This window comes from Ketobacter sp., from assembly GCF_003671495.1.
Taxonomy (GTDB): Bacteria; Pseudomonadota; Gammaproteobacteria; order Pseudomonadales; family Ketobacteraceae; genus Ketobacter.
Genome location: NZ_RCHN01000037.1, coordinates 1 through 57,671 on the forward strand (window position 1 = coordinate 1; position 57,671 = coordinate 57,671).

Sequence of the window (57,671 nt, forward strand, 5' to 3'; positions counted from 1 at the left end):
TTTGAGGTACCATTTTGGATAGCGGCTTTTAGTGTGGGTTTTTGTGTAGGAACTTGAATTCTAACACTTTAAGCCGCTTCTTCCTTCCTCATGCTACCTTCTTCATGAGAAATCCGGGCTAGGAGTGCGAACTCAGCAAAACGAACATATTGAAGATCACATTTTTTAAAGATCACGAGGACACAACACCATGTCACAAAAACTCAGGGCCGCCATCATCGGCCCCGGCAACATCGGCACCGACCTGCTCATGAAAGCCATGCGCAGTGATTGGATCGAACCGGTCTGGATGGTGGGCATCGAAGAATCCGAAGGCATCAAACGGGCCCGGGACTTCGGCATGAAAGTCTCCACCAGTGGCGTGGACGGCATGCTTCCACACATGCAGGACGACAACATCCAGATCGCCTTCGACGCCACCTCCGCCTACGTACATGCAGAAAACTCCCGCAAGGTGAACGAACAGGGCGCCATCATGATCGACCTGACCCCGGCGGCCATCGGTCCCTACTGCATTCCCCCGGTTAACCTGCAAAACCTGCTCAGTGAAGGCCGCAAAAACAACGTCAACATGGTCACCTGCGGCGGCCAGGCCACCATCCCCATGGTGGCGGCGGTAAGCCGGGTGCAACCGGTCTCCTATGGCGAGATCGTGGCCACCGTGGCCTCTAAATCCGTGGGCCCCGGCACCCGCAAAAACATCGATGAATTCACCCGCACCACCGCCGGCGCCATTGAAAAAATCGGCGGCGCCAAACAGGGCAAAGCCATCATCATTGTGAATCCGGCAGAGCCCCCGCTGATCATGCGCGACACCGTGCACTGCCTTACCGAAAGCGAACCGGATCAGGACAAAATCCTCGCCTCCATCCACGCCATGGTGGCCGACGTGCAGCAATACGTGCCCGGCTATCAGCTTACCAATGATCCGGTATTCGACGGCAATCGCGTCACCATCTTCCTGCAGGTGGAAGGTCTGGGGGATTTTCTGCCGAAATATTCCGGCAACCTGGACATCATGACCGCCGCCGCCCTGCGCACCGCGGAAATGTACGCCGAAGCCCTGTCCAAAGGAGCACTGTAATGAATTTCAAAGGCAAGAAAATCACCCTCCACGACATGTGCCTGCGGGATGGCATGCACCCCAAACGTCACCAGATCAGCATTGACCAGATGATCGATATTGCCTGCGCCCTGGACGACGCCGGCGTACCCCTGATTGAAGTCACCCACGGCGACGGCCTGGGCGGTGCATCGGTAAACTATGGCTTCCCTGCCGCATCCGATGAGGCCTATCTGGACGCGGTGATTCCCAAACTGAAACAGGCCAAGGTGTCTGTCCTGCTGCTGCCCGGCATTGGCACGGTGGATCATTTGAAAATGGCGGCCGACATGGGCGTGGGCACCATCCGCGTGGCCACCCACTGCACCGAGGCGGATGTCTCCGAGCAACACATCGGCATGGCCCGCCAGATGGGCCTGGATACCGTAGGCTTTTTGATGATGGCGCACATGATCAGTGCCGAGGAACTGCTGCAGCAGGCCCTGCTGATGGAAAGCTACGGCGCCAACTGCATCTACTGCACCGACTCCGCCGGTTACATGCTGCCCCACGAAGTCAGCGAGCGCATCAGCCTGCTGCGCAGCACATTAAAAGCGGACACCGAGCTGGGTTTCCACGGCCATCACAACCTGGCATTGGGCGTGGCCAACTCCATGGCGGCGGTGGCAGCCGGTGCCAACCGCATCGACGGCTCCGCCGCAGGTCTCGGCGCCGGTGCCGGCAACACCCCCCTGGAAATCTTCGCCGCCGTGCTGGACCGCATGGAAGCCGACACCGGCGTGGATATTTTCAAATTGATGGCCGTGGCGGAGGAAAAGATCATCCCCATCATGGACCATCTGGTGCGGGTGGACCGGGATTCCCTGGTGCTGGGCTATGCCGGCGTGTATTCCTCGTTCCTGCTGTTTGCCAAGCGGGCCGGGGCCAAATACGGCGTGCCGTCACAGGATATTCTGCTGGAAATGGCCAAGCGCAAAGCCATCGGCGGGCAGGAGGACCTGATCGAAGATGTGGCCATGCAGCTGGCCAAAGCACAAGCGAAAGCCAGTTAAGCCTCTGAATTGCATCACGCTTTCCACCCACATCACGCGTTCAGGAAAAGCGTGGGAAAGTTTTGGGAGTTTAGAAGTAAGTAAGGTAGTATCGGCTGTATAACAAACGCTAGACTCCCAAAACCATAAGACTTGCCTGATTACCACGATTGTGAAGCAAGCCAATGAGAAGTGCCCATGTCCCTCAACATCGACAACGTTGCCCTGTCTGATCTGCTGTGCTCCCTGTATGGCTCGGCGGCTTCCTCCCAGGCCACCAACAAGGACTTTCTCACCCGCCTGAAAGGGATGCTGAATCTGCAGCACGCCACCCTGATTGTGCGCCCCCCCACCACCCATGATGCGGGGCTGATCTACACCAGCGGCGAAGACAGCGACGTTGCCCTGCTGGGCACCGAGGAAGGCAGCTACACCCAACTGTACGCCCAGGACCCGTTGATCAACCTGCCCCTGAAAGAGGTGGTGACCCTGGATGAGCACACGCCGCGGGCACAATTGTTAAAGAGCGAATATTACGAACTCTTCCTCGAACCCTTTGATATTTATTACATCGCCGGTATCGACTGGGCCTATGACAAAAATTCCCGCATCTCCATCCGTTTCACCCGGGAAAAAAAGCAGGGCAACTTCACTGAAGAGGAAAAGGAGTTCCTGCGTTTGCTGATCCCACACCTGGAACAGTCGGTGGCACTGGGCATTCAACTGCGGCAACTGGATTCCGAACGCCAGATCTATGCAGACTCCATTGCCCGCCGCTCCATCGGCATTTTCACCCTGGACAAGCAAGGGGCCATCCTGCAATCCAACACCAAGGCAGAGCAGTTCCTGAAAGCCGCCGACGGTTTTCATCAGGCCCAGAACAAGATCAAGCTCAACAACAGCTCCCTCAATGAAACCTTCAACAAGCAGGTGCACGATGCCATTGACCTGGTGCGGCGCAACGAACGGGCCCAGGTGTACGCGCTATCGGTACCGCGGGATAACGGCAAACAACCTTACCAGTTGCTGATCAAGCCCCTGCCGGTGGCCCCCCACGACGAATCCGATGTCACCCCCTATGTCACCGTGCTGATCCAGGATCCGGAGAAAAACCTGGAGATCTCGGTGCGCACCCTGATGGACCTGTACCAGCTCACCATGTCCGAGGCCACCATCGCCATTCTGCTGGCGGAGGGCCACACCACCGACGAAGTGGCGGCCGAACTGGACATCAAAAAGAACACGGTGCGCGCCCATTTGCGCTCCATGTTCGTGAAGATGGGCGTCACCCAGCAGTCCATGCTGGTGACCCTGGTGTTGACGAGTCTGGCCTCGGCACAATAACCTATCGGCCACGTATAACAATAAGGACAGCACCGTGGCACTGATTATTCTGGGCATTATTCTCTGGTCCGTGGTTCACCTGATTCCCGCTGTAACCCCCGGCATCAAAGCCCGCTGGCAAGGGGCCCTGGGCAAAAACGGCTATCGCGCCAGCTTCTCACTGCTGATTCTCGCGGCGCTGCTGATGATGGTCATGGGCTGGCGGCATTCCCTGCCAATCTACCTTTACACCCTGTCTGAGCAGATTCACCTGGCCACCATCGGCATCATGACCTTTGCGGTGGTGCTGTTTGTGGCGGCCAAGTTACCCTCCCGCCTGAAGCGGATCATCCGTCACCCGCAGCTCACCGGGGTGGCCCTGTGGGCATTGGCCCATTTGCTGGCCAACGGGGATTCCCGCTCAGTGGCCCTGTTCGGGGGTTTGCTGACCTGGTCGGTGATTGAAATCATTGTGATCAATCGGCGGGAGGGCCAATGGCAGAAACCGCCTGCCAAAGGCCTTTACATTGAAGTGCTGTTACTGGGCATCAGCGCGGCGGTATTTGTGGGCCTGATCATGGCCCACCCCTACCTGTCCGGCATCAAACTGGGCTAACTCACATGGGCGGGGTGATCGGCTCCCGGTTGAATGATGTCTTTCTCCTCGCCATCAAAATAGGCATCCAGCAGACGGATTTGCCGCTCCCGCAGACGTTCCGCAAACAAGGCCCGGGCGGTGCGGCCCCGCATGCGATGGTACAGGTGCTGAGCCAGGCGCAACGGCGCGCTGACCACCGGATACCAGGGCAGAGCCAGCAGGGGCATGCCCAACTGCTTGCGCTGCAATGGCCCCAGAATCAGCGCCGAATTGCTGATGTGCTTGTGATAATGGTATTTGCGCAACACCCTGGTCAGCCCCGGTTTGGATTCCAGGCCGGGCATACGCCGGGTCAGGGGTTCATCCCGCAGCGCCTCCCCCAGAAAGCGGATCTTCTCATCCGGTACATTGTGTGTCAGAAAGGTGTGGTACAGCTTACGCAGGCCATCGCGCTCGGTCAGTGCCAGCCACTGCTCGTCCACCCCCAGCAGCCAGCCGATGTAACGCCACATGTGCATCACCGCTTTTGACTGCCCCGGGGTGACCGGCACCCCGAACATGCGCACCCCCATCAGGGTCACCGGGCCGAATGCCAGATAGGTGGCCAGCATGTCCATCTGGTTGATGGGCAGTCCCCATTTTTCATGCTGCCACTGAGGCTTGGTGTTGAGGTTACGGCGCACCAGGGCATGCACCATGCGCACCCGGATGGTGGTGATAAAGCCCTCACCAAAGCGATCCAGTCCGCCGGGTTCGGTCACGTCGTTCAACCACTTGCCGGTCTCCCCCAGGCGCAGGGAGGTTTTCTTGCTCAACGCCCCGGTCATGGCCAGGGCCTGGTTGAGGGTATTGAAATAGGCATAGCCCCCCATCAACGCCATGTCCCGCAGCACATAAAAGGCCACATCGCCGGCGAAGTGACTGGCGCCAATCCCCTCCTCCATCAGATCCCGATCCAGCCAGTCCGGGTCCTGGTCGATGTGCTGGAAAAACGCCTTCAACTCAGCCGGGGCATCCGCAACGGACTCAATCCCCCTCATAAGAGCCTGGTCGAACTGCCGCTTGCGCTGGCCAGGATTACTCTCAAACATCCAGGCCACCACCTTATCCATGGCCTCATCCCCTTGCCAAAGCGCGTCGGTGACCTGCAGCCACTCCTGCTCACTGGGGGCCAGTGGGGCGCCAAACACCCACTGGGCAATGCGCTTGGGAATCCACTGCCGACTGGCTTTCTCCCAGGGCAACGCCCGGCTGGGAATGGTGGTGGTATCGGGGTGTTGGGGATTGGATTGCGGTGTGGGATCAGGGAAAGATACTGCTGTGTTTTCCATCATTCAGTTCGCCTGTTCGCTGTGGACTTGATCGGTGGACAAGATATAGACACTCACTTTAAAATGAGCAACTACTCATATTCAACTCGCATTTACCAGAACTCACCGAGCCATTTAAAATCAGCCACTTACAGTGAAACCCAGAGGTCGAACCGGCCATGAGAAAGGCCCCCAAGCAGAAACGCTCGCGGGAAATGGTGTCAAGACTGCTGGACGCCACCGCCGCCACCATCGCCCGCCGGGGTCTGGACGGCACCACCACCAACCACATCGCGGACCAGGCCGGGGTGAGCATCGGCTCGGTGTACCAGTACTTCCCCGACAAAGAGGCCCTGGTGGAATCCCTCCTTACCCGCATGGGCGAGCAGGCCGGCCGGCGCTTCCGCCAGCAGGCCAAAAAAGTGGACATCGACACCATGAATCTGCAGCAGGTGGCCTTAAGTGCCATCCAGTTCGGGATTTACTCCATCCGCCGGGACCCACTCACCTACGAAATGATCCGCAATTGGAGCCGGGTTCCCATCCACAAATTGTTGGACCCGTTGGAGCAGGCCTTCCTGGTGGCGGCGCAACCCTATTTCCTCAAGCATTACAGCAACTACCCTGTGCACAACCTGGAAACCAAATTGTATGTGGTGATCAACTCCACCATTTTCACCGCCATCCGCTACGTGATTCAGGACGATTCCATGATTGAGGAAAAAGAATTGGTGGCCACCCTCAGCGATATGATTGTGCGCACACTGGAACCCGTCGTGCACTGAGCCGATTCCCGACCCGCGCCCCCACCCGACCTGCTGTCATCAAGTTGACCCATAACTGCCCCATGCTGTTCACCGATTCTGCCAAGAAGGTAAGCAGCGTCCATGCTGGTAGCCACTCTCACACACATACCGCGCTTATTGCGTTACAGTTTTTTGCCGGTGGCCGATGGCGCCTACAGTCGGTTCTCCTGGCAGCGCTTGCTGGTGATGCTGCTGTTCTGGCCCCTGTTTGCCGGCTACCTGTTAATTACCGGGTTGTTCCTGTGGCTGGACCATTGCTTCTTTCCACAGTTCCGAAAAGTCGAGGTACGGGCGCCGGTGTTTGTGCTGGGCATTCCCCGCAGCGGCACCACTTTCCTGCATCGCCTGCTGGCGGGTGATCAGGAGCGCTTCACCACCATGACGCTATGGGAACTGATCTTCGCCCCTTCCATCACCCAACGCGCGTTGTGGCGCGGCCTGGGCACACTGGACCGGCTCATCGGCAAACCCGCGCAACGATTACTGGGTTGGATTGAAAACAAAATCTTTTCCGGACTGGACGGCGTGCACAGCACGCGGCTCCATGATCCCGAAGAAGACTATCTGGCGTTGATTCCGGTGCTGCAGTGTTTTCTGCTGGTGTTACCGTTCGGCGATCCACGCTTTCTGGACTTGAGCCGCTTTGATGATGCCGCCAGTGCGCAGCAGAAATCCCGCCTGTTACGCTTTTATCGGGGCTTGATTCAGCGCCACCTGTATGTGCACGGTGTCGACAAAATCTTCCTCTCCAAAAACCCCAGTTTCACCCCCATGCTCAACACCCTGGCAAGCGGTTTCAGCGATGCGCGTTTTATTGCCTGCGTACGCAACCCGAACCAGGCCGTGCCGTCGCAGGTCAGTTCCATTCTGGTGGGCGCGCGCTTGTTCAGCGGCCATGTAGACACCGGCTGGTGGCGCACCCATTTGATGGACATGCTGGCCTACTACTATCAGCACCTGATGCGGCATTTGCCGGCCCTGTTGCAAGCTCACTCGGTGGTGCGCATGGAACAGCTCGCCGCCGATCCCCAGCAACACATTGAACAACTCTACCGAGCCTTTGGCTTGACCCCATCGCATACCTATCAGCACTGGCTGCAGGCCGAAGCGGACAAGGCCCGTCACTATCGCAGCGGGCATCAGTATCAGGGGCACCGGCTCGGCATTTCCGCAGACGCGCTGTTCACCCAATTCAATTTTGTGTACCAGCAATTGGGCTATGAAGCAGCGGAATAATTTGAAACAAGTTGGTGATGGCGCCGTAACACAAATTCCATATTCAAGCGGGATACTGCCCAAGAATCGGACTAAGGCACGATGATGAACTCAGAACTTCGCATACTGTTTATTGTTGACGCCATTCAGGGCCGCAACGGCGTTGGCACCTACTTTCAGGATCTGGCCTGTCACCTGGAAAAACGGGTGGCGCAGGTGGAGCTGGTGGCACCCAGCCTGGAGACACCGCACCCCTGCCAGGGCATAGCCCTGCCCATGCCCGGAGATGCCACCCAAAAGGTGTTCCTGCCGCGCATGCGCAGACTCACCCAGCTGGCCATGGCCATGAAACCCCATGTGATTGTGGTGCCCGGCCCCGGCCTGTTTGCGGTGGCGGGTTTCTGGCTGGCGTCCAAACTCAGCATTCCGGTGTGCATGACCCATCAAACGGATTATTCCAAACTGGTGGACCTGTATTGGCAAGGCTTCACCGGGCGCTTCGCCCAAACCATGCTGGCCTGGACCAACCTGTTCATGTTCCGTGGCAGCACCAGCATTGCCACCATCAGCCAGCCCCAGGTGCAGCAATTGCGACGCCAGGGCATTCCCCATCCGCATCTGGTGGGCACCACCCTGGCGCCGGAATTCATCGAACCGGCCATCTCCGAGCCCAGGCAACACATTAAAAAGATTCTGTTCGTAGGGCGCCTGGCTGCGGAAAAAAACCTGCACCATTTTCTGGAGCTGGCCACACAAAGACCGGATCTGCAATTCAGCATCGTCGGTGACGGCCCCTTGCGCGCCATGGTGGAACAACAGGTCAAACGCAGCCACAACCTGGCGTTCCTGGGCTGGTGTCCCCGTCAGACGGTGCGCCAACAGGTGGATCAACACGATCTGTTGATCCTGCCTTCGTCGGTGGAAGCGTTCGGTACCGTGGCTCTGGAAGCCATGGCCCGCAAACGCCTGGTACTGACCACACCGGCCTGTGGCATCAACGACTGGAAAACCCTGGCCAAAGGCCTGGTGGTGATGGAAGCGGGGGAAACCCTGTTGCAGGCACTGCAGCGGATCGAAGCCCTGCCCACAGCCGAGCGGGCCTACATTTGCCAGCAAGGTTACCGCGGTGCCCGGCAGTTGAATGAAGACACCCTGGACCAATGGTTATCGGTGTTGCAGATTACCGCCAACAAAGCCCATCTGCTGCCACGACCGATTCCCTCCGCCACCTTTGCCGTGTTGCGGCGGCTGGCAGCGTATCAAACCTGACTTTCAATAGGGATACAGCGAGTGGAGATGAACAACGCCAGGTTGCAGGCCCTGATCAGTATCCACGATGTGATGCCGGAAACCCGGCCCCTGGTGAGCGACATGCTGTACCAGCTGTCCCGCCTGGAGCGTTTGCAACCCGACAAAATCACCCTATTGATCGTACCGGGCAAAGACTGGCAGCCGACGGACATCCACTGGCTGCAGGCTCTGGCGCAACAGGGCCATCCCCTGGCCGGACATGGCTGGAGCCACCGCGCGCCCACGCCCCGCTCCCTCTATCACTGGTGTCATCGTTTGTTGCTGTCGCGCACGGCGGCGGAGCATCTGTCCAGAAGCGAAACGGATCTGCGGCAACGGGTGCAGCACTGCTTTGCCTGGTTTCAACAACAGGATCTGCCCACCCCGGATCTTTATGTGCCGCCGGCCTGGGCCAACGGCAACCTGAACTGGCTGCAGTGGCCACAGCGTCCGTTCCGGTTGCTGGAAACACTGCCGGGGGTAATGGATCTTGAACAGGGACTGGAGCAGCGTCTGCCGCTCACCGGTTACGAAGCCGATACCACGTTGCGGGCCTGGTTTCTCAATGCTTACAATCAACACAACCTGTATCAAGCCCGCCATCAGCAGCGGCCCCTGCGCATAGGCCTGCACCCTTATGATCTGCGTTATCCCCTGGCACCCAAGGCCCTGCAGCACATTGCCCAAGTGACCGAATTCCTCTCCTACACCGACCTGTTCCCCCGCCCACTGCCCGCGCTTTGCCTCTGAATCATTGCAGGGGGTGCCGCCGCAGGGTATAACTCTTAGCCAGTTCATAGTGGTTACGCAGAGGTGTTCTATTGTGCAGGGTCAGGGTCTGATCGGCATTGTTGTGTTGTTATTGATCGCATTTATCTGCAGTGAAAACCGCAAAGCCATTCCCTGGAAAACCGTGGCCATGGCCTTGCTGCTGCAATGCTCCCTGGCCATTGTGTTCTTGTATCTGCCCTGGTTTCAGGCGTTACTGCGCGCCATCAATCGTGGCGCACTGGCCATTCAGCAGGCCGCCGAAGCCGGCTCCTCCATGGTGTTCGGCTACCTGGGTGGCGGCCCCCTGCCGTTTGCCGAATCCTATCCCGGTGCCAGTTTTGTGCTGGCCTTCAAAGCCCTGCCCATCGTCATTGTCATGAGTGCACTGAGTGCCCTGTTGTTCTATTGGAAAATTCTGCCCGCCGTCATCCGCGGCGCTGCCTGGTTGTTGCAGCGCAGTATGAATGTCAGTGGCGCGGTGGGGGTCAGTACCGCTGCCAACGTGTTTGTGGGCATGGTGGAAGCCCCCTTGTGTGTCCGCCCCTATATCCAGAACATGACCCGCTCAGAGCTGTTTATTCTGATGAGCGCCGGCATGGCCACCGTGGCGGGAACGGTCATGGTGCTGTACGCCACCCTGCTGGGCAACCTGATCGACAACGCCCTCGGCCATGTGCTGGTGGCGTCACTGGTGAGCGCGCCGGCGGCGATCCTGTTTGCGGTGATGATGATTCCACCTGCGTCCACCACCACAGCGAACCATTCCGCCCCGGTGACCATGCTTTCTCCGGCCCGCAGCAGCATGGACGCCATCACCTACGGCACCGAAGAAGGCCTCAAACTGTTCCTTAACATTCTGGCCCTGTTACTGGTGCTGGTTTCCCTGGTCACGCTGCTCAACAGCGCCCTGAGCCTGCTGCCGGAATTCGCCGGTGGCGCCATCACCTTGCAACGGCTGTTGGGCTGGCTGTTCGCCCCCCTGATGTGGACGCTGGGCCTGCCCTGGGAGGAAGCCATCCGCGGCGGACAACTGATGGGCATGAAAACCGTGTTGAATGAATTCCTGGCCTACCTGGAACTGTCGCAGATGGCCCCCGGCACCTTCTCTGAACGCAGTACCCTGATCCTGATTTACGCCCTGTGCGGCTTCGCCAACTTCGGCAGCCTGGGAATCATGGTGGGGGGATTGAGCGCCATGGCGCCGCAGCGCCGCGGGGACATTCTGCAACTGGGCGCCCGCTCCCTGGTCTCGGGCACCCTGGCCACCTGCCTGACGGGGGCGCTGGTGGGCTTGCTGGTGTAGACGCATTCTGGCCAGAGCTTGCTGCGTGAATTACACTGCAAACATAACAACAAATACAAAGCCAGGGAGCGCACATGAATATTCACTATCGATTGTACGACGTCTTTGCCGAAACCCCGTTTGCCGGCACTCAAATCGCGGTGGTCACCGCCGACGCCACCCTGGACGAACCCTTGAAGATGCAGATCGCCTCGGAGTTCGGCTATGCGGAAACGGTGTTTTACGATCCGACCCGGGGTGACAAGCCGTTTTCGGTCTACAACGAGCAGGGCAAAACCACCTTCGGTGCCCACACCACGCTGGCCGCCGCGCAGCGGGCCTTCGAGCTGGGGCTTGGCCAGCCGGCGCAGGGCTATGCTACCTATACCCTGCGGGATGGTGATCAGTCCGTCGACACCTACCAGGACAGTAACAGCGCAGATGACCGCCTGACACTGTACGCACGGCATTTCGACTTCACCACAGACCGCTTTGTGCCGGAGCTGTCCCGCATCGCCGAAGCCCTTAACATCGACGTCAAACACCTCGCTTATTCCCGCTACAAACCCAGACTGGTCAGCGTGGACAGCCCTGTATTGGTGGTGCCCGTCACCCGCCCGGAGCACATCCTGGGTGCCCGCCTGAACACCGGCCTGTGGTCGACCCTGCTGGCCGAAATCTACGCCCACGCCATGTTACTGGTGGCGCCCGGCTCCATGGACGGCGGCGCGGACTTTCATGGACGGCTGATCACCCCCAAACAGGAGGCAGCGGCCTGCCCGCCCATCGGCTCCGTGATTCCGGAATTTATCGCCTATCTGTGTTGCCAGGAGAACACTGCCAGCGGTACCCATATCGCCAGCATCGAACGCGGCGGCCACAACAGCCGCCGCAGCCTGATACAGGTGGAGTTTGACTTTCGGGGGGGCAACCAGGCGAAGTGCCGGGTCGGGGGCAAGGTCATTCTGATGGCGGAAGGCCGCTTCACCTGACGCCATCAGGATCACTACAACAGGTCCGTCAACAGGACACCAATACCGATGCGCTGATTCTTGTGGTTGTAATCAATCATGCTTTCGCCATAGCCATCAAAATACTGCGCGTAACCCCGCAACCGCCCCCATAGAGGAAAGCTGACGCCCACTTCCACCGCCCCGTTACCTTCCGCAAAGTTGCGACGGAACAGACCGGAAAATTCCACCTTGTCCCAGCGGTAGGCTCCGGTGAGTTCGAAGTGCCCCATGTAATCTTCGATGTCCGGGTTATCATCCCCATCCGGCGGCAGAGGTGTATTCGGGTCGCCGTCGTCTTCCTTGTCGTCTTCCGGGAAGCGATACCAGGGCTGCAACATCAGGGCCCAGTTGTCGGCGTTGTAACCCAGGCTCACATAAGCCCGGTTCCAGCTTCGGCTCAGCAACTGGGAACGGCCGTTGGATTCATGTTCCAATCCCACCCGTCCGACCCAGGTACCCACCGAGTCAATGGGCAACGGCGCCTGATAGAAAATTTCCGGCCGGTAGTTGGTTTCCCGGAACGGCGCGGAAATATCGCCACTGTACACCTGCCAGAAGGATTTGAGGGTGAAGCCAAAATAAATACCATCGTTGGCAGTGAACAGATCGGTATAGCTGAGTGGCACCTTGATGCTGATCTGCAGCTTGGCCTCTTCGTTCTCCACCAGCTCGTCCCCTACCAGCTCATAGGGTTCCTGGTTGGGATCCTTCAGATAGGTGTAGGGCAGAATATAGTTTTGCCGCAACGGTGAAATGATATAGGGATTGGTTTCCGTACGGCGATCGGTGGAATAACGTTGCGGCAGGTGATGACCACTGGCCTGGTCCGCTTTGCATTGTTCGACGATGCTGGCGGCCGATACCGACGGGTCGGCATTGACCCCCCGAATGCCCAGGCACTCCCGATAGTAGCCGTCTACGCTGGTACTGGCACTCTCCAGTTGCTGTTCACAGTGCGTACGGATATCACCGATCGAACGGGATTCCGCATTATTCTGAATCGCATCCGCAACGCAGTCTTCAAGATCCAGCGCATAAGCGGTGCGAAAACCACCCATACCCCACGCCGCAAGCACGAGCGTCAGGGCCGGGATAAGGTTTTTTTGTTTGACAGGTAAGCGCGATGTCATGGTTTATACACAGTCCTCAAAGCAGGCGTTTCGCCAGCATGTTCACTTCCGCCGCCCAGCCGTCCAGCAGCTTTTTCACTTTGTCCACGTCCAACTGCTCTTTATTGTCGCGCAGGCTTTCCGCAACCCCCTGCCGCACACCCTTGGCCACCAGTTCGCCGGTGACGGAGTCCGTCATCATGCCTTCCACGTACACCACGGCCACGGTGTCCCGGGCGCCCAACGCCGTGGAAGCCCCGGCATAGATCAACGCAATGGGCACCACCTCATAGGATTGCAGCCCCTGGATCGGGGTTTCCACACCGGTGATGGCGATCTGAACATGCAGGGTATCCGGGCCCGACTTGTCGGTAATCTCAAACTCCCGCCCCAGCTCCCGTTTCAGGCTCGCGGTCATATAGTCAGAGATTTCATGCAACGTCTCCAGCTTCACCTGATCGCTGGTGCGGGGTGCCGGAAAAAACGACACCGGTTCCACGATCATTTTTTTATACTGCCCCGTCTTCAGCGTAGGGGTGATCCAGCGCATTACATCAGAGCCGTCAGACGCCTCCACTTTCTGCATATCGCTGTAATTACCGAGAAAGCCGGAGTACTGCTTCTCCAACGGCTTGATGGAGGTACAGCCCTGCACTAACAGGACGATGAACAATGAAGCCAATAAACGGTAAACCATCATGGTCGTATCCTCATACCCGTGGCGCATGCTGCCACTATAGATTGAACGTCATGCCCAGCATCAGGCCATTGAATTTCGCGTCGTACTCAAACGCATCTTCCTCGTAATTTTGCACCAACAGGCGATAGCCCAGACTGGCGGACATTGTCTCGCTGAAATGCCAGGTGCCAACACCCAACAGCTGATAGCTCATGTCGGAGTATTCACCGGTACCGGCATCCACCAGGCCATCAACACTGAACTTTTTACCCAGCGGCATGGAGAAGTGACCACCCAGTACAAAGTCCGTCCATTCCAGCTCACCCCGAAAGGTGGTGTCGCCACCCGGGAACGCATCAACAGAGGTGCTGATATCGATGTCCATGTTGACCCGCAACCGGGTGTAACGGGCGCCACCGTAAATATCGACCTTGACGCGATCGTCCAGCACCAGATAACCCACCATAGGCTGATAGATCCACTGACGGTTGGTCAGCTCAATGGCGCCTTTTGCCGACTCGCGACCGAAGGGCCCCTCCACCGACTTGGACTGACCATCACTGAGCTTAAAATAGGAGCCATCAAAGCCGAATATCCACTTACCCTTACGGGCTGAGAACATGGCCATAAAGCCACTGTCCGCTTTGTCGAGGACGTCATCGGCGCTCAATTCCACTTCCGTTTCAATATCACCCACCGAAGTGGTGATGTCCATGTCCGCCGCATTGAAATAAGGGGAGATGGAAAACTGCCATTCTTCCGCCTGGCTGGTGGCCGGCAGGCTGACCAAACCGAAGGCGGTGACGCCCGCTGCCAGTGCAGTTGAAAGGGAATAGCGGTGATTTTTGTTATCGTTTGCGGACATCAGTCTGCTCCATTGTAAAAAAGGTTCCGTGAATAGCGTGGGAAGTGCAGGCAAGATCTGCACTTCCCGGCGGTGCATAACTACATATGTTTTTGAGCGTGAGTGCTTCAGGATTTCGGCGTGTACCAGATCGGCGAAGTGAAGGCACGTTCCTGCAGTGTCATGGTCACATTCGCTGCGGGTTTGACCTTGAACTTCTCTGCATCGTAGGCCGTCCAGCGGGGAGTGGGAATTTCCAGCACCCGGGCGTAATAGAACGCCTGCTGTTTGGGATCGAAGTCCGGGTCCTGCCAAACGGTGATCAGTTCAGGGTCACCAATGGTGTTGGTCCAGCTGGCGTTGGCCAGATCCACCGTGTTACCCACAGCGGGAATTTTGCCATCGGCGCCAGGCTTACGCTGGTCCGCATCACCCCACACTACGTCATAGACTTTTTCGTGCAGCTTGCCCTTTTTATCCATCCAGCCCTTAACGATCTGGACCCGATCCAGGTTGGCACCGATGGGGTCTTTCATGGCCGCCACCAGGAAGTTAGGCGCTTTACCCTCAGGCGCTGCCGTCAGTTCTCCTCCCATGGGAACGCCTTTGGCGTAGCCCACCCGGGCAGGCAGGCGATGATTGGCATCTTCTGCCACAAAATCAAAGCCGCCGAAGAAGCGCACGATCATGCGGGGTCCGGTGGTGCCGTAGGTTTCCTTACGTTCCATGGCGTCGAACAGCGCTTCGCGGGTGTTTTCTGTGGCCCACACCGCAGCGTAACCGGCGGCGGACACTTCCCAGTCCATAATGGTCAGACCGGTTTTGGGGTGATGCATAAAGGCTTTGGTGAGCCGCTCAGGGCTTGGCTCAGCGGGCGTCACCTTGCCGAAGAAGTTATCCTCCTCCGCTGTGGTCATCGCCGTGTGCGAATCCGTGCTGCCCACCAGACCGAATTTATATGGGTTGGCGCCCAGCTTCTCCTGCATCTTGAGGCCGTTTTTATAAGCTTCCCGCGCATACTCATATTGCAGCATGTCTTTGCTTTTTGCGGTGCTCAGGTCCAGGTTGCCCTTGTCCCAGATTTCAAAGTTGGCGAACTCATCATTGGGGGACAGAAACGGATGGGCTTCGCTGGTGCCTTTGGTTTGGGCGACTTCGTACAGAGGCTCCCAACGGGCACGATTCTCGGCGTAGCTTTTATCGATTTTTTTGTCGAAGGCTTCCACCACCGGGAACATGCGGCCATTGGACAGGTTGCCATTGTGGGAGATCGCCAGTACGTCGCCGCCGGTCTTTTCCTCGTAGGCTGCCATCCACTTCCACAGATCCACCGGGTTGTCACTGCCCAGGGGCTTAACGGTGGTGTAGGGTTCCATCTGAATCGCCATGTCACCGCCGTTGCGATAAATCACGTTACGGTGCAGGTTGTTGGCGGCGGTGTTGGAGGTCCACTCATAACCGATGAACGCGGTAAACACGCCGGGGTTGTTGGCTTCCTCAGCGGCCTTGATGGTTTGCTCCCAGGCACTGCGATAGGCTTTGGTGCCCGGCACCGGCATGATGGCTTTGGAGATAGTGCCTTTGCCGAAACTTTGAATGATGTCCAGGGCCGCTTCCATCCCCTTGCCGGAATGGATCATGTCGTACCATTTTTTACCCTGGGGATCAGCCATGATGTCCGGCGTTCCTGCCATCAAGGCGGGGAAGAAACCCATGCCGTCGGAGTGGTCCGCCACCACCAGAAAATCCAGGGGGCGGGAGAGTTTGACCGGCTTGCCCATGGACGAGGTGATTTGCTCACCACGCGCCAGCTTGTACGCATCCCGTGGCGTCAGGCGAGTGCCGGAGGCGCCGGCATCCATCGAGAATGAGGTATGCAGGTGGGTATCACCGAACAACGGTCGATTGGGGAAATTGCGATTGGCATAAGGTGAGTACGGGGGCTGTTCGCTGTATACGTCTTTCAGTCGCTCCGGAGAGGTCTCCCCCACATCCCCGGCCCAGGTTTGGGTGCTGAGCCCGGCAGCGAACACTGCCATGAGTAACTTCCATTGATTCGTTTTCCGTTGCATTGCGTGTCTCCAGTCCAGTGTTAAGCGGTGCTCAGATCAAGCAGGTGTTACAGATTGAGTGAACGTTCGAAAACCCAGAACATGGCCAGGCTTCCGATCAGGTAAGGCGGCAGTCCCACAGACCACCGGGGTAGATCCATTCGAATACGTCGCAGCAGGTAAAAGAGCAGCAATATGGTAGCCACAAAGGCCAACTGCCCGAACTCCACACCCAGGTTGAAACACAGCAACGCCAGGGGGATATGCAGCGGGGGCAACCCCACCTCCGCCAACGCGGCCGCAAAGCCCACGCCATGCAACAGGCCAAACACGAATGCCATCAGCCAGGGCGCCTGCTGGGTCAAACTGCTGTGGCCACGATCTTTACGCAGTGTTTCCAGTGCCACAAACACAATGCTGAGGGCGATGACCGCCTCCACCGGTGCCACTGGCACCTGTATCCAACCCATTACCGATGCGCCCAGAGTGATACTGTGGGCCAGGGTGAACGCGGTGATGGTCTTTACCAGCAACCCGACGCCACGGCACAGCATCAAAAGCCCCAGGACAAACAACAGGTGGTCCAGTCCTAACAGAATGTGTTCTATCCCCAGCCCAAAATAGTCCAGTGCAACGTTCCAGGAAGTAGGCTGCAGTGGAATCTGTGCACTGGGCGCGGAGGGCGTTAATCGTGTCACCCAATGACTGCCATCGGCGAATTGGATGCGCACCAGGGCGTCGGTCAGCGTATTATTCAGCCCGTCAATGCCGATGCGTTGACCGCGCAGATCCGGTGCGATCACCTGCCAGGTTTGGATGGCGGCATTGGGGCTCAATCGGGTGATCACGGGCGTCAGCGGCTGGGCATCAGCCGGCAGGGCTGGCTCGATGGCCAGCTGCATTTCGCCCCGCCCCGGCTTTTTCCACAGCACGTCAAACACACCACTGCCGGATTCCTTCAGCTCCAGATAAGCCGGCCGCACTTCATGGGCCAGCGCCGGGACGCCCCATGCCAGAAGCAAGAGCAGCCACAGACATCGACCTGGCATGGGCCAACCCAGGCTCATGGCGTCACCTGGGACAACTGCACCGGATTCAACCGTGCCTGCAAAGGCTCATCCAGTGCCACATTGTATTTCTGCTTCAACTCGGCAAGGTAACGCTGGGCGGCCCGGCCCTGCTCCTGCTCAAGCCAGGCGGCCAGAACCTGCGGCTGCACCGTCTCAAAGGGTGGCGTGGCAGCGGGCTCCTGTTGCGAGATCAATACCAGGTGGTAGCCATAACCGGAGCGCACCGGCCCTTGCCATTGTCCGGTGGACAGCCCCGCCAGCGCCTGAGAAAACCCCGCGCCGAATACATTGTCAATCACCTGCGGCTCACTGAGCTCGAAGTCTTCAACCAGGAGCGAGCGCTCCCCCAGCGGGGTTTGCGCTGACGTTTTCAACGTGGCCAGTGCCGCCTCGGCCGCCGCGCTGCTGTGAAACAGACGTTGACTGAAAGCTACCCGTGCCGGAGTCTGAAACTGTTGCGCATGCTCCTGATAATACGCCCGCAGTACATCATCACCGGGTTGCGCCAGGCTGATGGTATCCTCCAGCAGGAATTGCATCTTCTGCGCCAGGCGCCGCTGGATGATGATGTCGTCCTGATCCAACCCCAACGCCATCGCCTCCCTGGCCAACAGCACTTCCTGCAGGTAATCGTTCAACAGCGCCTGCTGTTCTTCCAAGGTGGGCACGCGGTTACGCTGGCGCTGCCACAGCGTGCTCAAACGATCAAACTCCTCCAGGCTGACGTTCACCTGCTGCGGGTTTGCCTCCGGGGTCTCATCACCGAGCCACAGTGATCCCGCAAACAATAATCCACCCGCGATCACAAAATGGGTGAGGGGCTCGGCGCACAGCCGCTTGAAAATGGGGGGCACCTGTTTGTCTCCTTACGTGTTTAGCGTGGGGGTTGCGTTCCCCGAATATCGTCCGCCGCCAGAAACGCCTGGTAGGCCGCAGACTGGCGCAGCAGGCTGCGGCCGGTGTCGATGAGCACATCCACCTCCACATCCGTCAGCTCCAGACTGGTGGGCAACGAATTCAAATATTCACTGAGTTTTTCGCGTTTCTCCGATGAGAACTTCACGTCCACCAGGTGAAACTGGGTGGGCAGGCCTGCCGTACTCGCCTGCCGGCGCAGGTCATCCATGGCCTCATGAATCAGCGTCTGGGTTTCTGCCGTAAAGCGACTGATCTGCACAGAGGTCACTGCATCCAACGTGGTGCCCAGGGATGGTTTCTGTGCCGACTGGTCAATGGTCCGTTCCGGATTCACCTCGGCATCCACAAAGATCACCAGCACATGGCTGGGTGCCCGTGCCTGGTTCAGCTCCTGCAACCCCATCACTTCCAAACGTTCCAGCATTGCCCGCAACCCCAGGTTGTCGGATATGCCGCCGTCCACCAGGTGGATGTATGGCCGCTTGTCTTTATCCAGGTAACTGCGCACGTTAGTCAGCAACTGCCGTTCACGCAGATTGTCAGGGGCGTCGCTTTCCAGGACGCTCCACCAGGGGCTCTTACTCACATCGCAATCGCCGCTGCGGTTCTCCAGCACCACACTGGGAAACAGCACCGGCACCGCAGAAGAGGCGGTCACCGCACGGGCCACCTTGAGCTGGCTCAGGTCCGAACAGAGCAAGTCGAAGTATTCTTGAATGAAGGCGATGCGATTGCCCTGACTCAGGTCAGTGGCGTTGATGGAAATCAAAGGCGTCGGCCGCATGTCGGCAAAGGTTTTGCCCTTGAACACCTGGCGATCATAGTAATCGATGGCCATCTCGGTACGGTCGAAGCCGGAGAACATGGATTTGAACCAGTAGGCGGGGTTCAGCAACTTGCGGATCAGGGTGCCCTGTATGCTCTGGCGCAGAAAGTCTTTCTCATAGGTCTCAAAGATCTCATCGCCGAACAAGCCATAGTAGGCCGCGGTGAAACTGCCGCCGGAGACAGAACTGATGTGGTCCACTTCATCCAGCAGGCGACGACGGTTGCCTTCCGCTCCGATCCGGGTGGCAGCCAGCTCCTGTAGCACGCCATAGGAAAGCGCTGCCGCCCGGGTGCCACCCCCGGAAAACGACATATACACTGAAATATCGCCCATGTGTCCAATGTGCGAGATACCCCGGTATCCCGTGCTGGTGTCGATGCTGTCGAGGGCGGCATTTTGTGGTGCATAGATGGAGGCGCACCCATTCATGAACACAACGGACAGCACAACCGGCCACAAGCTGCGACCGGCGTTAAAGCACCTTGAGAACATAGGTCCCCACCCAATTCGTAAAATGTATATGAGCGATGAAAGTCAACGGGCCCCGGCATCCCAACCTGAAGTCACCCATCTTTTGTATTTATCGGCGCAAATCTTATCACTATACTTTACTGCAAAACATCCAAAAACTGCACGAGTGTCTTCTGTGGATCTGAAAGAACTGGATTTCCGCGATGGTGTTATTCGCCACGAAACATGCAATGACCCGGTACAAATGGAGAAACTGGCGGAGCCCTGGATCGCCCAGTATGTGCACGTGGGCAAAGGTCCGTTCAAATCAGAGTTCACCCAGCTGTATGGCTGCCATATGCAAATGAACTGGGTCAATTACGGTTCCAGTACCCATGTCATGGGGCCGATTCCGGCGGGTTGCCTGTGCTTTGGTTTACCGGTAGCCATGCCACACCCGGTGCGTTTCAGCCTGCAGGCCTTTAAAGCGGATGAGTTACTGGTCATGAGCGCCGGGCAGGAAGTGGACATGATCGTGCGGGACCATTTTTCCATGCTGGTGGTGGCCTTCGAACTGAACTGGATCGAGCGCATGCTGCAGGCTCTGCTGGGGGAGCCCGTGTACCGCCGCCACCGCAATTATCGGTTGCAGTTGGGGGGCCAGCAATCCGGCCTCGATCTGGCAGGCGGCATTGTGCACCACATTATGCGCGTGATGAAAGAGCCCTCCCTGCTGCAAACAGCGGGCTTTTCCATGTCCCTGGAACGGTATGCGAGTGAGAACCTGCTGCTGTCGGTCTCTACCGAGCTGCGCCGGGAGAACCGCACCCACAAACGCCAGGTGGCGAAGGCCGCGCGGGAATTTATCTGCAATCATTACGACGAGTTATTTTCCATCGCCGACCTGTGTGAGGCTCTGGGTTGCACAGAGCGCACCCTGCATGCCGGATTTGTGGAATACTACAACACCACGCCCAAGCAATATCTAAAACGGATTCGATACATGGAGGCCCGGCGCCGACTGCTGCGCATTGAACCACACCAACGCATTTTTGATGTGGCGTTAGCCTGCGGCCTGCACCACGAAGGGCGCTTCGCCCGGGAGTACTACCGCTTGTTCGGGGAAATGCCGGCCCAGACCTGTGGCCGCCGTCAGCATGACCAGCAAACCGACTCAGCCGGCAGCAAAGGACTCAGCGACGCCTGATCAAACCGCCCCGCCGAGCCCTGCGGCATCAGAGTTTATCCACCGACATGGCAAGCGCCTTGGAAATGCGGATCACCACTTCGCGGCCCACATATTCCGGTTTGATTTCCACGTCGTCGCGCACTGGCACCATGCGTTTTTCGCCGTCAGGGAACATCAGAATCGCCGTGTGGCTCTTCTGATCCACAGCAGAAATGGTGGCCGTCACCTGCACTGAGCCGGCTGCCAGGCCTGCCGGCTTATCGCCTTCAGGGGCAGTGGCCACGACCGCGCCTGCATCCATGGCATCGGTTTCGGGGTCGCCCGGTTCCTTCACATACACCAGCAGCTCCTCCGCATAGGCCACCCGCACCATATCCCCTTTCTGCACCTGGTCGAGGTTGGCCACTTCAGGCCCTACGGTCAGAGTTTGACGGTTGCCGTCAGCGTCCACCAAGGTCACGCTGCGCTTCTTGTGATTGATGGCCTCCACTTCGGCAGTGAGGGTCATGATTCGAGAGCCGATCCCACCCGGCACACCCGGCTCCACCACAACGGATTCATCCACGTCCACCGTCAGAGGACCGGTATCTTCCGGCGGCTGTGACGCACAACCACCGGCGGCAAGCAGAATCAACAAACTGCTGCCTACGCCTGCCATATTGGATCGATTGATTTTCATACATTGCACTCCTGCTGTTTGGTTAAATTCCCTGCACAATGGTGCCGCGCCTACATGAACCAGGACACGTAAAAGTTCACACCATTAAACTGGTTGTGGTATTTCAATTTGTATTCCGGTGTATCTTCGGATGCATTCAGGCTATTGCCGACGAAGGCAATCCCCACGCCCACGTGATCCAGTACTGCGTACTCCAGCCCCAGCTGCACTTCAGTATAGGAGCCATCCCAATCATCGTAGGTTAGATAAAAACCTTCGGCACTGAGATACCAGTACAGATCGGGATTGACTCGGTAATTGACGCCAATGCCAACGGTGGGGAGTGGCAGGGTCTGGGCCACGTTTCCGCTGTCCTGGGATACCGGATTGCCATTGGAGTCGGTTTCCACGTCCAGATCCACCTGGAAACGGGAAATGTGAAATCCCCCACCCGCACTCAATTCCACCTTTTCATTGTGATAAAAGGACCAGTAGTAACCCAACTTCATCACATCGTAAATGAGCGAGCTTTCCATCTGGCTGCCCGCAGCAATGGTGATCTGTTCCCCATCCGGATTCACCCAGTCCACCGAGCTTTCCAGACGTTTGGAGGATTCGGTATCAATCCGGTACCAGGAAAAACCAATCTTGCCAGTGGGCGACAAACGATAGTAGCCATCCAGTTTCAATACCGTGGTTTCGATATCCAGGCCCAAGGTATCGGTTGGGCTCAGCGCCACGCCAGCCCCCAGATCACTGTCCACCAGGGAGATGGAGGAGTCGGCCCGGAATACATTGTAGCCCCCGAACGAGACATAGAACCGCTCACTCATCGCATAGTCACTGAGGCTGTTTTCAGCACTCGCCCACGGCGTTATCCACAACAGGCTTAACCCCAACAGGGCGATGGCTTTTGAATTCATGTCGGCCTCTCTTGCGTGATCAATCGAACGATTTGGTCATGTCCTACCAGCTGTATGGTTTCCCGCAGCAGGGTGAACAGGCTGATCAGCACGACCAACCACATCTGCACCACGGCGAAGTGTTGCCAGGAAACCCACTCCGAGGCCAATTCTACCGCAAATGTGTCCGTACCGGGCCGCAAAAAAACACTCGCCAGCTTTTCCAGCATATGGAACAGCAATGTGACCAGGTAGAACAGGCCGGTGCGCCAGATGATGTTATGCCAGATAATGCGGTCAAAATGACGGGCGATGGAAAGGCTGTCCACCACCAGAATCGCCTTGGCCACCAGCAATGCAGCCACAGTGGCCGTGGACGCCTTGGCCACGGTCAATCCATTGGCATCCATCACCATGGCCTCGGTGATGGCAATCATATGAAACGTCACCAGAAAAAACACCGCAGCCGGCAGCATTTTTTTGAATTCGTGGCCCAGCCATGTCAGCGCCTGCTTCATCCAGGGGTATACCAGATGGCGGATGTATAAGCCCGCTCCTGAATGGTCAAACGGGCGTTTTCCGGCGCCTTCACGCCAAAACGCTTCTGGTCATAGGCGGTCCAACGGGGGGTTGGAATTTCGATGACCCGGACATAGTAGAACGCCCGCAGCTTGGGATCGAAATCCGGGTCCTGCCAAACCTGGATCAGCTCCGGCGCACCGATGGTGTTGGTCCAGGTGGCGTTTTCCAGGTCCACCGTACTGCCCACCGGCGGCAGCTTGCCGTCACTGCCGGGTGTGCGCTGATCGCTCCAGGCCACGTCATAGACTTTTTCCTGCAACTCACCCTTGCCATCCAGCCAGCCTTTTACAATCTGAATGCGATCCAGGTTGGCGCCGATGGGGTCACGCAGGGCCGCCACCAGGAAAGACGGCGCGGTATCCTGCGGAGCGTTCTGCAGGTCTCCGCCCATGGGAACCCCTTTTACGTAACCCACGTCCGCAGGATTGCGGGTGTTGGCATCCGCCGCTACAAAATCCCAGCCACCAAAGAACCGCACCACCATACGCGGTCCGGTGGTTACGTAGGTTTCCTTGCGCTCCATGGCATCCCACAGTGCTGCCCGGGTATTCTCCTCGGCCCACACGGCGGTGTAACTGGCGGCGCCCACTTCCCAGTCATACACCACCACGCCGGTTTTCTTGTTATTCACGAACAGGCCTTTGATGCGTTCCGGGCTCGGCTCCTGGGGCGTGGTTTTACCAAAAAAGTTTTCCTCCTCCATCGCCGTCAGGCCGGTGTGAGCATCACTGCCCCCCGCCATACCGAACTTATAGGGGTTGGTGCCGTATTTTTCTTCCAGCTTCAGACCGTTCTTCAGGGCGCTGCGCACATATTCTCCGGCCAGCATGTCTTTGGTTTTGGGCACACTGCCATCCAGGTTGGTCTTGTCCCAGGTTTCAAAATCCGCAAACTCATCGTTGGGGGAAAGGTAAGGATGGGATTCACCATCGCCTTTGGTTTGGGCGGCTTCATACAGCCGCTCCCATTTTGCCCGCTGCTGCACATACTCTTTGTTGAGGCGCTTGCCGAAGGCTTTCTCCACCGGGAACATCATCCCGTTACTCAGATTGCCGTTGTGGGGAATGGCCAACACCCGGCCGCCGGTTTTGTCCTCATAGTTCTGCATCCATTTCCACAGGTCCACCGGATTATCGCTGCCCGCCGGTGGATACACGGTAAAGGGCTCCACCTGGCTGGCCTTGTCGCCGTTATCGCGAAAGATCACATTGCGGTGCAGGTTGTTGCCTTTCACCAGGGAGGTCCATTCGTAACCGATAAACGCAGTAAAGCGGCCGGGCTCGTTGTAGGCCTCAGCCGCTGCAATGGTTTCCTGCCAAGCGGCCTTGTAGGGTGCAGTACCTGGCGAGTACATCAATGCCTTGGGAAAAGTACCCTGGGAAAAACGCCCGATCAAATCCATGGCCGCCGCCGGCCCCTGCCCGTTCTGGATCATCTGGTACCATTTTTTGCCGACGGGGTCCGCCAGAATGTTCGGCTTTCCGGCATACAGATCCGGGAACATGCCCATGTTGTCGGAATGGTCCGATACCACCAGAAAATCCAGTGGCCGCGCCAGCTTTGCAGGCTGGCCGGAGGATGCCATCACCTGCTCACCACGGGCAAAACGATAGGCATCCCGGGGCGTGAGTTTTGCGCCAAAGGCACCGGCATCCATGGAAAACCCGGTATGCAGGTGGGTGTCGCCAAAATAGGGGCGGGTGGGAAAACTGCGATTGACGTACGGGGAGTACGACTTGCCGCCGTGGACTTTCTCGGCGGTTTTCTGATCCAGTGCTCCGGCGTCCATACCGCCATAGCTCACATTGGCCAGCAGACCGGTCAGGCCGATCAGTGTCAGGTGTCGAAAACGTTTCACGATAAAACTCCTTTTCAGGTTCAGTGGATTGCCCGTGCATTCAAATTTGCTTTGCGGGCCGCTGCGGCAGGAACGGGCGGTGATGCCTCGCCCCCAGCGGTTCCGCCACAAGCCCGTCATCCCCAAAAACTCAATGTTCGCTCAATGGTCCAGAATGCGGCCATGGAGCCAATGCCATACGCGGCCAAGTGCCTGGGCCACCGCTGCGTTGCCCCGCCCATCATCACTTTAACCAACCAGGCCAAAACCAATATGACAGCCACAAACAACAGCTGACCTGCCTCCACCCCCAGATTGAAGAACAACAGGGCCGCCGGCACATCCCCCGGCGGCAATCCGATTTCCCCCAGTGCCGCTGCAAAACCGAGGCCATGCAACAGCCCGAAGCTGAACGCCACCATCCAGGGCCAGCGGGCTGTGGAGCTGGGCACGCCTCGCTGGGAGCGCACTACCTCCGCCGCCACAAACAAGATACTCAGGGCAATGCAGGCTTCCACTGGCGGCACCGGGACCCGCACCAGCGCCAACGCCGCCAGGCTCAGGGTAATGCTGTGTGCAAGCGTAAACGCGGTGATGGTCCACACCAGTTTGCGGAGATCCGTGACCAGCATCACCAACACCAGCACAAACAGCAGGTGATCCAGGCCACCCAAAATGTGTTCCACCCCAAGCTGGAAATACGCGACGATCACCTCCCGTAATCCGCCCGCCACTCCCACGCTGTAATGAGGTGCATCCGGGGTCAGGCGGTGCACAGTACTCGCCCCATCCAGGTATTCCACCCGCACCAACACTTCGGCTGAGGATGCCACCAACCCCTCGATCTTCACCGCCAGACCCGCCAGGCCACCGTCTCGTGGCAGGGTCCAACGCTGCAAGTGGGCATCGCCGATAAAGCCGTCCATCACATCCGCCCGGGGTTCGGCTTGCCCGTCGAGCAGCACATTCAGCGCCAGCCTCTGATTGCCCCCCTGCGCCGGCACTTTCCACAACACCTCGATGACTGCGGGGCTGATTTCAGTCAGCTGAAGATAGGCGGGGCGCAGATCATCGCCCTGGACCCGGGTGACTGCAAACAACATAACCGTCAGCAGCAGAAACAGGCGCATGCTAAATCCTGCCTTCTGCGTGGGTTTCCACCACAATGCTGTAGCCCGACTTCAGGCGCTCAATCATGGCGGACTTTACTTCCTGGTTCTTGTGGTTACGCCATTCCCGCTCTACCGTCGGCCGGATCTCGGCCAGTCTTGGTAAGCGCGGCGCTTGCCTGGCCAGCAACTTCACCAGATGAACACCATATTCGGACTGAATCGGCGCGCTCCACTGGTCAATCGCCAATGACTCCAGCTGCGCGCTGAAGCCGTCGCCAAACCAACTGTCGATATCGTATGCCGGGCTCAGGGCGACGAAGCCGGGGAGCAAGGTGGCATCCCCTGTCACCGGCTGGTTTGCCCGTAATGCCTGTTCAGCGGCCTGGATGCGCGTTGCCAGCTGCGGCTCCTGCCCTTTGAAAAACACCTGTTCGAAGCTGAACTGGCTCCCGCTTTGAAATTTATCCGGATGCTGCTGCAGGTATGCGCTCAACTCGGCATCCGTGGCTTCATAAAAGCGGGCCGCTTCGGTGGTGAGAAATTCCATTTTCTGGCGCAGTCGGCGCCGGATCACCCGGTCATCTGCGTCCAGACCCAGGGCTAACGCCTGCCGGTAAAAAATTTCCTCCACGATGAAGTCGTCGATCAGCTGCTGCAATTCATCCGCACTGGGGGGGCGTTGCCAGGACTTTTCGAACTGCGCCGCAAGCTGGTCGATGCGACCCTGGTCCACACGAATTTCACCCGTCGGTGAGGCTGCATCCGGATTCACCCACCCATAGAGCCCGAAGAGCACAGCCCCTATCAGCAGAAAGTGCAGGATGGGTTCCCTGAAAATAGGATGCACAGAAAGCGGATGCACGTGGTTCTCCTGTCTTGCAATGAAACAGAGTCTTGAACAGCATTGGCCCCTTGAATCAGATGGGCATTAATTTGGGCTTCGGCTACAGGTATACAACGGCAAGCACTGACGGATTCACCCTTCCGCTCAGGACTCACTGCGCCGGCTAACAAGGTGGCGACAACAGGACGCATCACTAAGAATTATTTTCATTTGGATAGTAATGCGGTCTGCTCCATATGTAAACACAACCCCAACCTCTTCTGGAGATCACATTCATAACATGGAATGATGGCATTCCTGTTGACGCCACTCATGGAAAGACGTATTTCAACAACGCTCCATCTATTCAAGGATCTACTCATGCACAATAACTCAGCGCTGTTCTATCTCTACCTTTGCATCGGGCTGTGTGCCCTTGTGCTCACCTGGGTACACATTCCCAGCTACATGGGTGGCGGCATCCTCGACGCCAACATCCAATTCTGGAAAGACGCGCTGGTGAACGCCAATCCGGCCAGCACCTTTCTGGCGGTCGACATTCTGTTCCTGGCCTTGGCAGTGGAAATCTGGATGGTGCTGGAAAGCCGCCGCCTGGGGATACGCTATGTGTGGGGCTACATTGCCATCGCCACCTTCATCGGAATCAGCTTTGCTGTCCCGGTGTTTCTGGCCATGCGGGAAAAGCACCTCTCCGCCGAGCGCCGCAATACAGAGGTCACCTTGAAGGCGTATGATATTGCCATTCTGGTGTTGCTCGGGGTGGTGACCCTGGGCACCGGGGTATGGCTCTATCTCAAATAAGGAATTGCAATGACAGTGTTCGTGGATTCCGCCCTGGAGGCGGTAAAAAATATTCGCTCCGGACAACGGATCTGGGTGCACTCCATGGCCGCGACCCCCTGGGTGTTACTGGATGCCCTGGCAGAACATGCCCTGCAGCACCGCAACATTGAACTCTACCAACTGCACCTGGAACACGCAGAGGGCCTGGCCAAAGCCGTGGATGGCGGCCACCTGGCACCCAAGGCCTATTTCGCCAGCCAGTACAACCGACAGCTGATCCAGGAAGGCAAAGCAGACTACATTCCCATTTCCCTGTCAGAGATTCCACGACTGTTCCGCCGCCGCGAACAACCGATTGATGTGGCCCTGGTGCAGGTTGCCCCACCGGACCGCCACGGCATCTGCTCCCTCGGCATTTCCGTGGAAGCCACCCGCGCTGCCTGCGAAGTGGCCAGCACGGTGATTGCCCACATCAACCCAAGCATGCCCCGCACCCATGGGGATGCGTTCATTCACCTGAACCAGATCAACATCGCCTATGAACAGGACCTGCCCATGCCGGAGCACAGCCCATCAGTGCTGAGCGAGGTTAACCGCCGCATCGGGCAGCAGGTCTCCACACTGATTGATGATGGCGACTGCCTGCAGATGGGTATTGGCGATATTCCCGACGCCACCCTGGCCTGCCTGCGACAACACGAACACCTGGGCATTCACACGGAAATGTTTTCCGATGGCGTGGTTCCCCTGTGCGAAAGCGGCGTGATTGATAACAGCCGCAAACGCAAGCACCCGGGCAAACTGGTGACGGGGTTCGTGATGGGCAGCAAGCAACTCTACGACTTTGTGGATGACAATTCCGAAGTGGCGTTCCTGGATATTGAATACATCAACAGCATCGAGACCATCTGCGGCAATCCCAACATGGTCAGCATCAACAGCGCCCTGCAGGTGGATCTTTCCGGTCAGATCTGCGCAGACTCCCTGGGCACCCACATTTATTCCGGTGTGGGCGGGCAATTGGATTTTGTCATGGGCGCCAGCTTGTCCGAGCATGGCCGCTCCATCATCGCCTTCCCCTCCACCGCCGGCGGCGGCAAATACTCCCGCATCGTGCCAGTGCTGGAGCTGGGCTCCGGGGTGGTGACACCCCGGGGCAGCGTCCACCATGTGGTGACGGAATACGGCATCGCCAACCTGCGCGGCAAAAGCCTGCGGGAACGCACCCGGGCCCTGATCGGCATCGCCCATCCGGATTTTCGGGAACAACTGGCCCGGCAGGCCTTCGAGTTTTGGCGTATCCGCCTGCCATGAATTGGGTTAAGGTGAGTCCCTTGGAACGTATTTTTAAAAGCCCATAGGAGAACAAAAGATGAACACCTTAACAAGCAACGCGCTGAAGATCATGACCGTGGCATTGATTGCGGCACTGGCCCAGGGTTGCACCATCTACTGGAGTGGAATGGTGGACAACAAAAGTGGGAAGAATATTACCGTGACCGGGAAAGGCCCGGATGAGACCACCTGGAAGGTCAACGCCGACGAGACCGTAAAAATCACCTGGAAATATAAATGCCTTGAAGTCACCGAAGGGGGCACGTCCTACTACTTTGATGCGCAGAACGTGCCCAAGGCCGCCCAGAAAATGTCGGGGGTCACCTACACCGTTTACACCGCCTATCGGGATCACCAGATGTTCTATGTAATGGAAGGCGGCAATCCTCAGCCTCTGCCCACTCTGGAAAGCTGCCCCGCCCAATAACATCATAACGGGGCAACTGAAGCGGGTGGCGGTTACAGAATCACGCCGCCCACTTCCACCACTTTCAGAGTGTTGGTGCCACCGTTGACGTTAACAAAATCGCCCTTGGTGAGAATCACTTTGTCACCGGCCGTCACCACCCCCTGCTCCAGCAACACATCCACCGCTTTCTGATTCACTTCCACCGGCGGCACCGTGGCGCTGTCAAAGTTGACCGTCTGAATTCCGCGATACACTGTCAGGCGGCGTTGGCAGGCCGCATGGGGAGTGAAGGCCACGATGGGCAGGCCGGAACGAATCCGCGACATCATGATGGGCGTGGAGCCGGTTTCCGTCATGGCGATGATGGCTTTCACCCCCGGCAACCGATTGGCCACATACATGGCCGCGGTGGCAATGGATTCATCGATGCGGTCCGGCACGTGATCATCCCGCCGCCACTGATCGCGCATCTGATGGGAACGTTCCGCCCCCAGGATGATGCGGTTCATGGCCTGCACGGTGGCCAGTGGAAATTGTCCGGTGGCGGTTTCGGCTGACAGCATCACCGCATCAGTACCATCCAACACCGCGTTGGCCACATCCGAAACTTCCGCCCGGGTCGGTTGTGGATTGCTGATCATGGATTCCATCATCTGGGTGGCGGTGATGACAAAGCGGTTCAATTGCCGGGCACGGAACGTGATGTGCTTTTGCACGCCCACCAACTCGGCGTCACCGATTTCCACCGCCAGATCACCCCGCGCCACCATCACACCATCGGACGCCAGAATAATGTCATCCAGGGTGGCATCTTCTGCCACCGCTTCGGCCCGCTCGATCTTGGCCACCAGTCCACCGCAACCGCCGGCTTGCCGGTAGAGTTCACGGGCTTCATGCACATCGGCGGCATCCCGCGGAAACGAAATGGCAACATAATCCACATCCATAGCGGCTGCCGTCACGATGTCAGCGCGATCCTTGTCCGTGAGCGCCTTGGCGGTGAGTCCGCCACCCTTGCGGTTGACGCCTTTTTTATCACTGAGCACACCACCCAGTACCACCCGGCAATGCACCGCAGGGCCTGCCACCTTTTCCACCGCCAGCTCAATCAGGCCGTCATTGAGCAGCAGGGTGTCACCGGCCTCGCAATCATTGGGCAGTTCCTTGTAGGCAAGCCCCACCGCCTGCTGATCACCGGCGCTTTCATCCATGGCCGCATCCAGAATAAAGGCATCGCCTTTGTGCAGCGTGATCTCACCGCTTTTGAAACGGGCGATGCGGATCTTCGGCCCTTGCAGATCCACCAGGATGGCCACACACGTGTCCAGCTGGGCCGCCACCTTACGAATGCGCTCGCCGACGGCCTGATGATGATCTGCGCTGCCATGGGAAAAATTCAGCCTGAATACATTAACACCCGCTTCGATCAGGGCTTTGAGCATGACTTCGCTATCGCAGGCGGGCCCCACGGTAGCCACAATTTTGGTACGACGCACCTTTATTCCCCCTAGGCATGGTTGTCCGGAGCATAACGCCATCAAGGTGACAGCATTTTGGCAGGAACCACTAATTTATCGTAATCGGCCCCATTTAGAAAACCCAATGTTATAACAGCCTGTTTCAGGGAGGCGTTGTGCTCGTGCGCCCATTTTGCCGCGGCGGCGGCGTTGTCGTAACCAATGTGCGGCGTGAGTGCGGTCACCAGCATCAGCGATTGCTCCAGATACGTGTCCAACTGATCGGCGTTGGCGTCAATGCCCTGCAGACAGTATTGATTGAAGCTGACCATGGCATCGCTGAGCAGCCCCATGGATTCCCACAGGGTGTGCAGCAGCAGAGGTTTGTACACATTGAGTTCAAACTGACCCTGACTGTTGGCCATGGTGATCACGCTGTCATTACCCATCACCCGCAGGCACACCATGGTCAGCGCTTCAATCTGGGTGGGGTTCACTTTGCCGGGCATGATGGAGCTGCCGGGCTCATTGGCAGGCAGTGTGATTTCCCCCAGGCCACAACGCGGCCCGCTGCTCATCAAGCGCAGATCCGCCGCCATTTTATAGAGCACGGTGGCCAGTAACTTGATGCGCCCATGCAGATCCACCAGGGCATCGTGACTGGCCAGCATGGAGAACGGATTAGGCGCCACGCTGTACCCGATGCCGGTAAGTTCCACCAGGTGGCGCACCACCGTTGCGGCCCAACGGGGATGGGTATTCAGGCCGGTGCCCACGGCACTGCCGCCGATGGCCAGCACCTGCAACGAGGCCTGCACCGCCTCCAGTTGCGCCTGGGCGTAATGGAGTTGATGGTAATAACCACTGAATTCCTGACCCAGAGTAACCGGGGTGGCATCCATCATATGGGTACGCCCGCTTTTGATCCGGTGTTGGAATTGCTGTTGCTTCTGCTGCACGGTGTGCAGCACTTGCGTCAGCGCCGGTGCCAGTTGCGTCAACCATGCCTGTACCAGGGTAAGATGCATGGCAGTGGGAAAGGTGTCATTGGAAGACTGGGAAAGATTCACATGATCGTTGGGATGTACCGGCGCCCGCTGCCCCCGGGGTTGACCAGCCAATTCATTGGCCCGGTTGGCTATCACCTCGTTCAGGTTCATGTTGGTCTGGGTGCCGCTGCCGGTCTGCCACACCGCCAGGGGGAACTGATCAGCGTGCTCCCCTGCGATGATTTCATCACAGGCCTGCTCGATGAGCAGACCCAGATCCTGTGCCAGTTTTTCCAATTCCACGTTGGCCCGGGCCGCCGCTTTCTTCAGCAGCGCATACTGCCGGATGAACAGCGGCGGAAAGCGGTCATCGCCAATCTGGAAATGGGTCAGGGCTCTTTGCGTCTGGGCACCCCACAGGGCCTGTACCGGCACCTGCACCGTCCCCATGGCATCGGCTTCGGTTCGCCATTCCATCTCATTTCACCCGACTAACTGTTGCAATACGAAATGCAGAATACCCCCACTCATGAAGTACTGGAACTCATCGTCCGTATCCAGGCGACAATTCAGTTCGCAGCACTCACGACGGCCATCCTTGCGGGTAACGGTCATGGTGATGGTTTGGGGCGCGGAACCACTGTGTGCCATTGCACTGATGCCCTCAAGGTCGATCTGCTCAGTGCCATCCAACTGCAGAGTGGTGCGGTTAACCCCCTCAGGAAATTCCAGCGGCAACACCCCCATCCCCACCAGGTTGGAGCGGTGAATGCGTTCAAAACTTTCCGCAATCACCGCCTTTACGCCCAGCAAGCGGGTGCCTTTCGCCGCCCAGTCCCGGCTCGAACCGGTGCCATATTCCCGCCCGGCGATCACCACCAGGGGCACCCCGCTCTGCTGATATTCCATGGCAGCGTCGTAAATGGACAGTTCTGTGGCGTAGCGCTCGGATGCTTCCAGCTGCATCCGGGTGACACCGCCTTCCACCCCAGGGCACATTTCGTTTTTGATGCGCACATTGGCGAAGGTGCCCCGCATCATGACTTCGTGATTGCCACGGCGGGAGCCATAGGAATTGAATTCCGCTTTGGTCACACCGTGCTGCAACAGGTAACGGCCGGCAGGGCTGGCCTCGGCAATGCTGCCCGCCGGTGAAATATGATCCGTGGTGATACTGTCACCCAGCAGGGCCAGTATTCGTGCGGCATGGATGTCCGCCACCTCGTGCTGTTGGTCTGCAGCAAAAAACGGTGGATTCTGTATGTAGGTGGAGCTGTCCTGCCAGGGATAGGTTTTACTGGGTTCCGCCTTGATGGACTGCCACTGGGCATCACCGCTGAATACATCCGCATACTGCTCCCGGAACATGGCATCGGATACATTGGCCATGGCCTGCTGGATTTCGGCATTGCTGGGCCAGATGTCCCGCAGATAAATTTTTTCACCCTGGGCGTTCTCGCCCACCGGGTCCTGCTCCAGGTTCAACAACGTGGTGCCGGCCAGTGCCATCACCACCACCAGCGGCGGCGATGCCAACCAGTTGCCGCGCACCCGGGGGTGGATGCGGCCCTCAAAATTGCGGTTACCGGACAACACCGAGCACACCGTAAGCTGGCCCGCCTCGATGGCCGCTTCGATGGGGTCCGGCAGGGGGCCGGAGTTGCCGATGCAGGTGGTGCAGCCGTAGCCCACCAGATTGAACCCCAGCTGATCCAGCGCCGACTGCAAGCCCGCTTTGGCCAGGTATTCAGTCACAACTTTGGAGCCCGGCGCCAATGATGTCTTGACCCAGGGTTTGCGCACCAGACCTTTGGCCAGGGCCTTTTGCGCCACCAGCCCTGCCGCCAGCATCACCGCCGGATTGGAGGTGTTGGTGCAGGAGGTGATGGCGGCAATCACCACATCCCCGTCCCCCAGTGTGTAGTCGCTTCCGGGCACGGCCACCCGATTGGGTTGCATACGGCCGGACAGATTGATCATATCCGACACCGCTTTGCCCAGTTGTGGCAGGGGAACACGATCCTGCGGGCGCTTGGGGCCGGCAACACTGGGCACCACTCCGCTCATATCCAGCGTCAGGTTGCTGCTGTACACACGGGGGTGGCGCTCATCCCGCCACAGCCCCTGTGCCTGGCAGTATTCCGCCACCAGCTGCACCTGATGTTCACTGCGTCCGGACAAACGCAGGTAACGCAGGGTTTCATCGTCCACCGGGAAAAACCCGCAGGTGGCCCCATATTCCGGCGCCATGTTGGCAATGGTGGCACGGTCCGCCAACGGCAGTTGATCCAGCCCGGTGCCATAGAACTCCACAAATTTCCCAACCACACCGTGCTGCCGCAGCATTTGCACCACGGTGAGTACCAGGTCGGTGGCGGTCACACCGTCACGCAGTGCACCTGTCAACTCAAACCCCACCACTTCCGGGATCAGCATTGACACCGGCTGGCCCAACATGGCGGCTTCCGCCTCGATTCCGCCCACGCCCCAGCCCAGCACGCCCAGGCCGTTGACCATGGTGGTGTGACTGTCGGTGCCCACCAACGTATCCGGGTAAACAAACGGCTCGCCGTCAACCTCCTGGGTCCAGGCCACCTTGGCCAGGTATTCCAGGTTCACCTGATGGCAGATGCCGGTACCCGGCGGCACCACACGAAAATTATTGAAGGCGCTCTGCCCCCAGCGCAGAAACTGGTAGCGCTCCTGATTGCGCTCCATTTCAATGGCAACGTTATCCTGATAGGCGGACGCATCGGCGAACCGATCCACCATCACCGAGTGGTCGATGACCAGGTCCACCTGACTGAGTGGATTGATCAGCGCCGGGTCCTTGCCGGCTTTGGCTACGGCATCGCGCATGGCCGCCAAATCCACCACCGCTGGCACACCGGTAAAATCCTGCATCAATACCCGGGCCGGTCGATAGGCGATTTCCTGACGGGAACTGCGGGTTTGCGGCCAGGCCAGGAGGGCTTCAATGTGCAGCGGAGTGACAGAACGCCCGTCTTCATTACGCAACAGGTTTTCCAATAGCACCTTGAGCGAGTAAGGCAGTTGGGCGACGGATTCGTGTCCGTTCTGTTGCAATTTGCTGAGGTTGAAAAAGTGGTAGGTGTGGTCGTCAACCTGAAGTTGATCGCGGGTATGGAACGAGTCGTTCACGGTGGCGGACATAGAAACCCTCCTTTGCCAAGCAGACGGTTACGCAATTGCAGCTGTTAGACAGCAAACCCGGTAACGGGTTTCTGCGAGCGGGTGACTAGGTCTTTTTCATGGTGAAGGTTGCGAGCGGGGATGTCAAACCAGAGGCAGGCTTCTGCACATCCGCCCCGGCAAGACGTTGGCACCTTCATTATTCGCCGGTCATTCGCCGGTTCGGTCATGAAGGTGCCCGCCAGAGCCTTCGGCAGGCCCGAGATTACCGCGCCAGGCTGGAAACCGGCGTAAAAGTCGTATCCGCCCGGGTGGCTTTGATGCGTGCAGTGAACTCCTCCGCAGCGGCCTTCTCACCCAGTTTCACCAACAGTTGATTGGCGCCCGGGATGGACTTGCGCAACAACTCGGAGCCCACCCGCAACGGCACCTGCGCCGGCCAGAAGTATTTGGCCCAACGCACCTTGGGCAGACCCAGGCGATCCCCTGCCACATCCCCCAGCACATAGCGGGTATAGCCCGCCCGCAGGGTCTGCTCCAGATCACCCAGTCGTTGCAGCAGCGGGCCTTCACCGTCCAGGGTCGGCGGCGCGCTGGCCAGAGATTGCCCCAGGCGCAGGGAATCTTCATCCGGTTCGCACACGGTGGCCATCACATGGTACAGCGCGCGCATGGAATCCGCTTCGTTGGCCGGCAGCACCCGCTCTTCCACCCCCATCAGGTAACCCACATAACGCCACAGGTGAATCACTGCCTCCCGCTCCCGCTTGCTGAACAGAAAGCCCATGGCCCGCAGGCCGGTAAGAAAGATCGAGGAAAACTCCAGGATGGTGGCCATGCTGTCCCACTGGTTCAGGGGGTGGCCCCACTCGCTGTTCCACTTGCCGGACTCCAACAGCATGCGACGTACCTGGGCATGCATCAGCCGCACCCGCACCGCGCTTTTGAAGCCTTCCTGATCCCGTTCCAGGCCGCCGACAGTGGTCACGTCCATCCAGAATTTGCCGGTCTCCACCAAACGGCGGGGCGTCATGCGATCCAGCTGACCGGTGAACACCAGAGGCTTGGCGGCGGCACCGCCCAGATAGCCGCCCATCAACGCCAGGTTGCGCAACACCAGTTCGCCAAAGGGGCCAACCCGCCGGGAGACCTCACAGCCCAGTTTGAGTTTGTCCCGGTCCAGCCAGATGGGCTCATCGTCCACCTGGGCAAACAGGTCGATCAGGGGCTGGGGTGGATTGTCCACACTGTCGATACCCTGCTCCAGGGCCTGGTCCACCAGCTTGCGGCCCTGACCGGTGGGCAGGTCTTTGTACATCTGCACCACGGCATCCGCCAGGGCATCCCCCATCAGCATGTGACGCTCGATATCCTGCATTTGCGCGGTGGTGGGATGAGGGTCGCTGCCGTACATCAGGCGGAACAGGCGCCGCACAGGCTTGAGTCTGGATCGATTGGGGTCACCCATACGGGAGACGTAACGGATGTGGTGGCTGGCACTCATGTTCATGGAATTTCCCTCGCACAGGTATTGCCGATGAAAAGGGTGCCTTCGGTGTGTAAATTTTATTGTGACGTATCGGCGTTCACGCAAGGCACCGCAAAAGAAAGGCGGGTCCGGCCGCAACCAGAACCCGCCAGTTCTATCGAGCTTAGCAAGGGATCAGCTTCGAAACAAGATGTATACTTTGGCTCGAACTTAGTTTACTTGACGTTCCCGGCCTTCCCAGTAGGGCTTGCGCAGCTCCCGCTTCAGCAGCTTGCCGGAGGGGTTGCGGGGCAGCACGTCCATGAAATCCACGGACTTGGGCACCTTGTATCCAGCAATTTTCTGTTTGGCGAAGGCAATGATCTCATCCTGGGTCGCCTGGGCACCGGGCTTCAGCACCACACAGGCTTTCACCGCCTCACCCCACTTGTCGTCCGGCACACCGATCACCGCCACGTCAGCGATGGCGTCCATGCCGAACAGGGCGCTTTCCACTTCGGCGGGGTACACGTTCTCACCACCGGACACCACCATGTCCTTGATGCGGTCCTGCACGTAAACGTAGCCGTCTTCATCCTTGTACCCGGCGTCACCGGTGTGCACCCAGCCATTGATGAGGGTGGACTCAGTGGCATCCGGACGTTTCCAGTAGCCGATCATATTGGACGGAGACTTGATGCAGATCTCGCCGATGGTACCGGTGGGCACCGGGTTGCCGTCGTTGTCCTTGATTTCCACTTCGATCCCGGGGCGGGTTTTGCCGGCAGAACGCATGCGCGGGTTGCCGTTGGGATCGTGATCTTCCGCCGGCAGGTAAGTGCCATAGCCGATGGTTTCGGTCATGCCGTAGAGTTGGATAAAGCCGCACTGGAACACATCCATGGCTTTTTTCAGCAATGGCAGGGGGATTGGCGAGGCACCGTAGACCATGTACTTCAGGGTGGAGAAATCCGTGTCTTTGCAGGTGGGGTCTGCCAGCACGAACTGCATGGCCGCCGGCACGATGAACATCTTGCTGATGCCAAAGTCGCGGATCGCCTGCAGGCAGCCGGCCGGGGTGAATTCACTCAGCACCACATTCTTGGCACCGGCATAAAGACCGATCAGCGCCCAACCAGTGCCGCCAATGTGGAAGTTGGGCATGGCATTCAGGCTGACGTCTTCTGCAGTCCAGGTGGTCCACTCTTCTTCCGGCTCGCCGGATTCCGCCTGTACCCGGTTGAGGGCGTAGAACGCATGGTGGGACACCATCACGCCTTTGGGGTGGCCGGTGGTGCCACTGGTGTACATCTGCACCGCCACATCGTCAGGCTTCACTTCCACGTCGGGGTCTGCATCGGATTGCGCATCACGCCATTGGGGGAAACAGGGGTACTGATCGTCGCTGTCTTCCAGCAGGATAACCTGTTTGATATGCCCCAGCTCACCCTTGATGGCTTCGTACATGGGCAGGAATTCACGCTCCAGGAACAAGACCGGGGCTTCGGCGTCGTTGAGAATATAGGCCACTTCCGGTGGCGCCAGGCGCCAGTTGATGCCCACCACCACCATGTCCGCCTTGGCGGCGCCGATCAGCAGTTCATAGTACCAGTCGGAGTTTTTGCCCATCACCGCAACGCGGGACTGGGGCGCAATGTCCGCAGCCAGCAGGCCGTTGGCAATCTGGTTGGTGTTCAGGTTGTAGGTGCGATAATCGGTTACCCGATCCTTGAACACAAAGGCCGTGGCATCCGGGCGATGCTGGCCGTGATAGCGAGCGATGTCTCCCAGGTTATTGATTTCCGGGTAGTATGGCATGTTGGGTTCCCTCTAAAATGGCGCCGGCGGGCAATCCCCCGCGGCACAACAAGTGTCGTTATGACGCGCCCATGACGCGATAGTCAGAGCCTAATCAGGCTGGGGGGGCAAATCAATGTCCAAAACGCTCAGCTTGGCCGAGCGAAAATGTGCGCCAGCAGCTTACAACAGCCCCGCCAGGTGGGTGAGGAAGAATCCATACATCTGTTCCACCCGGCTACGGGCTTTGGCCACTTGATCGGCACTGAAATCCTCCGGCACGCTGAACGTCGCACTCCAGATCACCTCGCAACGCTCTGCGTCTGCGCTGGTCAGGGGCTTGACCTGGAAGCGCGCCGTGTAGACCTGCCCTTCCTTGAAGCCTGGCATGGAGAGGATGGCGTATTCGTAACACATGGCCGCCTCGTCCCGGCTTTCGAGGGATTCGCGGGTGACACTGCCGTCCAGCAGCTGGACGGCACGCTCCGCATTGCCGCCCTCCTGGCGGGCGCCGCTGCCGGTGACGGTGACACCGGTCACCCCCGGCAACCAGTTTTGCAGGCCACCGAAGTCGCCGGTGAGTACCCACACCAGGCCGGCCGGGTGATCGAACTGACGGCGCACTTCCACCGTTTCCAGAGTCTGGGTCATGGTCATGCCCTCGTTCCATAATGATGACGCAAAAAGCCCTCGAAATTGCGCAGCCCGGCGTGACGCCGCTGCAACGGGGCAATATCAAAGTTCCAACCCTGCTGATTGTTCCACTGGAACTGGCGGGCGGATTCCGGATTCACCAGGCGCAGCATCAGGCGCATGAGCCAGCGGGACACCGGCGGCAAGCGGCGCCCGGTCACCTTGCGGTACACCGCTTTCATTTCCGCTGCCGTCAGCACGTCCCCGGCCACATCCAGTTCCTGGCCGATGAACTGCTCAGGATGCTCAAACACGTCCGCCGCAAACCAGGCGATGTCCACCACCGAGATCATGTGGAAGCGGGTGCCCGGGTCCAGCAGGCCGATGATGGTGGGCAGCACCCAGAACGGGCTCATGGACTTTTTGGCGCCGGAGGTCATCACTGGCTGGGTGAAATTCTCCATGAAAAACACTTCCCGCAGGAAGGTGCGGGGCAACCCCAGGGAATCGATGTACTGCTCAATCTTGTGCTTGCTCTCAAAATGCAGCACCCCGGCGGCGGCATCGCAATTGGCCACGGAGGTTTGCACAAAATGGCTCACCCCGGCCTGCTTGGCCGCCCGGGCCAACTTGCAGCCCTGCTCCACTTCCCGCGCATGGCCCACGCCTTTCTCCCAGAAATTCTGCACCGAGAACACGCCGTCACAGTCGCTGCAGGCGCGATGGAGGGAAGCCTCGTCGTCCAGATCCCCGGCCACCACCTCCACCCCCTGGCGGGCCAGCGCCTGGGCCGACGCCTTGGCCGGGTCCCGGGTCAGGGCACGCACCCTAAAGCCCTTTTCCAACAGCAGGGGGATCAGGGCGCCACCCTGGGCACCGGTGGCCCCGGTGACCAATATTCGCTTTGTCATGTGTTATGTCAACCCGTTCAGAAAAAACCAGAACCCGCGGGTTCTGCGCGATCATATCAAGCCCGGAGCCTGGTTGAAAGAGCAGCACTCAAGGCCGCCGGCACCACCGGGATAACCCATTGGCGGACCAGGATAAACGCCCGGCCGATGTTTGGCGGGGACGGACCAGTGCAACCGGCTGCTATTTCATAACGTACAGGTAAAGCAAACCACAAGGAGTCATCGCCATGCTGAACCTGCACCCCCCCACCACCCTGCTGATCCACCAGTCCTACGGCGCGCACGCGACACAACGCTTGCTGAAGCTGTATGGAGAGAAGCTGCTCATCGACCTGGGTGGGCGCTTTATCTCGCTCAATGACGCCGTGCAGATCATGCCGGAATTCACTGAGCGGGGCGAAACCATCAACACCCTGTTCAGTCCGGACAACGACTATCAGGAGGACAACGCCAACACCTGCTTTGTTAGCCTGGGCCTGTATCTGCGCGGAGAAGGTGGGCAGCTCTGGGCCCTGGAGTTCCATGACGGGCACATCGTTGCCATTCATCCGGACGCCCGCTGGAACCCGGACAGTGCACAATATGAAATCACAAAAGCCGCAGGCTGCGTTATGATGTGACCGGCAGGCAACCGGGACAGGGAGCAGCATGGCCCACGCACAGAGCGTCCAGACACACCTTGATAGCACCTTGATGCAGGCGCTGACCCGGCTGTTGGGCCCGCGCCTCAGCACCCATCCGGACACCTTGCAGCAGCACGGTCACGGCGAAAGTCATCACCCTCCCCAGCCACCGGCCGCTGTGGCATTCGTGCAAACGGAGGCGGAACTGATCCAGGTGGCGCAATGGTGTCATCAGTTCCGCACCCCCATGGTGGCATTCGGGGCCGGCACCAGTGTTGAGGGCCAGCTGCAATGTGTTAGCGGGGGACTGTGCATTGATTTTTCACAGATGAACCGGATTCTTGAGGTGAACAACGGGGACCTGAACTGTGTGGTGGAGCCCGGCGTAACCCGGGAACAACTGAACCTGCACCTGCGGGACCAGGGCCTGTTCTTTCCGGTGGACCCCGGCGCCAATGCCACCCTGGGCGGCATGGTCGCCACCAATGCCTCCGGTACCACCACCGTGCGTTATGGCGGCATGAAGCACAACGTTCTTAACCTGAACGGGGTACTGGCCAATGGCGACACCCTGGTCACCGGCAGCGCCGCGCGCAAGTCTTCCGCGGGCTACAACCTGACAGAACTGCTGGTGGGATCGGAGGGCACCCTGGCCCTGATCAGCCGCATCCAGTTAAAACTTTACGGCATCCCGGAACAGGTACTGGCCGCACGGGTGTGCTTTCCCAGCGTGCAGCATGCCGTGACCGCGGTGATCACCCTGATGCAATACGGGTTGGCGGTAGCCCGCCTGGAATTGCTGGATCAGGGCAGCCTGCGTGCCGTCAATCAGTATTGCGGCACGGACTATCCCCAGCAGCCCACACTGTTTATGGAGTTTCACGGCAGCACGGCACTGGTGGCGGAACAGGCCGCCACCGCGCAAGCCCTGTGCGAGACCAACGGCGGCGTGAGCTTTGTCGCCACCACCGCCGACGATGAAAAAAAGCGCATGTGGCATGCCCGCCACAACGCCTATTACGCCGCCCTGGCCCAGGTACCTAACGGGCGTGGCTGGGTCACCGATGTGTGCGTGCCCATCTCCCGCCTGGCGGACTGCATCGACGCCACCCAGGCGGATCTGCAGCAGGAAGGCCTGTCCATCCCCATTGTGGGCCACGTAGGAGATGGCAACTTCCACCTGCTGTTCAGTATTGCCCCCGACGATGAACCGGGCCTGCAACAGGCACAACGGATCAATCAACGCCTGATTGACCGGGCCCATGGAATGGGCGGCACCTGCACCGGGGAGCACGGCATCGGTCTGGGCAAGAAAACCTATCTACAGCAGGAAAAAGGCGCCACCAGCGTGGCGGTGATGGCGGCCATCAAGCAGGCACTGGACCCGCTGCAGTTACTGAATCCGGGAAAAATTTTCTAAAAGGGCACACCTGAGGGGGAACATCAATGGAAGCCATACTGGAACTGTTCGAGAACATCAACGACGGCGCGCTGGAGAAGTTGGACCAGTACTACACTGAGGATTGCTATTTTCGCGACCCATTCAATGAGGTCCACAACCGGGATGCTCTTTACAAACTGTTCAAAGCCATGCTGAAGCTGAAAGGGCTGGAGTTCGAAATTCACGACCGCATTCAGCAGGAAGACAAAGCCTTCATCACCTGGGATTTTCGCTTTAAGGCGTTGGGCAAGCAGCAGTGCATCCACGGCGGCAGCCTGCTTAAATTCGCCGCTGACGGGCGGGTGAAAAGTCATGTGGATTACTGGGACGCCGCTGAAGGTGTGTATGAAAAAATCCCCGGACTGGGCTCGGTGTTGCGGTTGATCAAGAAAGCTTTCTAGGTCAGTGTTTCAGGTGCGCGATGGCCTGTGTCATGCGATGGGATAATTCCGCCAGAATCTGTGCCGCACCGGCGTTGCGTTTCACACTGGCGGACACCGCTTCCATTTCTGTGCTGAGGTTGTGGACACTGTGATTCACCTCCTCCACTGTGGCAGTTTGCTGACTGATGCTATGGGCAATCTGGTTGTTGGCATCGCTCATCACCTGCACGTTGCTGGCGATTTCGTGGATCACCCGATCGGCGTTGTCCGCCTGCTCCACGCAGTGACCGGCTTCATCGGAGCGCGCATTCATCACGGCAACGGCCTTGGTGGAACTGTGCTCCAGCCGTTGCAACATGGCTTTGATTTCTTCCGTGGAATCCTGCACCCGTTGCGCCAGGTTGCGCACCTCGTCTGCCACCACCGCAAAGCCCCGCCCCTGTTCGCCGGCGCGGGCGGCCTCGATGGCGGCGTTCAACGCCAGCAGATTGGTTTGCTCGGCAATGGAGTTGATCACATCCAGTGACGCACCGATGGCACCGGTTTCTTCGGCCAGTTGCTGCACCACGTTGGCGCCGGAACGAATCTCCTCCGCCAGCCGGGTGATGGAGGCCACCACAAATTCTGCCTGCTGGTTACCGTCCCGGGCCACCGTCACCGACGCCAGCGAGCGCTGGGTATTGTCGGTGGCATTGCCCTGCACCGCCTGATTGTTCAAGGCCATTTGGGCAATGGCGTCCACCAGGCGGGCCACTTCCTCTTTTTGCACTTCGATACTGTGGGCGTTGCGGTCCACTTCCTTCACCAGATCCTTGGACATCACATCCATGGTCATGGAGGCCGTGCGAATTTCCGTCACAATGCGGGCCAGATCCTTCACCATCACATTGAAAGCATCGGTCATCTGCCCCACTTCATCCCGGGAATGGGAGGCCACTGTCACCCGCAGGTCACCGTCCCGCTGCACCCGCAGCATGGTATCCCTCAGCACCTGCATGGGCGCGGACACAAACCGGATCAGCATCTGCGAACAAAACAATACGGCCGACATCAACACCAACACCACCAGGGCATAGAATCCGCTCTTGGCCAGCGCCAGTTCCCACAACGAGGGCACCGACAGGGGCATGCCCACCAGCCGTTCCCCGTGTTGCCTGATGCTCACATAACGCCCGGGCCCGGCGTCGAAACTGTCCGCCCACCACCGCGCCAGCCAACTTCGATGTTGCAGGGCATCCTGCACACCTGGCTGACGGGGCAGGGTTTCCCAGACTGCCCGCAGGTTGCTGCCGCTGGGGTTTGCACCCAACCAACGGAGTTGTTGATCCTTGATCTCGAATACGTCTTTTAACCCCGGTATTCCAGGTTCGGTGGGGGCTGACTGCGGACTCTGCTCTCGGGCCGGAACCATACTCAGTATCTGCTGGCTGTGGGCTGCAGCCTGGTCCAGCAACCCTTGACGATGATCCATCAACGCCGCCAGCACCAGCAGCAGCATGCCCAGAAAGCTCACGCCGTTAACCAGCCAGAATTTGAATTTAAGCGGTAAATCAATCAGATAGCGAATCAAAGCCAGGCACCAGAGGGGGATAAAAAACCGATATCCTCTTGATTATAGTTAATGATACCCGTTGCAGGCCGGGTAAATGGGGTATGGGTGTTGTGTGAAGCGCGCCCCTCTGGAACAATCCACTCAGCCAACCCAATACTCATCCACCGTTGCCGCTGTGGCAGCAGATCAAGGAGACCACCGTGCCCGGCTTGTTACCCGATATCGATCCCAATGGCCTTTTGGAATATTCCGTCGTCTTCACCGACCGCTCACTGAATCACATGTCACAACAGTTCCAGCAGGTGATGAGGGATATTTCCGATACCCTCAAAGGGGTGTACAACGCTGACGCGGTGGTGGTGGTGCCCGGCGGTGGCACCTATGGCATGGAAGCGGTAGCACGCCAGTTCGCCCACGACAAAAAATGCCTGGTGATCCGCAATGGCTGGTTCAGTTTCCGCTGGACCCAGATATTTGAAGCCGGCCGGATTCCCGCCAGCAGCACCGTATTGAAGGCCCACACCCTCGACGACGCGGCCCAATCCCCCTTCGCCCCCGCCGCCATCGACACCGTGGTGGACACCATCCTGAAAGAAAAACCGGATCTGGTGTTTGCGCCCCATGTGGAGACCGCTTCGGGCATTATGCTGCCGGATGCCTACATCAAAGCCGTCGGCGAGGCCGTACACCAAGTGGGTGGACTGTTTGTGCTGGACTGCATCGCCTCCGGCACGGTATGGGTGGACATGATGGCCAACCACGTGGACGTGTTGATCTCGGCCCCACAAAAAGGCTGGAGCTCATCCCCCTGCAGCGCCCTGGTGATGTTGAGCCCAGCCGCCAGCGAACAACTGGAAGCCACTACCAGCAGCAGCTTTGCCTGTGACCTGAAGAAATGGCGCCAGATCATGGCCGCCTACGAAGGCGGCGGTCACGCCTACCACGCCACCATGCCCACCGACGCCCTGAAGACATTCCGCGACACCATGCTGGAGACCAAAGCGTTGGGCTTTGACACCGTGAAAGCCCAACAGCTGGAGTTGGGGCAGCGGGTGCGCACCCTGTTTGCCGGGTATGGCTTCAAGAGTGTGGCCGCCGACGGCTTTGGCGCCCCCGGTGTCGCTGTTTTCTACACCGCGGACAGCGCATTGCAGACCGGAAAACCGTTCCTGGAACAGGGGCTGCAAGTGGCGGCCGGTGTGCCGCTGCAATGCGATGAACCGGCGGACTACAAGTCCTTCCGCATCGGGCTGTTCGGGCTGGACAAACTGCAGAACATCGATCGCACTGTGGCCCGCCTGGAGGCGGCGTTACAACAAGTGAGTGGTAGCGCCTGATTACAACCTATGCCTGAAATGCCGGGTACTGAATCCAGTACCCGGCACGACACCGTCAGAGGGAAATGGCGTTGGAACGGGGCCGCCCACTGGGGGCAGACACCGCGTTGGAACGGGGGCGCCCCACCGGGATGGAGATGGCGTTGGAGCGGGCCCGGGTCTGGACTTTGGGGGCCCGGGTCATCATCAACCAGGGAGCCTCGGGCCGGTTCCACGGGAAGATGGCATTGAACTCGTTGATGGACATGGTTTGATTGGGGCCAGTCCAGGGATCATGAATGGTGACCGTATTGTCACTGCCCCGCGCACCCACCAGGCAGATAATGTGCCCACCCACCAGTTTGCCGTTCTGATTAAAGCCACGACCCACAAAGCAGGGGCCACACTCCCGCAACACTTCCGCCAGACCGTCACTGGTCCACTTTTTATCTTTCGGCAAGGGCACCTGCACCAGGCCTTCGTTCTTGGCCACTTCCGGCAGCACCGCCGGGCGCACCGGCAGCGGTGCCGTATTGCCTTTCTTGTCCACATCCTGGGGTGAACCATCGGGCTTCACATACTGGGACGGCACCCCCAGTCGGGGGCCCTGCTCATGGTAATAGCCGATCATGCAGCAGGTGGCGTACCAGCAACCGTTGGTTTCGTCCCGACCGACACCGGCATGTCCGCCGATGTTAAGTTGGGACACGAAGGGTACATCCAGATATATATCAGCCATGAGCGGGCTCCTTCATGAGCAATTGCTTGTTAGGGTTGTTTATTGTTGTGTTATTGACACGCGGTACTGAGGCGATCTGTAAAAGAATAGAGGTCAGAGCAGCGCGGGGCCACTGTAAATTTGTGATAATCCCACCACAATATGTGGCTTCCCAATGTGGGAAAATTCACACGCGTTGGCGCGAATCAAGGCGTTAGCAGCGGTGAAGCCATGGCACGTGACTTGCCTAAGCCTGAACCAATAGGCAATATGCAATGTGCAGAGTCGTTGTCAGCAGGGGATATCGGATGCACCACCGTGCTTTGTTCAGGGTCTCATGGTTGTCGGTCTTGCTGCTGTTCCCAATGCTGGTGAGCAGCGCCCGCGGCGATGTGCTCCAGGTGGCGGTGGCCTCAAATTTCACAGCTGTCATGAAGGGCCTGGTGCCCCACTTTGAAGAACACTCCGGGCACAGAGTAAAACTGTCGTTCGGGTCTTCAGGCAAGATTTACGCGCAGATCCGCAACGGTGCTCCCTTCCAGGTTTTTTTGTCCGCCGACCAGGATAAACCCATTGCTCTGGAGCAGGCCGGCCTGAGCGTCGCCGGCAGCCGCTTCACCTATGCCATCGGCGCCCTGGTGCTGTGGTCCTCCCACGCGGATTTCATTGATCCCTCTCTCACCCGATTGAGAAGCGGCAACTTCAACAAACTGGCGTTCGCCAACCCCAAAGTCGCCCCCTATGGCAGTGCGGCATTGGAAGTGCTGCAGGCACTGGGCCTGCGGGACAGCACCGAACGCCAGTGGGTGCAGGGGGAAAACATTGCGCAAACCTATCAGTTTGTGGCGTCGGGCAACGCGGACTTGGGGTTTGTGGCTTTGTCGCAGGTGATGGACAAGGGTCACATCGCCCAAGGCTCCAGCTGGGTGGTTCCCACCGAACTCTACAGCCCCATCCGCCAGGATGCGGTGTTGTTGCAGTCAGCCGCCAACAGCAAGGCGGCATTGTCACTGTTGCAGTACCTGCGCAGTGAAGAGGCCCGCACCATCATTCATCAGTACGGCTACCAGACCGAGTAATCCTGGCCAGGAGGAATCATGCAGGAAACCACCATGCAAACATTGGGTTTTATCGGCCTGGGCAGTCAGGGCGCCCCCATGGCCCGCCGCATGATGGCGGCCGGTTATGAGCTGGTGCTGTGGGCACGCCGCCCCCAGAGCCTGGAGCCCTTTGCCAACAGCGCCGCTCAATACGCCGAAGACATTAACGCTCTGGCTCAGCAAGTGGACTATTGTGGTCTGTGCGTGGTGGATGATGATGGCGTGCGGGAAATCTGTGAACAATTGATTCCGGCCATGCGGCCCGGGACCTGTATTGTCGTTCACTCCACCGTCACCCCCGCGCTGTGCCAGGAACTGGCGGGCACAGCTCAGGCACGGGGTGTCACGCTGCTGGATGCACCGGTCAGTGGCGGTGGTACGGCTGCCGCTGCCGGCACCCTCACCGTGATGCTGGGGGGCACCGAGGCGGCGGTGGAGCGGGTCCGGCCCATCCAGCAAGCCTTTTCCAACGACATCATTCACCTGGGCGCAGTGGGGTCAGGCCAACAGGCCAAGCTGGTGAACAACAATCTGATGGCAGCCAACCTGGCCCTGGCGCACCATGCCTTGCAACTGGCAGATGCCCTGGGTATGGCGCGGGAGGAATTTATCCGCCTGGTACAAGGCAGCAGCGGGCGCAGCTTTGCCTTTGAGGTTTGCGCCAGGATGACCACGCCGACGGAGTTCCAACATGGCGCCAACCTGCTGGCGAAGGATGTGCGCTTGCTGGGGGAATCCAGCAACGACCACGTCAGCTACGCCACCCTGCGCGATGTGGCCAACGGTTTTCTGCAACTAGCGCTGCACCACGAAACCTGAGTCTTTCAGCACCCAGGTGGCCGGCGTGATGCCCGCCTCCCGCAGCTTGAATTTCTGCACTTTGTTGGTGGGGGTATAGGGCAGCGTTTCCACAAACTCCATGTACTGGGGCACAAAGTAGTAAGGGGCGTTTTCGTTGATGAAGGCCGCCATCTGCTCGTAGGTGATGTCCGCATTCGGCTTCAATACCACATTGAGTTTGAGCAGGGATTCCCCCTTGACGTCGGTCGAAGGAATGCCGAAGGCCGCCACGTCTTTCACCATGGGATGCTTGCGCAGCACCATCTCCACCTCCATGGTGGAAATGTTGCGCCCGGCATAACGCAGGGCGTCTTTTTTGCGATCCACAAACCAGTAGGCGCCGCTGGGGTCGCGCTTGCCCAGATCGCCGGTGTGATACCAGCCGTCCTGAAAGGCTTCTTCAGTGGCTTTGGGATCGTCGAAGTAACCGTTGAAAATCAGGTTGGGCTGCAGGCATTTCATGCAGATCTCCCCCACCTCCCCATCCGGCACCGGCTTGCCGTCATCATCCAGCAAGGCAATCTCGGTGTCGTCCAGGGGCCAGCCCAATGAACTGAAGGGCACTTTTCCCATGCAATGGGTTTGGGTGAAGATCAGCATGGCTTCGCTCTGACCCAGCCCCATGGGCAGCAGCTCCACGCCAAAACGTTGGGAAAACGGCTCCCGCATGGCATCGGGCATGGGCACCATCTGCGCCACCCGCAAGGGGTGGTTTCGATCATCGTCACTGGGCGGTGCGTTGAACAGGAAGTGATGCATGGCCCCCAGGGTGAAGGTCTGGGTGGCACCAAAATGTCGGATACGATCCCAGAAGGTGGTGACGGAAAAGCGCTTTTCCAACACCACCGGAATCCCTTCATACAAGGCACGAATCACCGCCGTGATCCAGGCGCCGGAATTGTAGAGGGGTAATACGTTATAGATCACGTCACCCTCGCGACTGTCAAAATAAATGGAGGCCGCCTGGGCAATGGGGCGAATCCAGCTGTTGTGACTTTGCAACACGCCTTTGGACTTGCCGGTGGTGCCCGAGGTCCACAACACGGCACAGCTGTCGCCGTAATCCATGCCGCTGTAGTCCGGCACCAGGGGGGCGTGATCCTCCAGCGCGGCAAAGCTGATGGCATCGGCCAGTGTGATCTGATCCTCCGACCCCAGCACCACCCGCTTCTCATCCTGCAGGCTGTCGGCCACCGCCTGCACCCGATCCTGCAAGGCCACTTCGGTGATCAACACTTTGGCGCGACTGCGCTGGATGGTTTCACTGAGCCAGGCACCTTTGTAATCGGTGTTGATGGGCACCCAGATGGCACCCAGCTTGTTGGTGGCCAGGGCCACCAGCACGGTCTCGATGCCGCTGTCCAGGTAAAAGCAGACCCGATCCCCTTTCATCACCCCCAGTGCCTGCAGGCCGGCGGCGATGCGATTGCACTCGTCCTCTGCCTGGGCAAAGGTCAGGCGCCGCTCGTCGGTGATCAGGAACTCGGTGTCCGCGGACTGTTGGGCCTGCTGGGTCAACATCTTGGGCAGGATGCGGTTGCGATTGTCGGATAGATCAAGCTTGTTCACGGAGGCCTCGCTACGGTCAGCTGGACACGTCATTCGTTGTTGTTTTTAGCCACATTGAAGCATGAAAAAGGCGGTGGCTTCCATTTATGCAATTATTTTTGCAATATACTAGCATAATGATAGACTGGCGCAACAGCACCACGACAATAAGGCGACTCCCATGGCAAGTGACAACAACGCACCCCCGACCCGGGCGACCCAGCTGGATCAACTCCCCGGCACCGGGGTGGAACCGCCCCTGGTGGCGGACGCGGGCTCCGTCAACTGGGATGGGGAGTTCGATGTGATCGTGGTGGGCCTGGGGGCCGCCGGCGTCAGTGCCGCCATCGAAGCGTTGGACCAGGGCGCTCGCGTTGCTTTCATCGATCGTTTTGAGGGGGGTGGCACCACCGCCCGCAGCGGCAGCGTCATGTACGCCGGTGGCGGCACCGCCCTGCAAAAGCGCCTGGGTGTGAACGACAGCCCGGAGAACATGTTCAACTGCCTGCGCCATGAAGTGCAGGACGCCGTCAGCCCGGGCACCCTGCGCAAATTCTGCGAGGACAGCCCCGGCAACTTTGATTTTGTAACCGCCAACGGCACCCGCTACAGCGGCACCCTGTTCCCCAATAAAACCAGTTACCCGGTGCATGGCCACAGCCTGTATTACTCCGGCAACGAACTGATTTACACCCAGGATGCGGAACCGGCACCCCGCGGCCACCTGGCGGACGGCATCAAACGCTTCACCGCATTCGGCCCGGCTTTCATCGGACCCCTGATCAAAAGCGCCCTGAGGAAAGGCGTCACCCCCATCCGCAAGAGCCGGGTCAATCGGCTCATCCTCAACCCCGCGGGCGAGGTCATCGGGGTGGAAGCGCAACAGGTGCGCGGCGGTTGGACCGGGTTCAAGCACAAAGTATTTTCCACACTGGCCTCTTATGCCCAGATCTATTTCGCACCGGCCGCCAAGGGTTATCGCAAAAAACTGTTCGCGTTGGAACAGCACTGTGCCAAGCCGGTACGCTATCGGGCCAAAGGCGGCGTGGTGCTGGCGGCCGGGGGATTCATACTTAATAAAGACATGACGGAACAATATCTGCCGAAGTTTCAGCGGGCACTGAAGCTCGGCACCACCGGCGATACCGGCGCCGGCATTGCCCTGGGGGTCAGCGCCGGAGGGATGGCAGAACGGCTGGGCACCGCCACCGCCTGGCGTTTCATCAATCCGCCGGTGGATTGGCCCAAGGCCGCCATCGTCAACCTGCAGGGCAAGCGCTACGTCAATGAAGCCATGTACGGCGCCGTCATCGGCACCCGCATGATGGCGGAGAACAACGGCGAGTGTATCCTGGTGATGGACAAACCCCTGTTCGAATCCAGCCTGGCCAACCTGAATTTGAAGCATTCCCGGTTTGTTACCTGGATGCAGGCCAAAACCGCCGTGCGCACCGCCAAATCCGCCGCCACCCTGGAGGCCCTGGCACAACGTCTGAAGATTAATCCACAGACCCTGCAGCAAACGGTGGCCGACTACAATGCCGCCGCCCGTGGCGAGCAGGCGGACCCCTTCGGCAAACAACCGGGCGACATGAAGGAAATCCGGCAGGGCCCGTTCTATGCCATTAATATGTCCGCTGGCAAAGGCGACATCACGTCGGTGATCTCTTTGGGAGGGCTGCAGGTGTGTGAACAGACCGGGGCGGTACTCAACCAGAACGGTGAGCCCATCCCCGGCCTGTTTGCCGCCGGCCGCAGCGCCATCGGTGTGGCCTCCAACGCTTACGTCAGCGGCTTGTCCATTGCCGATGGGGTATTCTCCGGGCGCCGGGCCGGCGCCCACGCTGTGCAGCGGGCCCAGTCTGCCGCCACCGGCCGGCACACGTCAGCCGGGCAGCCTCATGCTCATGCCCCAGCCCAGGCTGAAGCCCCTGCTCAAGCCCAAAGCCCTGCCCAAGCCAGGCAGCCGGCCTGACATGAAGACGGCCTTCATCACCGGCAGTGCCAGCGGCATTGGTGCCGGACTGGTGAGCAAGCTGCTGGAGCAGGGCTGGCGTGTGTTTGCCGGTCACCGCAGTACCGACCCCAGCGGCGCCCCTTGGTACGGCCACCACAACGTGATCCCGGTGCAGTGCGATGTGACCCACCCGGAGCAGATCGAGCTCGCCCAGCAGGTGATCCGCCAGGACAGACCCCAGGGCCTGGACCTGCTGATCAATAACGCGGCCTACTCCGGCAATTCCGGCGTGGTGGAGGCCGCTGACCTTAACGACTACCGCTACACCTTCGAAAGCAACTTCTGGGGGCCGTTGCAGATGTGCCGTGCCATGATGCCCCTGCTGCGCCAGGCCCGTGGCCGCATCATTAATATTACTTCCGCCTCCATCTACCTGACGATTCCCATGGGCTCCTCCTATCCCGTTTCCAAAACCGCCCTGGACGCCCTCACCCGCCACCTGCGCATGGAGCTGGCGCCGTTCGGGGTGGAGGTCACCGCCCTGGCCCCCGGTGGTGTGGCCACCCCCATGACGGCGTTTGGAGCAGAGCTGAGCGAGCAGCAATGGCAGGCGATACCGGAGCCCTTGCGCAGCCAGTACCGGCAGTATTTTCTGGATGGCGCCAGCGCCGTGTCGGACAATTTCAAACTGTATTCGCCAGAGGCCTTCGCCGAGCGGGTCTATCGCAAGGTGATCTGCGCCCGCACGCTCAAGCCCGCCTATCTGATCGGCCCGGGGGTGGCAGCACTGCCCTGGCTGCATCGATTGTTGCCGGTGCAACAGGTGCAGAACATCTGGTTGCGCATGTTCAGTGTGAAGAATTAAGGGGCAGACATGCGAAACATTTTTGTTTCCAAACCCCCCGGCATTGCCTACCATAACGAGTATTGGTTAATCAGCGCCCCTTATCCGCTCTAATTGATCACTATTAATACAGTCATTTGTCTCTCTGGAACGTAATCGATATCGACTTCGATGTAGGAAGCAGCATCATGCCCACCCTGCGATCCCACACCACCATTCTGTTCGCTGATTTGTCGTCCTCCACCCGCATTGGGGAGTCGCTCGACCCTGAAGTGTTCGCAGAGTTGCTGGCGCGGGTGCGCAAACTGGCGGAAGAGGTGATTACCCGCCACGGTGGCGTCATCAACCAGTTTTATGGGGACGGTGTGCTGGCGGCCTTTGGCTTTCTTGAGCCGCGGGAGGACGACGTGCTCCGCGCCATCACGTCTGCGTTGGAATTGCATGAGGCCGTGGCCAGAATTCCACCGGTTCCCGGTCTCGATATCCCCAATTTCAAGGTACAACTGCACTCCGGCATTCACTCCGACCTGGTGTTCGTCCAGGAAGGCGACAGCATCCAGGGGCGCTACAAGCTCACCGGCGATGCCCTCAACACCGCGGCCCGCCTCTCGGACGCCGCCAAGGCGGGGGAAATCCTGGTCAGCGCCGCCACCATCTGCAACCTGCTGCCCTATTTCAATACCGTGCTGGTTCCGCCCCTTAAGCTGAAAGGTAAGCGCAATGAGCTGGATGCGTATAAGGTGCTGAGTCGTACCCGCGTGCGAACCCGGTTTGAAGCCAGCCGGCAGCGGGGCCTGCGGCAGCTGATTGGCCGCGAGGAAGAGCTGAAACAAATGTTCGGCGAGTTCGCCCGACTGCAACAGGATGGCTGTCAGTATTTTGAATTGTGCGGCGACCCGGGCATCGGCAAAACCCGGCTCTGCGAGGAGTTCCTGGCCCAAACGCCCCACAACACCGTCGTCCTCAAAGCCTATTGCGAAAGCGGTGACAGCGGGCGCCCCCTGCAGCCGTTTATTCAGGTCATCAACACCTTGTTCGGGCTCAAGTCCAACACCATCAAGCTGGATTCGCGCACCCGTTTCAAAGACATCCTGCGACTGAACTACACAGCGCTGACCCATTTCGAGGAAGACTACCTCGCCCTGCTGGAACTGGCCGATGGCGACCCCAAGGCCATCGACAGCACGCTGCTGGCCCAGCGCAGCATTGCCGCCATCACCGCCCTGATTCGCCACCTGGCCAAGCATAAAACGGTGGTGCTCTACCTGGACGACTGGCACCTGGCTGACGACCTCACCTCCAAGGCCCTGCTCAACCTGATGCGGGAGCTGGACCGGTATCCGGTGTTCATCGTCACCGCCACCCGCGTGCCCGCCTATCAGTTCCGCAGTTTTCGCGGCACCACCCTGTATCTGAACTCCCTCGATCTGGAGCAGAGCACCCTGCTGGCCTCCGGCCTGTTCAATCCATCCTTGCTCAAGCAGTTTGCCAACACGCTCTACGAGCAATCCGGCGGCAACCCCCTGTTCATTGAGGAGTTGTGCCAATCCATGAGCGCCGCCCCCCTCAGCCGGATCTATGACGGCCAGCTGGATTCAGTACCCGTCACCCTGTCCGGGCTGATCGGAGCCAGGCTGAAGCGCCTGCCGGGGGAATTGCACCAGTTAGTCAACATCGCCGCGGTATTGGGCAACAAGTTCGATCAGTGGCTGCTGGAAGCGGTGGCCGGGTCACAGGTCACCAGCGAGCGCCTGACGGAGCTGGCCAGCTTTGACGTGATCTACCAGGGCGGCACCGAAGGCACGCTGCGCTTCAAACATGGCATCACCCGGGACGTCGCCTACGACAAAATCGGGTTTTATGAAAAGCGGGCAACCCACGCCAAGACCGCCAAGGTGCTGGAGGCCAATCTGCACCAGCGGGGCAGCGACAACTATCTGGAGCTGCTGGCCTATCACCATCAGGGAGCGGAAGATCGATTCAATGCCGGCTTCTATGCGGAACTGGCCGGTGACCGGGCCATGGCCACCATGTCACTGGACCGCGCCGGCTCACAGTACAAACGGGCCCTGGCCATGCTCGATCCGGACACCTGTGCCGAGAGCTCCTACGGGCGCTGGAAATCCATCCTGCTGAAATTCGGCTGGGTCAGTGTATTTGACCCGCTGCTGGACCACCGGGAATCCTTCCAACGGGGCCTGGTCCTGACCCGGGTGCATGACGATTTCGAAACCATGGCCAAAATACATTACTGGCTGGCCTACCTGTATTACGCCCTGGGCGACGCCGACCACTCCATCGAACACTGCGAACAGGCCCTGGAGCTGGCCCGACAAATGAGTGCCTGGCCCCTGCAGGTGGAAACCACCGCCCTACTGGGACAGGCCAAAGGTTCCGCCAGTGATTACGATCAGGCCCTGGTGCTGCTGGATAACGCCATGCAGGCCAAGCAACTGCACTACAAGCGCAAGCACTTGAGTGTGGGCTCCGCCTACGCACTGGCCTGCAAGGGCACGATCCTGGGTGATCAAGGCCTGTTTGACCCAGCCTATCGCTGCTTTGACACCGCGCTGGAATCTCTCCGTGGTGCCGATTATTTCCACGTGGAGGGCTCTGTGCTGGGTTTGTATTCGGCGGTCAACCTGTGGCAAGGGCGCTGGGAAGAAGGCCGCGACATCGCCATCCAGGCACACCATGCCGCCCAGCGCATCAGCCGTTCCTATATGTCCAGTATTTATCTGTCCCTGGCAGCCTTTGCCGAATGGAAAATGGAGGGCAACGAATCGGCCATCAGCGTCGTGCTCTCCCACACCAGCAACCTGGAGCAACACCACAAGTACCTCTATCTCTCGCTGAATTATGGCTGGCTGGCAGAAATGCTGGTGTCGGTGGGCAAGTGGCAGGCCGCGCGCAAATATGCCGCCCGTGCGCTGGTGCGGGCCCGGCATAACGACCGCCTGGGGGAGGCAATGGCCAATCGCGCCCTGGCCCTGATTGCGGAACATCAGCACCCGGGCAGTTTCCGGAAATACCTGGACCGGGCCATCAGCTCCGCCCACATCCGGCAGGCCCGCCACGAAACCGCCAAGAACAATCTGCTCTGGGGCAGCATACTGCTGCGCCACAAACAGCAGACACAGGCCCAGCATCACCTGGACCTGGCGCTGCGTGACTTCAAGGCCATGAAGATGCCCTGGTTCTCCCAACAGGTGATCGACCTACTGCAACAGAGCAGCGCGTCCGCCTGATTCAAGCCTTGGGCGGGGCCGCCTTGCTGGCGGCATTATGGTGTCCACTGCAGGTGGTAGGTCTCGGGAAAGGGGCCGTCCTGATAATCCATGGCAGAGGTCGCCCGCAGCCCGTCCAAACGCATCACCTGGCGCACCATTTCCGGAATCATGACCCTGCCAATGTGCTTGCCAATGCAATCGTGGGAAGCAAAACCAAAATTGAAATGGTGATACCAGTTGCGTTGCGGAATGAACTGTTCCGGGTTCAGGTGGCAATAGTCATCGAACATGGCTGACTGGGTCAGCATCAGGACATTGGTGCCTTTGGGGATCGTGGTCTGACGATCGGTACCCCGGGCGATGGTGTACTCCTGGGACAGTTGACGAAACAGGAACGGACTGATGGGCACAAACCGCAGCGCCTCCCACACCATGGCATCAAAGTGTTCCGGATCGGGGCTGGCAGCCGCCTGTCGGGCCTGCGCCAGCAAGTCCGGTTGTTCCAGAAAAAACCGCACGGTCTGCGCTACTGCCTGGGACGTGGTTTCCACCGTGCCCACCAGCAAGCCGCCGATGTTGGCACCCAGACGTTCCAGCGGAAAATCCACGTTTTCAGCGAAGCAGGTCAGCAGCATCCGTTGCACAATATCGTCCCGCAACCGGATGGGGGCAAACCCCAAGCCGCGACGCAGCCGGTTAAAGGCGGCCAGCGGAGTTCGTATCAGGCGCTCCCGGGTGTTGACGGAAATGAGTTTGCGCACCAGCAGGGCCTTGATGTAGCGCTGCATCTCTTGCACACAGCGATCCTGTTGCTCTGCTATGTACTGGGATTTTTCCGGCGCATGCAGGTTGAAGGGTTGATTGTGGAACGTGTTGTACTGATTCCAGTAGGACCAGTCCAGCAGCTTGTCGGTCGCCACGCCGTCCAGGCCAAAATAATCACGCACCAACACCGTGGGCACGATACGGCTGTAATGGCGGATCATCTCCATCGACCCGGCGCCAGCCTGCAACCGATCCCGGGCCGCCTGCGCCACCAGCTCCCTGATCCGGGGTACGTCATCCCGATTCAAAAAACCCAGCATGATGGCCCGTTCCCGTTCGTGCAGCGGGTTGTCGTCGTGGGCCATCATAAAACCCGGGTCGTCGTCGGTAACGCCCATCTTGGACCTGTACAGCGCCACAGTAAAAATCCTGGGCATCTGCAGGGCATCCCGAATGTCGGTAAAGCGGGACAACAAGGTACACTCGGGGGTCACCAGGACCGGCCGCTCGCGCCGCAACTGCGCAAAAAAAGTCAGGGGTTCCGTTGCCATCCACTGTTTGACCAATGGAAATTGTTCAGCTTCCGATGCCGCATCATATTCCGCCAGGTAGTCTCTGGTCATGGATACCTCCGTCTCCATGGGAATGTTTCAGCAACAATGAATGGAAATCATACACTGAATCCGGCTTGACCCGCGACACGGTTGCGCGCCAACAGATCCTGCACGCTGCGGGTCTGCTCAATCAGGTCCAGCCCATAGCGGGTGAAGGTCTGCTCGTTGTAGACGCTTTTGGCAAGCAAGGGGTTGGTGTAGATCTGGGTAAAGGCATCGTAGGCCACCATCGCGTTCAGCAAGTCGCCAAACAGGGCACCCTGTTTGCCGGGCTTCTCTGCGAACAGTCCCACCACAAACTCAACATTATCGATGTGTTGGTATAAATCGCGCAGGCGCCGTTGCAGGTCCACATCATCGGTGAGCTCGGCAAAGGATTTGAGGGGTTTGATGCCGAATAACGGATGCCGGAAGGCGCGCCGGTAGGCATTGAAAGGCTGCAACCGGAACTCGCGCCCCATGCGCAGGGTGGCGTGTTCCGCGCCCAGCAGAAAGTCCGGCACATTGCCCAGGCCGATCTTGCCCGCCGCCTGGGTCGATGCGAGGGTCATCAGCTCCCCCAGCCCCAGATCTTCCAGCACCTGGTTGTTGACCCGAAAATCGGTGTGATCCACGTCCTCACCACGCACCTTGATGGTGGTGGGCACCAGCCCATGCCAGCGATACAGCAGATCAAATTCCATTGAGATCCAGGGGTCCCGGTACCAGGGCGTACACTCGGCAAACCCGGGATCAAATTTAAAGATCGGATAACCCGCGATGTGATTGATGTACTCCTCCACCACCAGCTTCATCAAAATAACGATGTTGATCATGCGCGCCGTCTGAAACAAGCGCTCATCATCCCACTGCGGGCCGGTGTACTGGGATTGCAAGGCGCGACAGATCCGGTTGTGTTCCCGCAAGAACAGGGTGCTGACCGCCACATACCCAATGGAGGAATTGCCCCGCTCCAGGCCGGTGGCGTACAGCTTGTGGCGACGCTCCTGGGGCCAGCTGCCAAAGATCAGGTCCAGCTTCTCGGCAGAG

Annotated in this window: 49 protein-coding genes (1 of these 49 running past the window's edge); 23 read left to right on the plus strand and 26 right to left on the minus strand. The window is 59.0% G+C overall.

Going from position 1 to position 57,671, the window contains the following annotated elements; genetic code table 11:
- The first annotated feature begins 190 nt into the window (after positions 1-190).
- From D9N14_RS17585 to D9N14_RS17600, 4 genes are all read left to right on the plus strand, one after another.
- Complete coding sequence (locus D9N14_RS17585; RefSeq protein WP_290582141.1) at positions 191-1,084, plus strand: acetaldehyde dehydrogenase (acetylating); 894 nt, start codon at positions 191-193, stop codon at positions 1,082-1,084.
- A complete protein-coding gene (dmpG, locus tag D9N14_RS17590) occupies positions 1,084-2,115 on the plus strand; it encodes a 4-hydroxy-2-oxovalerate aldolase (RefSeq protein WP_290582143.1) in 1,032 nt (343 codons plus the stop codon). Before D9N14_RS17585 ends, dmpG begins: the two co-directional genes overlap by 1 nt.
- Positions 2,116-2,292: 177 nt before the next feature.
- Complete coding sequence (locus tag D9N14_RS17595; protein ID WP_290582145.1) at positions 2,293-3,438, plus strand: helix-turn-helix transcriptional regulator; 1,146 nt, start codon at positions 2,293-2,295, stop codon at positions 3,436-3,438.
- A gap of 34 nt (positions 3,439-3,472) precedes the next feature.
- Complete coding sequence (locus tag D9N14_RS17600; protein ID WP_290582147.1) at positions 3,473-4,033, plus strand: NnrU family protein; 561 nt, start codon at positions 3,473-3,475, stop codon at positions 4,031-4,033.
- Here the strand turns inward: D9N14_RS17600 and D9N14_RS17605 are convergent.
- Entirely contained in the window at positions 4,030-5,349 is a 1,320-nt protein-coding gene (locus tag D9N14_RS17605; protein ID WP_290582149.1) for an oxygenase MpaB family protein, read from the minus strand. The two genes, D9N14_RS17600 and D9N14_RS17605, sit on opposite strands and share 4 nt — an antisense overlap.
- A 155-nt stretch (positions 5,350-5,504) precedes the next feature.
- Here D9N14_RS17605 and D9N14_RS17610 point away from each other — a divergent pair, with 155 nt between their 5' ends.
- From D9N14_RS17610 to D9N14_RS17635, 6 genes are all read left to right on the plus strand, one after another.
- Entirely contained in the window at positions 5,505-6,110 is a 606-nt protein-coding gene (locus D9N14_RS17610) for a TetR/AcrR family transcriptional regulator (RefSeq protein ID WP_290582151.1), read from the plus strand.
- Between the two features lie 102 nt (positions 6,111-6,212).
- Positions 6,213-7,367 carry a sulfotransferase family protein gene (locus D9N14_RS17615; protein ID WP_290582153.1) on the plus strand — a complete coding sequence of 385 codons (1,155 nt, stop codon included), beginning with the start codon at positions 6,213-6,215 and terminating at the stop codon, positions 7,365-7,367.
- Positions 7,368-7,451: 84 nt separating this feature from the next.
- Entirely contained in the window at positions 7,452-8,615 is a 1,164-nt protein-coding gene (locus D9N14_RS17620) for a glycosyltransferase family 4 protein (protein ID WP_290582155.1), read from the plus strand.
- A 27-nt stretch (positions 8,616-8,642) separates the two neighbouring features.
- A complete protein-coding gene (locus D9N14_RS17625) occupies positions 8,643-9,386 on the plus strand; it encodes a polysaccharide deacetylase family protein (RefSeq protein WP_411267956.1) in 744 nt (247 codons plus the stop codon).
- Positions 9,387-9,459: 73 nt separating this feature from the next.
- The gene (locus D9N14_RS17630) at positions 9,460-10,710 is read left to right on the plus strand and encodes a NupC/NupG family nucleoside CNT transporter (RefSeq protein WP_290582159.1); all 1,251 of its coding nucleotides are present in this window, start codon (positions 9,460-9,462) and stop codon (positions 10,708-10,710) included.
- A 74-nt stretch (positions 10,711-10,784) separates the two neighbouring features.
- The gene (locus D9N14_RS17635; RefSeq protein WP_290582162.1) at positions 10,785-11,681 is read left to right on the plus strand and encodes a PhzF family phenazine biosynthesis protein; all 897 of its coding nucleotides are present in this window, start codon (positions 10,785-10,787) and stop codon (positions 11,679-11,681) included.
- 14 nt (positions 11,682-11,695) lie between these two features.
- On the opposite strand, the gene D9N14_RS17640 is transcribed toward D9N14_RS17635, so the two are convergent.
- From D9N14_RS17640 to D9N14_RS17670, 7 genes are all read right to left on the minus strand, one after another.
- A complete protein-coding gene (locus D9N14_RS17640; RefSeq protein WP_290582164.1) occupies positions 11,696-12,760 on the minus strand; it encodes a phospholipase A in 1,065 nt (354 codons plus the stop codon).
- Between the two features lie 88 nt (positions 12,761-12,848).
- Positions 12,849-13,511, minus strand: a complete 663-nt coding sequence (locus D9N14_RS17645; RefSeq protein ID WP_290582166.1) for a DUF3313 domain-containing protein — start codon at positions 13,509-13,511, stop codon at positions 12,849-12,851.
- A 34-nt stretch (positions 13,512-13,545) separates the two neighbouring features.
- Positions 13,546-14,355: a hypothetical protein gene (locus D9N14_RS17650; RefSeq protein ID WP_290582168.1), complete on the minus strand. Its 810-nt coding sequence runs from the start codon at positions 14,353-14,355 to the stop codon at positions 13,546-13,548.
- 107 nt (positions 14,356-14,462) lie between these two features.
- A complete protein-coding gene (locus D9N14_RS17655; protein WP_290582170.1) occupies positions 14,463-16,373 on the minus strand; it encodes a DUF3604 domain-containing protein in 1,911 nt (636 codons plus the stop codon).
- A gap of 80 nt (positions 16,374-16,453) precedes the next feature.
- Positions 16,454-17,452 (minus strand): HupE/UreJ family protein, encoded by a 999-nt coding sequence (locus D9N14_RS17660; RefSeq protein WP_290582172.1) that lies wholly within the window; start codon positions 17,450-17,452, stop codon positions 16,454-16,456.
- Entirely contained in the window at positions 17,449-18,309 is an 861-nt protein-coding gene (locus tag D9N14_RS17665; protein ID WP_290582174.1) for a peptidylprolyl isomerase, read from the minus strand. Before D9N14_RS17665 ends, D9N14_RS17660 begins: the two co-directional genes overlap by 4 nt.
- Positions 18,310-18,329: 20 nt before the next feature.
- Positions 18,330-19,694 (minus strand): patatin-like phospholipase family protein, encoded by a 1,365-nt coding sequence (locus D9N14_RS17670; RefSeq protein ID WP_290582176.1) that lies wholly within the window; start codon positions 19,692-19,694, stop codon positions 18,330-18,332.
- Between the two features lie 154 nt (positions 19,695-19,848).
- On the opposite strand from D9N14_RS17670, the gene D9N14_RS17675 reads away from it, so the two are divergent.
- Positions 19,849-20,859: an AraC family transcriptional regulator gene (locus D9N14_RS17675; protein ID WP_290582178.1), complete on the plus strand. Its 1,011-nt coding sequence runs from the start codon at positions 19,849-19,851 to the stop codon at positions 20,857-20,859.
- A 28-nt stretch (positions 20,860-20,887) separates the two neighbouring features.
- On the opposite strand, the gene D9N14_RS17680 is transcribed toward D9N14_RS17675, so the two are convergent.
- The 6 genes from D9N14_RS17680 to D9N14_RS17705 all read right to left on the minus strand — a co-directional run bounded on the left by D9N14_RS17680 (position 20,888) and on the right by D9N14_RS17705 (position 26,794).
- A complete protein-coding gene (locus tag D9N14_RS17680; RefSeq protein WP_290582180.1) occupies positions 20,888-21,520 on the minus strand; it encodes a hypothetical protein in 633 nt (210 codons plus the stop codon).
- 50 nt (positions 21,521-21,570) lie between these two features.
- Positions 21,571-22,422: a hypothetical protein gene (locus tag D9N14_RS17685; RefSeq protein WP_290582182.1), complete on the minus strand. Its 852-nt coding sequence runs from the start codon at positions 22,420-22,422 to the stop codon at positions 21,571-21,573.
- Positions 22,419-22,919 carry a hypothetical protein gene (locus tag D9N14_RS17690; protein ID WP_290582184.1) on the minus strand — a complete coding sequence of 167 codons (501 nt, stop codon included), beginning with the start codon at positions 22,917-22,919 and terminating at the stop codon, positions 22,419-22,421. The genes D9N14_RS17685 and D9N14_RS17690 overlap by 4 nt, the downstream gene beginning before the upstream one ends.
- Positions 22,916-24,841 (minus strand): DUF3604 domain-containing protein, encoded by a 1,926-nt coding sequence (locus D9N14_RS17695; RefSeq protein WP_290582186.1) that lies wholly within the window; start codon positions 24,839-24,841, stop codon positions 22,916-22,918. The genes D9N14_RS17690 and D9N14_RS17695 overlap by 4 nt, the downstream gene beginning before the upstream one ends.
- A gap of 116 nt (positions 24,842-24,957) precedes the next feature.
- Complete coding sequence (locus D9N14_RS17700; RefSeq protein WP_290582188.1) at positions 24,958-25,950, minus strand: HupE/UreJ family protein; 993 nt, start codon at positions 25,948-25,950, stop codon at positions 24,958-24,960.
- A gap of 1 nt (position 25,951) precedes the next feature.
- Complete coding sequence (locus D9N14_RS17705; protein WP_290582190.1) at positions 25,952-26,794, minus strand: peptidylprolyl isomerase; 843 nt, start codon at positions 26,792-26,794, stop codon at positions 25,952-25,954.
- A 342-nt stretch (positions 26,795-27,136) separates the two neighbouring features.
- Between D9N14_RS17705 and D9N14_RS17710 the strand changes: the two genes are divergently transcribed.
- The 3 genes from D9N14_RS17710 to D9N14_RS17720 are packed head-to-tail and all read left to right on the plus strand — an operon-like array spanning position 27,137 to position 29,321.
- Positions 27,137-27,577 (plus strand): DUF2834 domain-containing protein, encoded by a 441-nt coding sequence (locus D9N14_RS17710; RefSeq protein WP_290582192.1) that lies wholly within the window; start codon positions 27,137-27,139, stop codon positions 27,575-27,577.
- 9 nt (positions 27,578-27,586) lie between these two features.
- Positions 27,587-28,873, plus strand: coding sequence for an acetyl-CoA hydrolase/transferase family protein (locus tag D9N14_RS17715; protein WP_290582194.1), 1,287 nt, complete (start codon positions 27,587-27,589; stop codon positions 28,871-28,873).
- Between the two features lie 58 nt (positions 28,874-28,931).
- Entirely contained in the window at positions 28,932-29,321 is a 390-nt protein-coding gene (locus tag D9N14_RS17720) for a hypothetical protein (protein WP_290582196.1), read from the plus strand.
- Between the two features lie 32 nt (positions 29,322-29,353).
- Here the strand turns inward: D9N14_RS17720 and pyk are convergent, their stop codons facing one another.
- The 7 genes from pyk to D9N14_RS17755 form a co-directional block, all read right to left on the minus strand.
- Positions 29,354-30,805, minus strand: coding sequence for a pyruvate kinase (pyk, locus tag D9N14_RS17725; protein WP_317622642.1), 1,452 nt, complete (start codon positions 30,803-30,805; stop codon positions 29,354-29,356).
- Positions 30,806-30,840: 35 nt separating this feature from the next.
- Positions 30,841-32,226, minus strand: a complete 1,386-nt coding sequence (locus D9N14_RS17730; protein ID WP_290582200.1) for a class II fumarate hydratase — start codon at positions 32,224-32,226, stop codon at positions 30,841-30,843.
- A 6-nt stretch (positions 32,227-32,232) separates the two neighbouring features.
- Positions 32,233-34,923 (minus strand): aconitate hydratase AcnA, encoded by a 2,691-nt coding sequence (gene acnA / locus D9N14_RS17735; RefSeq protein ID WP_290582202.1) that lies wholly within the window; start codon positions 34,921-34,923, stop codon positions 32,233-32,235.
- 244 nt (positions 34,924-35,167) lie between these two features.
- Entirely contained in the window at positions 35,168-36,412 is a 1,245-nt protein-coding gene (locus D9N14_RS17740) for an oxygenase MpaB family protein (RefSeq protein ID WP_290582204.1), read from the minus strand.
- 189 nt (positions 36,413-36,601) lie between these two features.
- Positions 36,602-38,188 carry a fatty acid--CoA ligase gene (locus D9N14_RS17745; RefSeq protein ID WP_290582206.1) on the minus strand — a complete coding sequence of 529 codons (1,587 nt, stop codon included), beginning with the start codon at positions 38,186-38,188 and terminating at the stop codon, positions 36,602-36,604.
- 162 nt (positions 38,189-38,350) lie between these two features.
- Entirely contained in the window at positions 38,351-38,824 is a 474-nt protein-coding gene (locus tag D9N14_RS17750; protein ID WP_290582208.1) for an SRPBCC family protein, read from the minus strand.
- The gene (locus D9N14_RS17755) at positions 38,821-39,711 is read right to left on the minus strand and encodes an NmrA/HSCARG family protein (protein WP_290582210.1); all 891 of its coding nucleotides are present in this window, start codon (positions 39,709-39,711) and stop codon (positions 38,821-38,823) included. The genes D9N14_RS17750 and D9N14_RS17755 overlap by 4 nt, the downstream gene beginning before the upstream one ends.
- A gap of 227 nt (positions 39,712-39,938) precedes the next feature.
- Here D9N14_RS17755 and D9N14_RS17760 point away from each other — a divergent pair, with 227 nt between their 5' ends.
- Genes D9N14_RS17760 through D9N14_RS17770 form a run of 3 tightly spaced genes read left to right on the plus strand, consistent with a single transcriptional unit; the run spans position 39,939 to position 42,176 of the window.
- Entirely contained in the window at positions 39,939-40,331 is a 393-nt protein-coding gene (locus D9N14_RS17760; RefSeq protein WP_290582212.1) for a hypothetical protein, read from the plus strand.
- A gap of 28 nt (positions 40,332-40,359) precedes the next feature.
- Entirely contained in the window at positions 40,360-41,754 is a 1,395-nt protein-coding gene (locus D9N14_RS17765; RefSeq protein WP_290582213.1) for an FAD-binding oxidoreductase, read from the plus strand.
- 26 nt (positions 41,755-41,780) lie between these two features.
- Positions 41,781-42,176, plus strand: a complete 396-nt coding sequence (locus D9N14_RS17770) for a nuclear transport factor 2 family protein (protein ID WP_290582215.1) — start codon at positions 41,781-41,783, stop codon at positions 42,174-42,176.
- Between the two features lies 1 nt (position 42,177).
- On the opposite strand, the gene D9N14_RS17775 is transcribed toward D9N14_RS17770, so the two are convergent.
- Positions 42,178-43,728, minus strand: a complete 1,551-nt coding sequence (locus tag D9N14_RS17775; protein WP_290582217.1) for a methyl-accepting chemotaxis protein — start codon at positions 43,726-43,728, stop codon at positions 42,178-42,180.
- Positions 43,729-43,910: 182 nt separating this feature from the next.
- Between D9N14_RS17775 and D9N14_RS17780 the strand changes: the two genes are divergently transcribed.
- Entirely contained in the window at positions 43,911-45,047 is a 1,137-nt protein-coding gene (locus D9N14_RS17780; protein WP_290582219.1) for an aminotransferase class V-fold PLP-dependent enzyme, read from the plus strand.
- 55 nt (positions 45,048-45,102) lie between these two features.
- Here the strand turns inward: D9N14_RS17780 and D9N14_RS17785 are convergent, their stop codons facing one another.
- Positions 45,103-45,765: a papain-like cysteine protease family protein gene (locus D9N14_RS17785; protein ID WP_290582221.1), complete on the minus strand. Its 663-nt coding sequence runs from the start codon at positions 45,763-45,765 to the stop codon at positions 45,103-45,105.
- 287 nt (positions 45,766-46,052) lie between these two features.
- On the opposite strand from D9N14_RS17785, the gene modA reads away from it, so the two are divergent.
- Positions 46,053-46,823, plus strand: coding sequence for a molybdate ABC transporter substrate-binding protein (gene modA / locus D9N14_RS17790; RefSeq protein WP_290582223.1), 771 nt, complete (start codon positions 46,053-46,055; stop codon positions 46,821-46,823).
- Positions 46,824-46,841: 18 nt separating this feature from the next.
- On the plus strand, positions 46,842-47,663 hold the full coding sequence (locus D9N14_RS17795) for an NAD(P)-dependent oxidoreductase (RefSeq protein ID WP_290582225.1): 822 nt from the start codon (positions 46,842-46,844) through the stop codon (positions 47,661-47,663).
- Here D9N14_RS17795 and D9N14_RS17800 read toward each other — a convergent pair.
- Positions 47,640-49,253 carry an AMP-binding protein gene (locus D9N14_RS17800; RefSeq protein ID WP_290582227.1) on the minus strand — a complete coding sequence of 538 codons (1,614 nt, stop codon included), beginning with the start codon at positions 49,251-49,253 and terminating at the stop codon, positions 47,640-47,642. The two genes, D9N14_RS17795 and D9N14_RS17800, sit on opposite strands and share 24 nt — an antisense overlap.
- Before the next feature lie 160 nt (positions 49,254-49,413).
- On the opposite strand from D9N14_RS17800, the gene D9N14_RS17805 reads away from it, so the two are divergent.
- The 3 genes from D9N14_RS17805 to D9N14_RS17815 all read left to right on the plus strand — a co-directional run bounded on the left by D9N14_RS17805 (position 49,414) and on the right by D9N14_RS17815 (position 55,281).
- Positions 49,414-51,207, plus strand: coding sequence for an FAD-binding protein (locus D9N14_RS17805; protein ID WP_290582229.1), 1,794 nt, complete (start codon positions 49,414-49,416; stop codon positions 51,205-51,207).
- The gene (locus tag D9N14_RS17810; RefSeq protein ID WP_290582231.1) at positions 51,140-52,054 is read left to right on the plus strand and encodes an SDR family NAD(P)-dependent oxidoreductase; all 915 of its coding nucleotides are present in this window, start codon (positions 51,140-51,142) and stop codon (positions 52,052-52,054) included. Before D9N14_RS17805 ends, D9N14_RS17810 begins: the two co-directional genes overlap by 68 nt.
- A 167-nt stretch (positions 52,055-52,221) precedes the next feature.
- Positions 52,222-55,281 carry an ATP-binding protein gene (locus D9N14_RS17815; RefSeq protein WP_290582233.1) on the plus strand — a complete coding sequence of 1,020 codons (3,060 nt, stop codon included), beginning with the start codon at positions 52,222-52,224 and terminating at the stop codon, positions 55,279-55,281.
- A gap of 35 nt (positions 55,282-55,316) precedes the next feature.
- Here the strand turns inward: D9N14_RS17815 and D9N14_RS17820 are convergent, their stop codons facing one another.
- Together D9N14_RS17820 and D9N14_RS17825 are read right to left on the minus strand one after the other, a co-directional pair.
- Complete coding sequence (locus tag D9N14_RS17820) at positions 55,317-56,651, minus strand: cytochrome P450 (protein ID WP_290582235.1); 1,335 nt, start codon at positions 56,649-56,651, stop codon at positions 55,317-55,319.
- Between the two features lie 47 nt (positions 56,652-56,698).
- Positions 56,699-57,671, minus strand: partial view of a peroxidase family protein gene (locus tag D9N14_RS17825; protein ID WP_290582237.1) — the 3' portion only. The gene runs 629 nt beyond the window's last position; only the last 973 of its 1,602 coding nucleotides appear in the window; the start codon falls outside the window, past its right edge — the gene reads right to left on this strand; the stop codon is at positions 56,699-56,701.

Bases quoted from the DNA above. Each gene is read 5' to 3' on its own strand.
- D9N14_RS17610 (WP_290582151.1), top strand. From the start codon at position 5,505: ATGAGAAAGGCCCCCAAGCAGAAACGCTCGCGGGAAATGGTGTCAAGA.
- D9N14_RS17765 (WP_290582213.1), top strand. From the start codon at position 40,360: ATGGCCCACGCACAGAGCGTCCAGACACACCTTGATAGCACCTTGATG.
- D9N14_RS17745 (WP_290582206.1), bottom strand. From the start codon at position 38,188: ATGCCATACTACCCGGAAATCAATAACCTGGGAGACATCGCTCGCTAT.
- D9N14_RS17750 (WP_290582208.1), bottom strand. From the start codon at position 38,824: ATGACCATGACCCAGACTCTGGAAACGGTGGAAGTGCGCCGTCAGTTC.
- D9N14_RS17720 (WP_290582196.1), top strand. From the start codon at position 28,932: ATGAACACCTTAACAAGCAACGCGCTGAAGATCATGACCGTGGCATTG.
- D9N14_RS17635 (WP_290582162.1), top strand. From the start codon at position 10,785: ATGAATATTCACTATCGATTGTACGACGTCTTTGCCGAAACCCCGTTT.
- D9N14_RS17585 (WP_290582141.1), top strand. From the start codon at position 191: ATGTCACAAAAACTCAGGGCCGCCATCATCGGCCCCGGCAACATCGGC.
- D9N14_RS17815 (WP_290582233.1), top strand. From the start codon at position 52,222: ATGCCCACCCTGCGATCCCACACCACCATTCTGTTCGCTGATTTGTCG.
- D9N14_RS17820 (WP_290582235.1), bottom strand. From the start codon at position 56,651: ATGACCAGAGACTACCTGGCGGAATATGATGCGGCATCGGAAGCTGAA.
- D9N14_RS17700 (WP_290582188.1), bottom strand. From the start codon at position 25,950: ATGCGCCTGTTTCTGCTGCTGACGGTTATGTTGTTTGCAGTCACCCGG.
- acnA (WP_290582202.1), bottom strand. From the start codon at position 34,923: ATGTCCGCCACCGTGAACGACTCGTTCCATACCCGCGATCAACTTCAG.
- dmpG (WP_290582143.1), top strand. From the start codon at position 1,084: ATGAATTTCAAAGGCAAGAAAATCACCCTCCACGACATGTGCCTGCGG.
- D9N14_RS17715 (WP_290582194.1), top strand. From the start codon at position 27,587: ATGACAGTGTTCGTGGATTCCGCCCTGGAGGCGGTAAAAAATATTCGC.
- D9N14_RS17615 (WP_290582153.1), top strand. From the start codon at position 6,213: ATGCTGGTAGCCACTCTCACACACATACCGCGCTTATTGCGTTACAGT.
- D9N14_RS17740 (WP_290582204.1), bottom strand. From the start codon at position 36,412: ATGAACATGAGTGCCAGCCACCACATCCGTTACGTCTCCCGTATGGGT.
- D9N14_RS17625 (WP_411267956.1), top strand. From the start codon at position 8,643: ATGAACAACGCCAGGTTGCAGGCCCTGATCAGTATCCACGATGTGATG.
- D9N14_RS17730 (WP_290582200.1), bottom strand. From the start codon at position 32,226: ATGGAATGGCGAACCGAAGCCGATGCCATGGGGACGGTGCAGGTGCCG.
- D9N14_RS17650 (WP_290582168.1), bottom strand. From the start codon at position 14,355: ATGTCCGCAAACGATAACAAAAATCACCGCTATTCCCTTTCAACTGCA.
- D9N14_RS17810 (WP_290582231.1), top strand. From the start codon at position 51,140: ATGCCCCAGCCCAGGCTGAAGCCCCTGCTCAAGCCCAAAGCCCTGCCC.
- D9N14_RS17770 (WP_290582215.1), top strand. From the start codon at position 41,781: ATGGAAGCCATACTGGAACTGTTCGAGAACATCAACGACGGCGCGCTG.
- D9N14_RS17805 (WP_290582229.1), top strand. From the start codon at position 49,414: ATGGCAAGTGACAACAACGCACCCCCGACCCGGGCGACCCAGCTGGAT.
- D9N14_RS17760 (WP_290582212.1), top strand. From the start codon at position 39,939: ATGCTGAACCTGCACCCCCCCACCACCCTGCTGATCCACCAGTCCTAC.
- D9N14_RS17710 (WP_290582192.1), top strand. From the start codon at position 27,137: ATGCACAATAACTCAGCGCTGTTCTATCTCTACCTTTGCATCGGGCTG.
- D9N14_RS17605 (WP_290582149.1), bottom strand. From the start codon at position 5,349: ATGATGGAAAACACAGCAGTATCTTTCCCTGATCCCACACCGCAATCC.
- D9N14_RS17685 (WP_290582182.1), bottom strand. From the start codon at position 22,422: ATGAATTCAAAAGCCATCGCCCTGTTGGGGTTAAGCCTGTTGTGGATA.
- D9N14_RS17595 (WP_290582145.1), top strand. From the start codon at position 2,293: ATGTCCCTCAACATCGACAACGTTGCCCTGTCTGATCTGCTGTGCTCC.
- modA (WP_290582223.1), top strand. From the start codon at position 46,053: ATGCACCACCGTGCTTTGTTCAGGGTCTCATGGTTGTCGGTCTTGCTG.
- D9N14_RS17620 (WP_290582155.1), top strand. From the start codon at position 7,452: ATGAACTCAGAACTTCGCATACTGTTTATTGTTGACGCCATTCAGGGC.
- D9N14_RS17795 (WP_290582225.1), top strand. From the start codon at position 46,842: ATGCAGGAAACCACCATGCAAACATTGGGTTTTATCGGCCTGGGCAGT.
- D9N14_RS17660 (WP_290582172.1), bottom strand. From the start codon at position 17,452: ATGAGCCTGGGTTGGCCCATGCCAGGTCGATGTCTGTGGCTGCTCTTG.
- D9N14_RS17680 (WP_290582180.1), bottom strand. From the start codon at position 21,520: ATGAAAATCAATCGATCCAATATGGCAGGCGTAGGCAGCAGTTTGTTG.
- D9N14_RS17640 (WP_290582164.1), bottom strand. From the start codon at position 12,760: ATGGGTGGTTTTCGCACCGCTTATGCGCTGGATCTTGAAGACTGCGTT.
- D9N14_RS17690 (WP_290582184.1), bottom strand. From the start codon at position 22,919: ATGAAGCAGGCGCTGACATGGCTGGGCCACGAATTCAAAAAAATGCTG.
- D9N14_RS17655 (WP_290582170.1), bottom strand. From the start codon at position 16,373: ATGGCAGTGTTCGCTGCCGGGCTCAGCACCCAAACCTGGGCCGGGGAT.
- D9N14_RS17670 (WP_290582176.1), bottom strand. From the start codon at position 19,694: ATGTTCTCAAGGTGCTTTAACGCCGGTCGCAGCTTGTGGCCGGTTGTG.
- D9N14_RS17645 (WP_290582166.1), bottom strand. From the start codon at position 13,511: ATGATGGTTTACCGTTTATTGGCTTCATTGTTCATCGTCCTGTTAGTG.
- D9N14_RS17785 (WP_290582221.1), bottom strand. From the start codon at position 45,765: ATGGCTGATATATATCTGGATGTACCCTTCGTGTCCCAACTTAACATC.
- D9N14_RS17755 (WP_290582210.1), bottom strand. From the start codon at position 39,711: ATGACAAAGCGAATATTGGTCACCGGGGCCACCGGTGCCCAGGGTGGC.